The sequence below is a fragment of the Nocardia sp. KT25-26 genome (genome assembly GCF_056627695.1).
Window position 1 is genome coordinate 3,779,671 of record NZ_CM152813.1, and the last position, 57,671, is coordinate 3,837,341.

Genomic DNA, 57,671 nt, shown 5'->3' on the forward strand with positions numbered 1-57,671 from the left:
GGCCCCCCGCTGCGCGGCGACCCGATCGGCCCCGGACCGGCCCGCCGCGACATGCGCGGCTGTCGTACGGGCCAGTTCGGTCAGCATCCGCAGCAGAGTCGACGCCGGGATCTCGGCGGTGATCACCCCGTCCTGTTGGCCCCGGCGCAGTTCGGCCAGTTTGGGGTCCAGTGTGCGGCGCAGCACCTCGGCGAGGGCCGGATCGTCGGCGGGTTCCAGTTCCGCCCAGGCCTGCAGGCGGGCGTCGTCGGGGTGGGCCAGGAAATGATCGAAGAGCCGGCCCGCGTACCCGGGCACATCGTCGGCACGCAGCGCCGTCTCCGCCGTCGTTTCTCCGGTCCAGCGCTCGGTGACCGCGACGTAGAGCTCGTTCTTCCCCGGGAAGTAGGCGTAGAGGCGGTCCTTGCTGGCCTGCGCCGCTGTCGCGATCCGGTTGATCCGGGCGCCGGCCACACCGTACCGGGCGAACTCCGCCTTGGCGGCACCGAGAATCCGTTCCCGGGTTGCCATCCCTGCTGCTCGCATGCGCCGATCCTAGTTTACGAACCACATGGTTCGGGACTACGGTAGCCTTCCGAACCAAATGGTTCTGGAACTTCCGAGTCACTTCGACTCGGCTTCCGAAGACACCCGGTTCCCGACGACGAGGCACGGAGGCCTTCGATGGGCGAGCATTGGCAGCAACTGCGAAACCGCACAGAAGGAGTTACACCGGACGAACTGGACCGACTGTGGGCCCGGCTGCGACCGGCACGGGCCGAGGACATCCTCGGCGAATGGCGCGGGTCGGCATTCCAGACCGGGCATCCGCTGTGCCGGGCACTACCGCGGAGCCGGTGGTACGGCAAGCACTTCCGAGCCCTCGACGACGCCCAACCGCTGATCTGCCGGGCCGAGGACGGCTCGCTGTTCTCGAACGTCGAACTCGGCAACGGCGAAGCGACCCTGTGGAACATCGAGTTCCGAGGTGAGGTCACCGCCACGATGGTCTACGACGGCCGGGCGGTGTTCGATCATTTCAAATGGCTCGACGACACGACCTTGATGGGGATCATGAACGGCCGCCCGGAGCTCGTACTCGCCGACGGCGAGCATTTCTACTTCCTGCTGGAGCGAGTGTCCTGATGCGCACCACTGCTCTCGTATCCCGCGACCCCGCCGCCGAATTCACAGTGGAGGACGCCGAGGTCGACATGCCGGGCCCCGGCGAGATCCTGGTCCGGATCGCGGCCGCCGGAATCTGCCACACCGACCTGGTCGGGCGCGGCGCCGGGGCGGCCGACCGGCCGGTCCTGCTCGGCCACGAAGGCGCCGGCACCGTGGCCGCGGTCGGCCCCGGCGTAGACAGCGTCACCCCGGGGGATGCCGTGGTCCTGACCTTCCGGCACTGCGGTGACTGCGCCGCATGCCACGGCAACCGCCCCGCCTACTGCCGGCGCGCCACCGAACTGAACCGATTCGGCCCACGCGACCACGACCGGCCCCGGGTGACCGTCGGCGGGATACCCGCACTGTCCGGATACTTCGGCCAATCCAGTTTCGCCGGGTACGCGCTGACCACCGCCGACAACACCGTCCGCATCGAGCCCGGCGTCGACCCGGCAGTGGCCGCCCCGCTCGGCTGCGGCTTCCAGACCGGCGCCGGAGCAGTGCTCAACGTACTTCGCCCGGACCCCGGGTCATGGCTGGTCATCCACGGCGCCGGTGCGGTCGGTACGGCTGCGCTACTGGCCGCCCGAACTCTGCCGGACGTCCGGGTGGCAGTCGTCGAGACCTCGGCCGGGCGGCGGCGGTTGGCCGGTGAACTCGGCGCGGAGGTGTCGATCGACCCGGCCACAGCCGATCCGGTGGCGGAGATCCGCACGTGCACCGGCGGCGGCGCCACCCACGCACTCGACACCACCGGATCGGCGGCAGTGCTGGGGCAGGCAGTGTCGTCGCTGACCACCGGGGCGACCGTCGTCGCGGTCGGACTGGGTTCCGGCACCCCTCCGGTGGACATCGCCGACATCGTGTTGTCCGGCAAGACGATCCGCGGCTGCCTGGAGGGCGATGCCGTCCCGGCCACCTTCATCCCCCACCTGCTCGAACTGCACCGGCGCGGACGATTCCCGATGGATCGTCTCGTGACGCGCTACCCGCACACCGAGATCGCGACCGCACTGGCCGATCAGCGTGCCGGTCGCGTGATCAAGCCGGTGTTGACCTGGTGACCGCCCGCCGCACGGATCCCGGCCGGACAGGCGCAGCAACCGGACGCCACCACGGCGGCCGGCCCGCGAGCAGATGCCATAGCCGGCTGATCATGGTCCAATGACCGAATGACCGGAGCAGTGGTTCCGCTCGGCGCGCTGCGCGACGAGCAGTCGAACGGGTTGGCCGCCTTGCTGCGCCGGCGGCGCAGTGTTCGTGACTTCGCGCAACGAGCGGTGTCACTGCGCCAGGTCGCCGGATTGTGCTGGGCAGCGCAGGGCCGGTTGCCGGACGGCCGTCGCGTCGCCCCATCGGCGCACCGGCTGTATCCGATGACGGTGTCGGTCGTGGCGGGCGAAGTGGACGGGCTGGCCACCGGAATCCACCGATACGACGCCGAGAACGACAGCCTGCGCACGATCACCGGCGGTGACCATCGCCGTGCCGTCGCCGACTGCACCCTCGCCGACCGGGAGTGGCTGCCCCGCGCGGCGATCCTGCTCCTGCTCAGCGGCGACCTGCGCAGCGCGACCGACCATTTCGCCGACCAACCGCCGCGGGGCCGTCGCGGCGGGCGTTATGTGTACCTCGAAGCGGGCCACGTCGCCCAGAACATCTACCTACAGGCCACCGAGGACGGCCTCTGCGCGGTGCTGGTAGCCGGATTCGACGACAACCGACTACTGAACCTCGATCCGCCGGCGGTCCCGTCCGGACACCACCCGTTGGGCATCCTGGCCGTCGGCCATCCCGCATAGCTCGCTCGAATCCGGTCGTGCGGTCTCCGAACTTCCGGAGAATCCACATGTTTGCCCGCCCGAGATCACCCTCAAAATGACGTGTTGTACATCACATATATAGCCCGACGACGCTACTCGACATCTCCGCATATCGCCACCTTCCATAGTTGAATACGACTGTGTACAAAGCTTTTTCACACTGATTCGCTCGCCAACTCGATCATGTCCGGCTACTATCGCTTGCGGCGCTTCGCTCATCTCCGCCGTGTTTGCCCTCTGCTCCTCGGCGCCGTCTTCTGCCCGCACCGATCTGCGAGAACAGGACGAATCATGACCGATCTGGCCGACCCCATCTCCACCGGAGCCTCCGACGCACCGCAGCTGAGTCTCAGCACCGCAGCCGCCCGAAATCTCGCGACGACCACCAAGTCGGTCCCGCAGATGCAGGGCATCACATCCCGCTGGTTGCTGAAGATGTTGCCGTGGATCCAGGCCGACGGCGGTGTCTACCGCGTCAACCGGCGACTCACCTACACCATCGGCGACGGCCGAATCACCTGTTTCGCCACCGCAGGTGAGGTCCGGGTGCTCGCCGCCGAACTGCGCGAACTGCGCTACCTGCGCGATTTCGCCGACGACACCGCACTGCAGGCGCTCGCCGAATGCTTCGTCCGCCGCGACTACCAGCCCGGTGAGGTCATGGCCGAAGCCGGCCGCCCCGCAGAGGAACTGGTACTGCTCGCGCACGGCAAGGCCAACAAGCTCGGCGAAGGCGAGTACGGCGAACAGACCGTTCTCGAGGTGATGACCGACGGCCGCTTCTTCGGCGAACGGATCCTCGGCGAGCAGGTCGACGACTGGGATTTCACCGTCAAGGCGGTCACCCCGTGCACCGTCATGGTCCTGACCGACCGCGCCCTCGCCGAGGCCAGCGACCGCATCGAATCGCTGCGGGCGCACGTCCGGATGGCCTGGCTCGAGGAACAGGAGCGCGCCCAGTTCGCCAATGCCGACGGTGAAGCCGTCATCGGCCTGGCCTCCGGACACCAGGGCGAACAACAGCTGCAGGGCACCTTCGTCGATTACGAACTGCACCCGCGTGAATTCGAACTCAGTGTCGCGCAGACGGTACTGCGTGTGCACAGCCGCGTCGCGGATCTCTACAACAAGCCCATGGATCAGATCGAGCAGCAGCTGCGCCTGACCATCGAGGCCCTGCGCGAACGCCAGGAAGACGAGATGATCAACAATCCGGATTTCGGGTTGCTGCACAACGCCGGCCTGCGCCAGCGGACCACCACGCTCTCCGGCCCGCCGACGCCGGACGATATGGACGAGCTGCTGTCCATGGTGTGGAAGGAACCGTCGTTCTTCCTGGCCCATCCGAAGGCGATCGCCGCCTTCGGCGCCGAGTGCAACCGGAAGGGTGTCTATCCGGGCAGTGTCGAGCTGAACGGACATCAGGTACCGGCCTGGCGCGGTATTCCGGTGTTGCCCTGCAACAAGATCGGCGTCTCGGCGACCCGGACCACGTCGATCATGTTGATGCGCACCGGCGAACAGTCGCAGGGCGTGATCGGACTGCGGCAGACCGGCATTCCCGACGAGTACGAGCCCGGCCTGAACGTGCGCTTCATGGGCATCGACGACAAGGCGATCATCTCGTATCTGGTCAGCACCTACTATTCGGCGGCTGTACTGGTGCCGGACGCGCTGGGCATCCTCGACGGGGTCCAGCTGGGTGCCGAGGGCTGACCGTGCAACCCTTCGAACTGCCCGACTTCTACGTGGCCCACCCCGCGCGGCTCAACCCGCACGTGGCCACTGCGCGGGCACATACGAAACGCTGGGCCTATGAGATGGGCATGCTCGGCGACGCCGTCGGCGGCGATGTGGTGTGGGACGAGGCGAGTTTCGACGGCATGGACTACGCCGGGCTGTGTGCCTACACCCATCCGGAAGCCACGGCCGAGGTTCTGGACACGGTGACCGACTGGTACACCTGGGTCTTCTATTTCGACGACCATTTTCTCGAGGCGTTCAAGCGGACCGGCGATCTGGACGGTGCCCGCGTGTACCTCGACCGGCTCGCCACGTTCATGCCGGCCGACGGCACCACGATGCCCGAACCGACGAACCCGGACGAGCGCGGGCTCGGCGATCTCTGGGCCCGCACCGTGCCGTCGATGTCGTTCGCCTGGCGGGAACGGTTCGCCGAGAGCACCCGGAACCTGCTGCTGGACTGTGTGTGGGAGATCCGCAACATCACCGGCGCCCGGGTGCCGAACCCGATCGACTACATCGAGATGCGGCGCAAGGTAGGGGGTGCACCCTGGTCGGCAGATCTGGTCGAGTACGCCCGCGGCGTGGAGGTCCCGGAGCAACTGGTCGGCACCCGGCCGATGCGGGTGCTGAAGGACACCTTCGCCGATGCGGTGCACCTGCGCAACGATATTTTCTCATACCAGCGGGAGACCGAACAGGAAGGCGAGGTCAACAACGGGGTGCTGGTGGTGGAGCGCTTCTTCGAATGCACCCCGCAGCAGGCGGCCGAGGTGGTCAACGACCAGCTGACCTCGCGCATGCACCAATTCGAGAACACAGTACTCACCGAACTGCCCGGCCTCTTCGACGAACATGCACTCGATGCCGGCGGGCGCGCCGCGGCACTGTCCTATGTGCAGGGGCTGCAGGATTGGCAGTCCGGTGGCCACGAATGGCATCTGCGTTCCAACCGCTACATGAACGAGTCCGTCACGCCCCGGACGATGCCCACCGGGCCGGTCGGCATCGGTACCGCGCTGTCCCGATCCGGCTTCTGGAAGGGGCTGGCCGGGCCCGGAGGTGCCCGCAGTCACACCCAGGTCGGGCTGCGGCCGGTGGGGCGGCTACCGCTACCGGACTTCGATGTGCCGTTCGAGCTCAGCCTGAGCCCGCATCTGCCCATCGCCCGGCGGGAGAGCATCGACTGGGCCGAGCGGGTCGGCTTCCATGATCCGGTTCCCGAACTCGGCGGCCGGCAGGTGTGGACCCGCGCCGAGACCACCGGCTTCGACTTCGCGCTGTGCTCGGCCGGCCTCGATCCGGATGCGGACGCGGACGCCCTCACGCTGTCGGCCGAATGGCTCACCTGGGGTACCTGGGGTGATGACTATTTTCCGGTCGCCTTCGCCCCGTCCGGGTCGGCCGGGGCGATGGCAGCGGCCAAGGCCTGCCAGGCGCGGCTGTCGCTGTTCATGCCGCTGGATCCCGAGACCATGCCGGAGCCGGCCACTCCACTGGAACGCGGTCTCGCCGATCTCTGGCCCCGCACTGCCGGACCGATGACGATGCCCGCGCGGCAGACATTTCGAGCCGCAGTGGAATCCATGACCTCGAGCTGGCTGTGGGAGGTCGCCAACCATATTCAGCATCGGGTGCCGGATCCGGTGGACTATCTGGAGATGCGGCGCCGCACCTTCGGTTCGGACCTCACCATCGCCCTGTCCAAGATCGCCCGCGGTGGGCAGGTGCCCGAAGCCGTGTTCGAGACCGGCACCATGCAGGCCGTCGAACGCGCCGCCCAGGACTACGGGTGCCTGATCAACGATATGTTCTCCTACCAGAAGGAGATCGAGTACGAAGGCGAGCTACACAATGCGGTGCTGGTCGTCGAGTCGTTCTTCGACTGCGACCGGGACCGGGCGGCCGCGGTGGTGGACGACCTCATGCGGGCCCGGATGCGGCAGTTCCAGCGCCTGGTGGCCGAGGAACTGCCGGTACTGTTCGACCACCACCGGCTCGACGAGTCCGCCCGAGCTGCCCTGCTGGGCTATATCGGCGAACTCCGGGACTGGATCGCGGGCATCCTGAACTGGCATCGGAAGTCGAGCCGGTACCGGACCGAGAACCTGCACTACCCGCTCGCGGACCGGCCACACGCCGGCGGTGGCGCCGATTCTTCCGAGGTCGGCGGTGCACCGAGCACGCCGGTACCCGGCCGCCGCCTCGGCGCCCGCGGTCCGGCCGGAATCGGCACTGCCGCCGCGTTCCCGCTCCGGCACGCGTCGGTTCCCCGGTCTTCGACCGGCACACCGGCTGCCGCGGCGGCCGGGTCCGCCGCCACCACCGCGGCACCCCCGAGCAGCGCTCCCGGTACGTCGATATCCCTTGCCCCCACCGGAATCGGCACCTCTGCGGCCCGGCTCCATCCGCGGAGCCCTGGCGGCCGAACCGCCGAACCCCAGCCCCCCACTACGGGAAGGAAGCTCCCGTGACGCGCTCCGATATCACCGGTGTCCGACCGGATTCGACCACCGCACTCGGCACCGCAGCCGCACGCACACTGGCCACCACCACCAAATCGGTGCCACAGATGCAGGGCATCACGCCACGCTGGCTGCTGCGCATGCTTCCGTGGGTGGAAGTGGCCGGCGGCGCCTACCGGCTGAACCGGCAACTGAGCTACACCGTCGGCAACGATCGGATCACCTGCACGGTCGCCGGTGGCGTGTACCGACTGATCCCGAAGGAGCTCCGGGAGCTGCGGGCACTGCACGGCTTCGCGGACGACGATGTGCTGCGGGACCTGGCGAACACCTTCCGGCAGCAGGAGTTCCGCCCCGGCGAGACCATCTGCGAATTCGGCAACACGGTCGCAGACCTGCACGTGATCGCCCACGGCCGGGTGACCCTCGCCGGTGTCGGCGAGTACGGCGAACGGGTACAACTCGACGTGATTGCCGACGGTGACCATCTCGGTGGCAGCATGCTGCTCGGGGAGCAACCGATCTGGGAGTTCACCGCCACCGCCGAGACCCCGTGCACCGTGCTGACGCTGCCGCGGCAGACCTTCGAGCGTGTCCGGGATCGCTATCCGCAACTGGCCACACATCTCGAGTCGGTCCGGTCCACCGTGGCGGCCCAGCGTGCCCGCTCCGACAAGTACGGACAGGCTGCCATCGACCTCGCCGCCGGTCACCGCGGAGAGCAGGCGTTGACCGGAACCTATGTCGACTACGACCCGCAGCCCCGCGAATACGAACTGAGCGTTGCGCAGTTGCTGCTGCGGGTGCACACCCGCGTCACCGATCTGTACAACGAGCCGATGGACCAGCTGGAACAGCAGCTACGCCTGTCCGTCGCAGCACTGCGGGAACGCCAGGAACTGGATCTGCTCACCGACCCCGGATACGGGTTACTGAACAATGTCGACGCCACCCAGCGGCTGCGTTCGGCCACCGGCCGCCCGACCCCGGACGACCTCGACCGGCTGCTCGCCCGCCGCCGCAAAACCGCGTTCTTCCTGGCCCACCCCAGAGTCATCGCCCAGTTCGGCCGGGAATGCACCGCCCGGGGAATCTACCCCGCACAGACCGAGCTCGACGGACAGACCGTCCACGCCTGGCGCAATGTGCCGTTACTGCCGTCGGACAAGATTCCGATCTCCGCGGCCGGCACCAGCACGATCCTGGCCATGCGAGTCGGCGAACGCGACGACGGAGTGATCGGGCTGCGTCACACCGGCCTGCCCGACGAGTACGCACCCGGAATCAACGTTCGCTTCACCGGTATCGACGACCGGGCCGTCGCGGCCTACCTGATCAGCGCCAACCATGCCGCAGCGGTACTGGTACCGGACGCGCTCGGTGCGCTGACGAACATCCAGCTGGGCCGCTGAACTCCGTGCCACTGTCCCCGACCCGATCAGGACGTGACCATGCCCCACAGCCCCGGACCGCTCGCCGTGACCGGTGAGCCTGCTGTCCCCGACCGGACCGCCACCGAAGTCCTCGAACACAGCCGCGACGCCTGCGCGGCCACCATGCGCGCCGCCGTCCACGCCCTGCCGAGCACCGTCCGCCACATTGCCGGCTACCACCTCGGCTGGTGGGATCACGACGGCCGCCCGGAACGGCGGGACGGCGGCAAGGCCCTCCGTCCGGCCCTGGTTCTGCTCGCCGCGAGGATGACCGGCGGAGACCCGGCACCTGCGCTACCGGCGGCGGTGGCCGTCGAACTGGTGCACAACTTCTCGCTACTGCACGACGATGTGATGGACCGGGACACCACCCGCCGCCACCGGCCGACCGCGTGGACCGTCTTCGGTGTCGGACCGGCCATCCTCACCGGCGACGCACTCGTCACTCAGGCCTTCGAGATGGTCGCCGGCAGCGGACACCCCTGCGCCACCGAAGCGTCGAACCTGCTCAGTCGTTCGGTGTTGCACCTCGTCGACGGACAGTGCGCGGATATGAGTTTCGAGCGGCGCAACGACGTCACGGTGGACGAATGCCTCGCGATGGCCGATCGCAAAACCGGCGCCCTGTTCGGCTGCGCGACCGCCCTCGGCGGCCTGTTCGGCGGTGGTGAGCCCGGAGAGCTGTTGCGGCTGCGGGAATTCGGCCGGCTGTTCGGCCGCGCCTTCCAGCACACCGATGACCTGCTGGGTATCTGGGGCGATCCGGTCGTCACCGGAAAGCCCGTCTACTCCGATCTGCGCAGCCGGAAGAAGTCGCTGCCGGTCGTCCACGCACTGTGCTCGGACTCTGCGGAGGGTCGTGCCCTGGCCGAGCTGTACCACCGCGAAGAGCCGCTCGACGACGCGGAACTGGCGGTCGCCGCCGATCTGGTCGAGGCCGCCGGTGGCCGGGCGTGGAGCAGTGCGGAAGCCGGTCGGCTCTACGAACAGGCGATGGCCACCGTCGACGATATCCGGGCCGATCCGGCTGCCGTGGCCGAGCTGGGGCTGGTCGCTGCGCTCGCCGCCGATCGGAGCAACTGAGGCCTACCGCGACCCGGAACCGGACGAGCCGTCCTGCTGCGCAAGGTAGTCCTGGTAGGAGGGCGCGACCGCCGGAAAATCGGACGGCGCGCCCAGCCACCCGCGGTAGGACGGCGGCCGGCCGCCGTCGACATCGACCACGCCGTACTCGGCACCGAGCTCCGAACCCCATGCGATGGTGCCGGTCCGGCGCAACACGTCCGGGTCGGCCGCCAGGGCCGCGATCAGCCGGCCGGTGAACTCGGGCGATTCCATGCCGGGGAAAGTTCCGGTCAGCAGATCGGGTACGGCCTCGGCGGCGGCAGCGACGCGTTCGGTGGCCAGCACCCCCATCCAGATCGACAGTACCGTGACACCGTGCGGACGCAGTTCCTGCGCCATGTCGTAAGTCAGTTTGTCGCCGCCGGCTTTCCCGGCGCCGTAGGTGGGGCCGTGCACCCCGGGCAGATGGGTGCGCGCACCCGGCGAGGAGGTCTGGACCAGCAGACCGCGCCGGGTGATCAGCAGCGGCGCCGCATAGTGTGCTGCGACATAGTGTGAGCGGAGCCCGACATCGAGCGGGGCTACCTCCTCGCGCAACGGCCGCTCCCAGAAACCCTGATCCGGTCCGGCCGGCATCCCGGGCAGAGTGGTGGCGTTGTTGACGAGGACATCCAGTCCGCCGTATTCCCGTTCCACCCGTTCGAAGAGTTCCCGGACCTGCTCGTCGTCGGCATGGTCGCACACCACCGGCACCCCGGTGCCACCGCGGGCATCGATCTCGGCCGCGGTCTCGAAAACACTGCCCGGCAGCCCTTCCCGACTGCGTTCTCCCCGGGGTGTCCGTCCCGTGACGAACACCGTCGCTCCGGTCTCGGCCAAGGCGAGCGCGATACCCTTGCCCGCGCCCCGGGACGCACCGGTCACCACCACAACATGTTTCCGACCTGTCATCGCTGCCGAACCTCCGATCGTCGTGGATCGGTCACCGATTCCGGGCGGCCGACCGCTGCTCGTTGCAGCGAACGCTAGGCGCCGCCCGGGCAGGTGTCGGCGAATCGTCCCGCTGGCCGGGAGTCCCGGCCGCCTGTGGTGCTACGGAGTCGAGAATCCGATCAAGGCGCCGATTCCCGCACCGATCGGCACGGTCACCAAGGCACCGACGCCACCGAGGAAGAAGCCGAGCACCGCACCGATACCGGCGCCGATGAGCGCCCCGACCGCGGCGTTGTGCTGTTTGCGGGCCAGGGTGTCCTGTTCGGCATCGATGAGCCCGCCGAGCCGATCGGTCACCGCCGCGGGCGCATCCACGGCGCGCAGGGTCAGCGTGCGGGCATCGGCACCGATTTCGGCGGCGAGATCGTAGGTTCCGGTGGCTGTGGCGATCGTGGTGGGCACCGTGGCGACGATGCGGCCGCTGCCGTCGGTCCAGGTGACCGCGCTGCCGCCGGCGGTGAGTGCGAAGACGCCCGCCGTGGCGGCGGTGGTCACGCCGGTGGCATCGGCCAGTGGGGTCACCGAGTAGCCGATACCGTCCTGGACGCCGTGCACCGTCGGCGGCACCATCTCGGCCGGTGCCGCCCGGCCTGCCCCGGCGGCCACGGTCAGCGCCCCGACCGCCAGCAGCGATACGGCGCCGGACCGGAGTGTATTCCTCGAAATCATCGTCCCCTCCAATCAGCGTGCCCGAATGGGCGAAAGATCCCCGACCGGACCGGAAATCGGTCCCGGATCATTGTGACCACCGGCGCCGGGAACGCGGAACCCGGAACGGCCGATCGCGGAAACATCCGCTCGGCGGCGGCGCGTCTCCGGCTCATCTTCGGTACCGGCAGGAACGGGGGCATTGGTTTTCCGGGTGCCGTCGGCAGCTGCCCGGACCCGGCGAAGCCGCCGGTGCGCGGTCGGAGGCCGGGTAGTGGAACCTCCGTACGGCGCACCGGCGGTACAGGCTCGCGGAACTTCATCAGCTGTGCGTCGGCGAACCGGGCCCACCCGGTCGGGGTTCCCGAATGAGCCATCGCAACATTAGGCGGGTGCCGACGGTCCCGGCAGCCTCGGTGACGAGGTCTGCGACATCACCCGATCGGGAGGGCATCGGCATTGTCCCGCGCCACATCCGCCGACCGGGACCGGTTCCGTTGTGGTAGTGCGGGTTCAGCGCCGGATGTACGGCCGGAGCAGGACGGCGAGCTGGGTGCGCAGGTCGTCGAACGGACGGCCGGTCTTCAGCGCACGGCACTGCAGGATGGCGCCCTCGATCGCCGACAGCAGCAGACCGGCCAGTGCGGCGGCGGTCTCCGGGTCTGCACCCGCCGCGATCAGGCCGTCGGCGAGGCGGCCGGTCCATTGGCCGAACGCCTCCCCCGCCGCCGCCTGGACCGTGGGATCCAATTCGTCGAGCGCCGCGGCCATCATGAACGAGCCGGACCGGAAATCACTGGATTCGAGCTCTCTGCGCCAGAAGCCGAACAGGTCGTCGAGCCATTGTTCGGCCGATCCGGCGGACGGCAGGGCATCGGCCATCGCGCTGAGGTGCGAGTACACCAGCCGGGAGACGATCCGCGCGGCGGTCTCCACCAGTTCGCTCTTACCGGCCGGGAAGTGCTGATACAGCGAGTTGCGGGACGCCCGGCTGCGTTCGAGCAGCACATTCAGCCCGGTGGCGTGGACACCGTGCTCCTGCACGGTGGCGATGGTGCCGGCGATCAACCGGGCGCGGGGTCCGGCGGACATACGAGCACTCCTCACGACGACCTCTTGATTGAACCGATCGGTCCATGTTAGAACTCTGCCATGTGAACCGATCGGTTCACATGGAGAGGACGTCATGTCTGTGCAGATCACCACTGCCGCGCCGGTCGCTCATGCCGGACTACTGGGACTCGGGGTGTATCGCCCGCGCCGGGTGGTGCCGAACGCCGAGATCGTCGAGCAGATCGATTCCTCCGACGAGTGGATCCGGACCAGGTCCGGAATCACCGCGCGGCATTGGGCCGAGCCCGACGAGTCGATCGTGTCGATGAGTACCGCCGCCGCCCGGGACGCGCTGGCCGCGGCCGGGCTCACCGCCGATCGCATCGATGCGGTCGTGCTGGCGACGTCGTCCCAGATGGTGCTGGGCCCGTCCGCGGGCGCGGTGGTCGCCGCGGAGCTGGGAATGCACGATACGGCCGCCTTCGACGTGTCCGCCGGTTGTGCGGGCTTCTGCTACGCACTCGGCAACGCCGCGGCGCTGGTGCGGTCCGGGCAGGCCCGGCACGTCCTGGTGATCGGCGTCGAGCGGCTGTCGGATCTGCTCGACCCGACCGACCGGACCTGCGCGTTCATCTTCGCCGACGGTGCGGGCGCCGCCGTCGTGGGCCCGGCCGAGGCCGAGGGTATCGGCCCGGTGGCCTGGGGCTCCGACGGTACCCAGACCTCCGCGATCAAACAGGACAAGGATTTCCAGCAGTACTTCGCCGAGGTCGCCGCGGCCGAGGCCACCGGCGGTACTTCGGAGCGCCCGTACATCCGGATGAACGGGCAAGCGGTCTTCCGCTGGGCGGTGACCTATCTGGAGAAGGCCTGCCGGGATGCCCTGGACCTGGCCGGAGTCGGAGTCGGTGACCTGGATGCCTTCGTACCGCACCAGGCGAACAGCCGGATCACCGATGCCCTGACCCGCACCCTCGGCGTCCCGGATTCGGTCGCGGTGGCCCGCGATATCGCCGATTCGGGCAATACCAGCGCGGCATCCATCCCGATGGCCATGGAGCAGTTGCTGCGTTCCGGCGCGGCCCGCCCCGGCGACACCGCGCTACTGCTCGGCTTCGGTGCCGGTCTCGCCTACGCCGGCCAGGTCGTCCGGCTGCCCACGATCGGCGCGGACTGACCGGCGAGACGCCGGGTGCTCAGGCCGCGGCACCGTGGTAGAAGTACCGGCCCAGCCCGACGGTGAACACCAGGATGCCGTACAGCGCATGCTCCACCGATACCGTCAGCAGCGAACCGGTACGGTGGTAGCGGTGCGCGAAGAGGCCACCGGCGGCGGCACTGAGCACCACCGACACCCAGCTGCCGAAGATGATGTGGGCGAACCCGAACGCCGCCGCACTCGCCACCACCATCCCGGCGCCGGTCCCGAACAGCGGGGCGTACCGCCGGAACAGAAACGCCCGGAACAGTAGTTCCTGCGGATACACGCTCACCAGCGGGTAGAAGACCAGCACCAGCAACCAGATCAGCGGACGTTCCCGGGGCAGTTCGAACAGGGCGGCCGGGTCCCGCCACCAGACGGCCAGCGTGAGCAGCACGGCCGCACCGGACCACAGCGCCAGAATCGATCCGAGCTCGGCACGCAATGCGGACATCCCACCGAATCCGGTCCGCCCGAATCCGGTCCGCCGCAGGTACACCACCACCAGCGCCGCGATACCGAGCAGGAACGGCACCGGACTCATCCCCCGCAGCAGGAGCGCATACCCCGCGACGACTCCGAAGAACACTGCGACGTACTCGACGGCGAGCCGGGCCCGCCCACTGACGATCACCACCCGACCATAACCGCACGCACCGGGATCCGCTTCCGCACAGCGCTTCCCACCCGAGTCACTCGGAACGCGGTTCGACCACCGGAACCGCCGGACCGGATCGGTCGCCCGGCCGGGACGGATCCGCCGGACGGCCGAGTCGCGCCCGGACGGAGCGATGCCGCCCGGGGCTGTCGGGGGTGGGTGCGGCGGCGCCGGACCGGACCCGGACGGCGGTCGCCGCACAGACGATCACCACCAGTGCGCCGATCGCGAGCGGCCGGGTCAGCGGTTCGGCCAGCAGCACGGCGGCCCAGCCGAGGGTCAAGACGGGCTGCACGAGCTGCACCTGTGCGACGCGGGTCATCGGACCGGCCGCCAGGCCCCGATACCAGGCGAAGAAACCCAGGTACATGCTCACCACCGCCAGGTAGCCGAACGCGGCCCAGCCGGCGACCGTACCGGCAGGCGGCTGCCACGCCGACGACAACACCGTGGCCGCCGTCATCGCCGGCGCCCACAGCACCAGTGCCCAGGACACCGTCTGCCAGGCCCCGAGCTCGCGGGCGAGCATCCCACCCTCGGCATATCCGATCGCCGCGGCGAGGACCGCACCGAAGAGCAACAGGTCGGCGGCACCCAGCGCGCCGAGGCCGTTGTCCCGGACACCGGCGAAGACCACCGCGGCGGCCACGCCCGCCCCGGCCGCACCCCAGAAGGCCGGCGGCGGGCGTTCCCCGGTGCGCAGGACCGCGGCCACCGCGGTGGCCGCGGGCAGCACTGCGATCACGACGGCACCGTGGCCGGCCGAAGTGCTGTCTAGCGCCAGCGAGGTCAGGATGGGAAACCCCGCGACGACCCCACCACCGACCACGACCAGTCGCAGCCATTGCCGGCCGTGTGGCAGCGGTTGCCCGGTCAGCGCCAGCGCGAGAGCGGCGAGCACGGCAGCGACAACAGCACGGCCGGTGCCGACGAACAGCGGGGGCAGCCCACCGATCACGGCGAGCTTGGTGCCGGGGACCGTCAAGGAGAAGGCGGTGACTCCGAGCAGACCCCACCGCAACCCGGGCTCCGATAGCACCGATGACATCGGGGTAGTAGCGCTACTATGATCTCTCATGTTCGAGAATAGCAGCTCCCGGATCGCGGCGGAACTGCGCGCCTGGACAACCACCGCCACACCCGGTGCGAAGCTGCCGTCGACCCGGGCGTTGGTGGCGCAGTACGGCGTCGGCCCGGTCACGGTGCAGCAGGCGCTGCGCACCTTGGTGGCCGAGGGTCTGGTCGAAACCCGCCCTGGCATCGGAACCTTCGTGCGTACGGCCCGGTCGCCCCGACCGTTCGACTACGGCTGGCAGACCGCGGCACTGGGCGCCCCGCCGAAGCCCGCACCGCCGCCTGCCGCTGCGCTGCGCAGCACACCCAACGATGTGATCGCACTGCACTCGGGATACCCAGCCGCCGAACTGCTACCCGAACGGCTGGTCCGCGCGGCGTTCGCCCGTACCGCCCGAAGTGCGGCTGCCGTCGGCCGGCCACCCTCGGCCGGACTACCGGAACTCCAGGCCTGGTTCGCCGCCGAACTGGGCACCCGGACACCGGCCGACGCCGCTCCCCCGGCAGCCCGCGATGTGGTCGTCGTGCCCGGCAGCCAGAGCGGGCTGTGCACCGTGTTCCGGGCTCTGGTCGGCCGGGGCCGCCCACTGCTGATCGAATCACCCAGCTATTGGGGAGCCATTATCGCGGCCGGCCAGGCGGGAGTAGACCTGGTACCGGTACCCAGCGGCGCGAACGGGCCGGATCCGGACGAACTCGCCCGCGCCTTCCGGCGGACCGGGGCCCGCGCGTTCTACGCCCAGCCGAACTTCGCGAATCCGACCGGCGCACAATGGTCACCGGACCTGCGTGACCGGGTTGTCGACCTGATACACCGCTCCGGCGCCTTCCTGATCGAGGATGACTGGGCCCACGATTTCGGCATCGACGCCGAGGCCGTACCCCTGGCGACCCGGGACAGCAGCGGACACGTCATCTACCTGCGCTCGCTGACCAAGAGCGTGTCACCCGCCGTCCGAGTGGCCGGGGTGGTGGCACGGGGCCCGGCCCGCGACCGAATCCTCGCCGACGTGCGAGCCGAATCGATGTACGTCAGCGGAATACTGCAGTCGGCGGCCCTGGATGTGGTCACCCAGCCCGGCTGGCGCAGCTACCGCCGCCGATTGCGACACCAGCTCGCCGAGCGCCGGGACCTGTTGGTGGATGCGCTCCGCGAGCACGTGCCCGCCGCCTACGTCGAATCGGTGCCCCGGGGCGGATTGAACCTGTGGGTACGACTGCCGGACGGTACCGAGCTGCCCCGCGTGGTCCGGGACTGCGCCGAAGCATCGGTGATCGTCGCCCCCGGCACCGAGTGGTTCCCCGCCGAACCCACCGGCCCCTATCTGCGGCTCACCTACGCGGGGCCGAATCCGGGCGCTTATCCGGAGGCCGCCCGGATTCTCGGTGGGATTCTCGCCGAGTGCAATGCCGGGTGAGCGCCTCGTCCGCCACACCGGAAGCAGGCGCCCGAATCGCCCGGCGCCCTACGACACCACCGGCCGACCGGGTACCGCAGCGGGGGCGGAGCGGACCGGAGCGGACCGGCCGGTGGTTCCCGGATGTTCGGCCGGTGCCCGACCGGTCACGATCAGTGCGGACCGCAGATGCCACAGGTCCGCGCACCGGGTGGGGTCGTAGCCGGTCAGTTCGGCGATGCGCTTGAGCCGGTAGTCGACCGAGTTGGTGTGCAGATGCAGCATTCGGGCGGTGCGTTTCCGGTTCAGATTGTTTCCGACGTGGCAACGCAGCGTCTCCAGCAATTCCGGATGGCCGGCCAGCGGGTCGAGCAACGTACGCAGATATTCACGTGCGGGTCCGGGCCGGGTGAGCTGGTATTCCAGGGCCAGATCCCGGAAGCGGTACAGGCCCGAACAGCCACCGATTCGGTGCACGACACCGAGCAGATCGTGGGCCCGTTCGGCGGCCGCCGGGACATCGCCGACCGGCGCATGCACGACCGTGGCGACCACCGGCCCGCGCGCCGCCCGGGAGAGATCGGTGACGAGCGTGTCCAGGTCGGCGTCCGGAATTTCCGGCGCGGGCAGCAGAATCGTGCCGCCGTCCACAGACAGCACCGGCAGCGCCGCGTCCCGGGACCAGCAGGCCAGTTCGGTACGGATCCGGGCCAGGGTTCGGCGAGCGTTGACCCGGCCGTCGACTCCCTCGTCGCCGACGCCGGGATCGCGGCCGATGCCGACGGCCAGTACCCAGTAATCCGTAGTGAGGTCGACTCCGCAGTTGCGGGCCATCGATACGCTCGGTTTCCCGGCCAGCAGTGCCGCCGCGAAGGCGTCCCGGGCCGGCTCGGCCGACTCCCGCGCATAGTGGATGTAGGCGCGCGCGATGACGGTGCTCGCCAGGTCGAGCAGCCGAAGCGCGGCCGCTGCGTCAGCGCCGTCCGGGTCTCCGGTGGCCAGTTCCAGCCCGATCCGCACGCCCCGGTGCAGCGCCCCGAGCACCGCTTCGATTCCGAGGCCGTCGCGCGCGAACTCCAGGGCGGCCCTCTCGAGCCGGTCGGCCGCCGCCTCGGTGTCGTCGCCGGTACGCAGCCCGTTCATCAGTTCCAGGCAGCACTGGGCGACCACCCGGATCTGCTGCCGGCGCGCTTCCCCCGAGCCCGGGAAGAGTCCGGCGGACACCAGATGGGCGGCCAGCCGGTCGAGATCGGGCAGTGGCCGTTCGGTCGGCAAGCTGCCCGGTGACATCGCCGCTCCCCGGTCGAGCAGCACAACCCCCGTGACATCGTTCGGCATCCGGTACTCCTCACATGCTTCGATGGAGGCCATCGTGCCGCGCCCCGAATACCGGGGGCATCGGTAGAACTACGTATCTTGTGACCTAGGTCTCCACCGGCACCCGCTGGGCGACCCAGCCGGCGATACCGACCCGGTTCGCCAGGTCCAATTTGGTGAGAATGTTCCCGACATGGGTGTCCACGGTGCGGGGCGCGATCACCAACTGCTCGGCAATGGCCCGATTGGTCAGGCCTTGGGCGACCAGGCGCGCCACCTCGTACTCACGCGCGGTCAGCGGCGCGGTGCCGTCGTCGCGGACCGGCGTCTCCCGGGACAGGGCGAACTCGGTCGCCTCCGGCAACGGCATCGCCCGGCCTGTGGTGTAGGCGCGGGTGAATGCGTCCGGTCCCAGGGCTTGTTCGGTGGCCCCCTGAAACCGGTCGTGTGGCCAGCGCAGGTGCACCGACGGGTCGGGGCCCACCTTCTCCCAGGCGACGGCGGCGATACCGAACAGGGTCGCGGCCCGCTCGTGCCGGCCGCGGGCCGACGCCGCCCAGGCCAGCGTCTCCACGTGGTAGGCGTCGCCGAACCGGCTGCCCCACTCGTGGGTGGCGGACAGTGTCCGGCGCGACACCTCCTCGGAGGCATCGAATCGCCCGCCGAGCAGTTCGATCAGGCTGATCCCGAACATGGCGATGGCCCGGTAGCACACGTCGCTGCGTTGTTCGCAGAATGCGACGATCTCGTGCAGCAGCGGCAGGCCGCGATCCGGGTCGGTGACCGCCACCGCGAGCGCATGGGTGCAGCGTGGCAGCATCGCCAGCCGCTCTTCACCGCACAGATGCAGGGTGCTGACGGCGGCCGCCGAATAGGCGCGGGCCTCGTCCTGGCGGGTCTCGATCTGGGCGAGATGACCGCGCACCGCCATGATCCACCCGATCGACAGTGCCGGATTCCGCGCCGTCGCGGTCAGCGCCATCGCGGTGTCCGCCTCCCGCCGGACGGCTTCGTGGTCGTTGAGCCACAGCGAGTGCATGGCGGCTTCACCCCAGGCCCGGACCACGTCCGGGTGGTCCGGCGCGGCCGCGATCGCCTGTCGCAGCCACTCACGTATCTCCCGGTCCGCGCCGATCGACGTCCAGAATTCACCGACTCGCCCGGCGATCTCGACCGCGGCGCCGGCCTCCCCCGGTTCCTGTAGTGACCAGGCGAGGGCTACCCGTAGGTCCTGGAGGGCGACCTGCAGCCGCCGCAGCAGTACGGGCTGGCGCGGCCCCAGCCAATCCGCATCGGCCTCGGCCACCACGCGACGGAACCAATCGCGGTGCCGCCGCCGCGCCCGGCCGGCGCCGCCCGATTCGATCAGCCGTTCGGCACCGTATTCGCGCAGCGCCCACAGCAGCCGGTAGTGCACCGTATCTTCGCCGCGGCGTTCCAGGATCGACTTGTCCACCAGCGCGTCGATCACCTCGACCGCGGCGGGGCCGATTTCGGTTTCCGCGCACACGTATTCGGCCGCCTCGAGGTCGAACCAGCCCTGGAAGACCGACAGATGTGCCCACACCGTGCGTTCCGCCTCGGTGCAGAGGCCGAAGCTCCAGTCCACGGTCGCGCGGACGGTGACCTGCCGGTCCGGCACGCCGTGCGACCACGCCGTGGGCAAGGCGAGACCGCCGGACCAGCGCTGCACCACCTGTCCCGGTGACAGGGCCCGCAGTCGCGCGGCGGCCAGTTCGATCGCCAGCGGCACCCCGTCGAGCATCCGGCAGAGCCGGGCGATATCGGTCGCATTGCTCTCGGTGATCCGGAAGTCCGTCCGAACCGCCCGGGCCCGGTCCACCAGCAGCGCCACTGCCGCACTGTCCGCCAGTGCGGCGGGTTCGGCGGTACCGGGCGGGGGAACATCCAGTGGCGGGACCCGGTACACCATTTCCCCGACCACACCCAGCGATTGCCGACTGGTGGTCAGCACCGTCGCACCGGGGCAGCCGGCCACGATCGCCGCCACCAGATCCGCGCATGCGCCGAGCAGGTGCTCGCAGTTGTCCAGGACCAGCAGCGGTGCCCGCGGCCGCAGATGCTCCACCACCCGCTCGATCGCCGAGTCCCGGCCACCCAACCGCAGGCCGAGTTCCGCGGCGACGGCGCCGGCGACCTCGGCACCGTGCCGCAAACCGGCCAGTTCGACCAGGAAGACGCCGTCGTCGTAGCGCTGTGCGAGACCGGCTGCCAGGCGGCGGACCAGCCGGGTCTTACCCAGCCCGCCGGGTCCGGTCACGGAGACTATCGGACTGTTGTCCAGCAGTTGCAGGACGGCGTCGGCTTCGGCCACGCGGCCGATATAACTCGTCGGGGCGGGATCGAGCTCGCTGCGCACCGTCCATCGCTTCGGGGTCGGCCGGCTCGATCCGGCGCACAGACACGCCGTACCGGGCCGGGGCACGGGTGATCGGGTATCGGAATCATACGCACGATCACCGGGCCTCCCGCACGAATCGGACCCGGTCCGCCCTCGCGGGCCCGGCGGTGAACGGCGGCGCGGCGGCACCGAGCACCGACCGCGAGAATTTTTTTTCCGGACGTGTCGATTCATCGTGTTGCCCGTTCGACCTAGGGGTGCAAGGGTCCAGAGAGGACCCGGACGACCACGAGGAGTACGAGATGAAGTACATGCTGATCATGCGGGCCACCGACGAAGCCTTCGCGCAGATGGGCGAATTCGATTTCGACAAGATGCTGGAAACCGTCGGCCGCTACAATGAGGAGTTGATCCGGGCCGGTGTGCTGGTGGCGGCGGAAGGCCTGGACGACGCCGCGGACGGTGTGGTGGTCGACTTCTCTTCCGGCACCCCGGTGGTGACCGACGGCCCCTACGGCGAGACCAAGGAGCTGTTCGGCGGCTTCTACATCCTGAATGTGGCTTCCAAGGAGGAAGCGATCGAATGGGCGAAGCGGTCGCCGATCACCGGTCCCGGGTTCAAGACCGAGATCCGGCGCGTGCCCACGATCGACGAGTTCCCGCAGGACAACGAGTGGATCCAGAAGGAGAAAGCCTGGCGCGAAGCGACCGGACAGCTCTGACCGGCCGCTGCGGAGATGAGTGATCCGGGAACGGGTGGGCGCGAGGCCGTGGCCGCGGTCTGGCGGATCGAATCCGCCCGGATCGTCGGTGCGCTGGCCCGCTACACCGGTGACTTCTCGCTGGCCGAGGACCTCGCCCAGGAAGCGCTGGCCGAAGCATTGGTGACCTGGCCCCGGGACGGGGTACCGGCCGCCCCGGCCGGCTGGTTGCTGACCTGCGGCCGCCGCCGGGCCATCGATCTGTTCCGGCGGCGCGCGGCCCGGGACGATCGCTACGCCGCCCTCGCCCGGGAGCTGGGCGAGGGCGGCACCGCGGCGGGCGGCGCCCCGGCCGATCCCCCGCGCACCGCCGATGCGGTGCTGTGGGATCCCGACCGCATCGACGACGACGTGCTCGCACTGATGTTCATCGCCTGCCATCCGATACTGTCCCGGGAGGCCCGCGTCGCGTTGACGCTGCGTGTGGTCGGCGGACTGACCAGTGACGAGATCGCCCGGGCCTTCCTGGTGCCGACCGCGACCGTGCAGGCCCGGATCACCCGGGCGAAGAAGACCCTCGGTGCCGCGCAGGTGCCCTTCGAAGTTCCGCCCGCCGCCGAGCGAGCGGAACGACTGACGTCGGTGCTGAATGTGGTGTACCTGATCTTCACCGAGGGCTCCTCGGCCGGTGCGGGCACCGAACTGATCCGGTTCGATCTGGCAGGTGAGGCGCAGCGGCTCGCCCGGGTGCTCGCCCACCTGGTGCCCGGCGAACCGGAGGTGCACAGTCTGCTCGCCCTGCTCGAGCTCACCGCTGCCCGGTTCCCGGCTCGGACCGGGCCGGACGGCGAGCCGATTCTGCTGGAAGACCAGGATCGGCGCCGATGGGATCACAGCGCCGTCCGCCGTGGCCGGGCCGCGCTGGCTCGGGCGGCCGCCGTGGGCCGCGGGCTGGGTGCCTACGGCCTGCAGGCCGCCATCGCCGAATGCCATGCCGTCGCCGATTCGGTCGACTCGACCGACTGGGCGCGGATCGTCGCGCTCTACGACGGACTCGTCCAGCTCACGCCCTCACCGGTGGTCGAGCTCAACCGTGCAGTGGCCGTCGCGATGGCCCGCGGACCGAGGGCCGCGCTACCGCTGGTCGACGACCTCCGGGCCGCCGGGGCCCTGCCGAGATCGCATCTGCTGCCCGGTGTCCGCGGCGAGCTGCTGGCCCGGCTGGGCCGTACCGAAGAAGCGCGTGCCGAGCTGACCCTCGCCGCCCGCCGCTGCGGCAACGACCGGGAGCGCACCGTACTGGCACGGAAACTCGCCGCACTGGACGAATAGTGCGGTGCGGCACGGACCCGTTCGTCAGTACAGTTCCTCGCCGAGCACCGCGGGTTCTCCTGCGGCCGCCGAGAAGGCGGTCAGGGCACGCAGCAGGCCGGTGCGGTCACCTTCGGGCATCTGCACGACCAGTTCGGCCAGCTCGGTACGCCGCCGGGCGGTGACCTCGTCGACCACCTCGCGGCCACGACGGGTGAGTTCGACCAGCAGTTCCCGCCGGGTGTCCGGATTCGGCCGACGATCCAGCAGGCCGGCGTTGACCAGCCGATCGACCATCCGGGTGGCCGTCGACGGCTGTACCTGCAGGGCATACGCCAGGGTGGCGAGGTTGGCCGGTCCCCGGGTGGACAGCACCACGAGCGTACGGAACTGCGGAATGGTGATGGCGTCGTCGACCTCGGCGATGGAACGGGCCGAGATGGCGACCAGTACCCGCGAAGCCGTCAGCAACGCATCGGTGATCGCCCCCACCGGTTCGCTCGTCACCGCATTCGCCGGGTCCGTCACCACAACCTCCTCGTCGCCGTCCGCTCACCTCCCATCTTGCCCGTCACTACCGGCGTTCCAGCGCAGAACACGACGCCAACGACGATTGCACATGGCAACTGTTGCATAATGCTTCTGTGATTGGTTCGGCAGATGCCCCGTCGATCCGGCAGATCATCCCGATGCCGCGCCGGGAATCGCTGGGGCGATGGCTACGGGAAAGCTCGTCCGCAACGGTGCCGCTGGCCGTCCTGGTCGGCATCGTGACCGGGCTCGGCGCGGTCGGCTTCCACCATCTGGTGGCCGGACTGACCTGGATATTCACCGGGTATGCGGACTACGCAGGGCTGGGCCGGGTGCCCAGCACCCACGTTCCCTGGCTGGGATTCTGGTTCGTACTGCTGGCACCGATGGTCGCGGGCGCGATCTACGGACCGTTGGTCTACCGGTTCGCCCCCGAAGCACGAGGACACGGCGTCCCCGAGGTGATGTACGCGGTCGCCGAACGGGGCGGCTGGATCAAGCCCCGGGTGGCCCTGGTGAAGGCCGCAGCCTCGGCCCTGTGCATCGGCGGCGGCGGTTCGGTGGGCCGCGAAGGCCCGATTGTGCAGATCGGGTCGGCGGCCGGATCCACCGTGGCGCAATGGCTGCGACTGGATGCGCCACGGATGCGCCTGCTGGTCGCCTGTGGCGCCGCCGGTGGCATCGCGGCGACTTTCAATGCACCACTGGCAGGCCCGTTCTTCGCAATGGAACTCATCCTGCGCAACTTCGCGGTCGAATCGTTCGCCGCGGTGGTGCTCTCCAGCGTCACCGCCAGTGTGATCGGCCGGGCCGTGCTCGGTGACGAACCTTTTCTGTCCCTGCCGCAATTCGGGGTGCGCCATCCGGTCGAGTACCTGCTGTACCTACTGCTGGGCATCGTCGCCGGTGTGGTCGGCGTCGTATTCTCGAAAGTTCTCTACCGAGTGGAGGACCTCTGCGACCGGATCTGGCGAGGTCCCGAGTGGGCCCGCCCGGCAGTCGGCGGACTCGTACTGGGCGTGTTCCTGCTCGCCCTGCCCCAGATGTACGGCGTGGGCTATCCGGTGCTCGAAGGGGCGATCGAAGGCCGGTACCTGATCGGGATGGTGATCGTGCTGCTGGTCGGGAAGATCGTCGCGACCAGTCTGACACTCGGGATCGGCGGATCCGGCGGGGTGTTCGCGCCGACATTGTTCATCGGCACGATGGCGGGTGTGGCCTTCGGCGATATCGCCCACGGTCTGCTGCCGGCGCTGACCGAGTCGCCCGGCGTGTACGGGCTGATCGGCATGGGAGCTGCACTGGCCGGCGCCACCCGGGCCCCGATCACGGCGGTGATCATCCTGTTCGAGCTCACCGGTGAATACGCGATCATCTTGCCGCTGATGGCAGCCGTGGCGATGGCTTCGCTCACTGCACGGATGCTTTCGCAGGACACCATCTACACCCGCAAGCTGCTCCGGCGAGGCATCGACCTCGACCGCAGCGCCGGGACCCATCCGGCACTGCACGCCGGCGCGATAGCCGCACCGGTACCGGATCCGCTACCGGAGGACAGCTCCCTCACCGCTGCCGCAGCCGCCCTGCATCGGACCGGTACCGGCATGCTCCCGGTGGTGGGTGCCGACGGCTGCTACCACGGGTGCGTCACCGCCGCGGATCTCGCCGCCGCGCTGGACGACACCGACCCACCCGCGACGGTTCGGCCCCTGCTGCGGCTGCCACCGACGGTCACCGCCGACGCACCGGTATCGGCGATGATCGCCGCACTCACCGGCCACGACGGCGCCGGCATTCCGGTCGTCGACCGGGATCGGCGATCGCTGGTGGGCTGGCTCGACTACGACGGGCTACTCACCGGACTGCGCAGCGCCGACGGCGGCGGCAGCGGGTCCTCGACGTGGGCGACAACCACGGCACCACGGCATTCGTGACCGTCCACAAGATCGGGCCACACGCATTGCGTGCCCCTCGCGGACCGGGGCATTGTATGTAACCGAGAGTGCGGTCTTCAGGACGCCACCGGGGGGTGCGGTGACCCGGTCACCGGGTCGGCGGGTTCGTTCGGTGGTTCGGTTCGACACAACGGAGAGTCGGGATGAGCACAGTGGTCGGCATGGGCACAGCAATCGACGGTCACCACGCCTGGGTGGCGTACCTGTTCACCGACGGTGCCTTCGGCCGCGGCTGGCTGGACGGACCGATCGCCACGACCGGCGGCGCCGATCTGGTCGGACCACCGTGCCAGCGTCGCTCCCCCGACGACATCTCCGGTTGGCAGGCCGTCTGCGACTGCGGCTGCTGGCGCGGGCCGGTCTGGACGCGAGTCGCTCATCCGGATGATCACGACCTCGCCGCGCGGCAGATCCACTGCCCGTCCGGGCGGGTGTCCGCGGACCTCGAGTGCCGGCTGCTCGCCGAGTGGTCCGGACACCACGAGACCGTCGAGGCCATGTACCCGGTCCAGCTCGCCTACGATTCGCTGCGGGAGGCCGAACAGCGGCTCGCCGAAGCGGTGCGGTTCGTCCGCGCCGGGGGTGCATCCTGGGAGGAGATCGGCCGCAGCGCCGGTGGGGTCCCCGCCCGCGCGGCCCGGCACCGCTGGGGTGTTCTCGGCACGGAATCCCAGGACGACACCGCACCGATGGGCCGCGTCGTAGTGCTCTGACACCGGGTAACCGCACCGGAGCACACCGTTTTGCCCGATTAGAGTGATGTCGTGCGAACCGAGATCACCAAGCCACCGGTACAGCTCGTGCGATCGCCCGGATGCGGGGGCGCTGCTGACCTGTGATCGAATCCGATACCGCCCTTGCCCTGATCCAGCTCGGCGCCGTCTTCTTCGGGCTCGGCCTGCTCGCCCGGCTGGCGGCCCGCATCGGTATGTCACCGATCCCGTTGTACCTGATCGGCGGGCTGATCTTCGGCACCGGCGGCCTGGTGGAACTGCAGCACGTCGACGAATTCATCCACCTCGGCAGCGAGATCGGCGTCATCCTGCTCCTGCTGCTGCTCGGACTGGAGTACACCGCGGCCGAGCTGGTCACCGGCATGCGGCGATCATGGGCGGCCGGCCTGCTGGACATCGTGCTCAACGCCACTCCGGGTGTCCTCGTCGCGCTGGCCCTGGGCTGGGGCTTCACCGGGGCGATAGCGATGGCCGGGGTCACCTACATCTCGTCGTCGGGCATCATCGCGAAGGTCCTCGACGACCTCGGCCGGCTGGGTAACCGGGAAACACCGGCGGTGCTGTCGGTGCTGGTCTTCGAGGACCTGGTGATGGCCGGATACCTGCCGGTCCTCACCGCGGTCCTGGCCGGAGCCGGTTTCGCCGCCGGGCTCACCACCATCGGCATCGCCCTGCTGACGGTCACCGTCGTACTGGTGGTCGCGCTGCGGTACGGGCGGGTGGTGTCGATGATGGTGGACAGTGCGGATCGCGAGATCATGCTGCTGAAGCTGCTCGGTTCCGCACTCTTGGTGGCCGGGGCGGCCTCGGCACTTCAGGTGTCCGCGGCGGTGGGCGCATTCCTGCTCGGCATCGCCATCTCCGGCAACACCGCACACAATGCCACCCGGATCCTGGAACCGCTGCGGGACCTGTTCGCCGCGCTGTTCTTCGTCCTGTTCGGACTCACCACCGATCCGGCCACCATTCCGCCGGTCCTGGGCTGGGCGGTGGGGCTGGCGGTGGTCACCACGGTCGCGAAGGTGGCGACCGGATGGTGGGCGGCCCAGCGGGCCGGATCATCGCGCTACGGCCGGGCCCGCGCCGGAACCGCGTTGATCGCGCACGGCGAGTTCTCGATCGTCATCGCCGGGCTGGCGGTGGCCACCGGCGCGGTACCGGCCGAGTTCGCCGCCCTGGCGACGACCTACGTGCTGATCATGGCGGTGGTCGGACCGGTCGCAGCCCGGCTCACCGAGCCTGCCCTGGTGTGGTGGGATCGACGTCGGATTCGCCGGGTGCCAGCTTGACGGCGATTCCCCAGTGCAGCACCCGCAGCGCCAGTGCCAGGTACAAGCCGTACGCGAGGTAGACCAGGACGGTTCCGTAGTTGCCCGCCCAGTCGCCGATGCGGAGCAGGGCCGCCAGCCCCGATCCGAGCAACAGCAATCCGAGCACGATCGCCGGCAGGCCCAGCGGACCCATCGTCGAGTCCACCTCGGGTTCGATTGCCAGAAATTTGCTTTTGTCGGTGTGTTCTGCTGAGGCAAGGGTCATGATGATTCCCTTCCGAGCGGCCGCCCCGACACGGCCCGGATCCGCACCCGCCCCGGATCCACGAATGTTCGATTCCGCCGGCCGCAGCCGATCGATTCGACGCCGATCGGACTGCGAATGGTTATCGTTCAGCAATCCCTACTGTGCCGCCCAGCTATCGGATATCCAAGCATTATGTGATCTGCATCACATAGAACACCTGTACGAAACGGGCGGGTAACGGCGCGAACAGCTCCCCTGTTCGCATACTGACCTCGCAGATATCCCCCGCGCCGACCGCCGGTCGATCGAATTCCGCCCGCGTGATTTATCCAACCGTTACCGGCATTCCCGCCGAACCGGACCCCGACGGAGGTCACCGAAGCGTTTCGGCAACCCGGTATAGTCGGAACTCTGACAGCTGTCGGTCTTCCGTCGGACAGCTGTGCGATATCGGCCCGGACAAGGAGGTGCATCCCGTGGCGCCCAACAGGACCAGCGCAAAAGCGCGACGCATCCAGGTGAGCACGGAACTGCGGGCCGCGCTGCGTGACCTACTGTCGGCGGACGTGCCGTTCGCGGAGATCACGATCAAGCAACTCAGCGACCGCGCCGGGGTGTCCCGGCCCGCGTTCTACAGCCACTACGCCGACAAGAACCAGCTGCTGGCCGAGCTGGTCGTCGAGGTGCTGGCACCGGTGACCGAGCAGATGAGCAGGCGGATCGAGGATTGGCCGTCGGGCCCGGAGCAGTTGCCGCAGGCCTTGCGGGCCGCGGTCGGATTCGTGGAACCGCACCGGGCGATCGTGGCGGCCGCCCTGGAGACCGCGAACCACGACCAGGACGTCCGGACCGCGCTGCAGTCCACCTTCCGGGTCCTGCGTACCGGCCTGGTCGACCGGATCCGCGACCAGCAGGCCACCGGACTCGCACTCGACGGCGACCCCGAGACGATGGCCTTCGCGCTCACCGCCTTCGCGCTGGAGATGCTGCGCGAGTTCGCCGGCGACGACAACGACATCGATGCCGAACGATGGGTGGAGTTGATGGCGCTGGTCTGGGGGCGGGTGGTCTACGGAGGTGGCGCGGTGCGCGAACACCGCGCCACCTGATCGACGGCACTACTTGCGGTTGCGCTTCTCCCGGACCCGCACCGAGATCCGTACCGGTGAGCCCTGGAACCCGAACTCCTCACGCAGCCGCCGTTCCAGGAAGCGGCGATAGCCGGCCTCCAGGAAGCCCGTGGTGAACAGGACGAAGGTCGGCGGACGGGTGCCCGCCTGGGTCGCGAACAGGACCCGAGGCAGCCGCCCACCCCGCATCGGCGGCGGCGTCGCCGCGATCACGTCCTTGAGCCAGGAGTTCAGCCGGCCGGTCGGGATCCGCTTGTCCCAGGAGTCCAGCGCCGTCTCCATCGCCGGAACCAGCTTCTGCACGGCTCGGCCGGTATGCGCGGAGATGTTCACCCGCTGCGCCCACGGCACCCGGACCAGTTCCCGATCGACCTCCCGTTCCAGCTGCAGGCGCCGGTCCTCGTCCACCAGATCCCATTTGTTGAACGCCAGCACGAGCGCCCGGCCGGAATCGGCGACCAGACCGATCACCCGGAGATCCTGTTCGGTGATCGGCACCGAGGCATCGATCAGCATGATCGCCACCTCGGACGCTTCCAGGGCGGATTTGGTCCGCAGCGAGGCGTAGTACTCGGTACCACTGGCGTTGGCGACCTTCCGGCGCAGACCGGCGGTGTCGACGAACTTCCACACCTTGCCGCCGAGTTCCACCAGCGAATCCACCGGATCCACCGTGGTGCCCGCGACATCGTGCACCACCGACCGCTCGTCGTCGGCCAGCTTGTTCAGCAAACTGGACTTGCCCACGTTCGGCTTGCCGACCAACGCCACCCGGCGCGGTCCGGGACCGCCGGTGTCCTGCCGCGGTGTTTCGGGCAGTACCTCGAGCACATCGTCGAGCAGATCGCCGGTACCGCGGCCGTGCGCCGCCGACACCATCCGCGGCTCGCCGAGGCCCAGCGACCACAGTCCGGCCGCTTCGAGTTCGCGCTGCTGGTCGTCGGCCTTGTTGGCGACCAGGATCACCGGAATCCGGGAGCGGCGCAGCTTCTTCACCGCGGCCTCATCCGTCGCGGTGGCGCCGACATTCGCATCGACCACCAGCAGAATCGCATCCGCGGTCTGCATCGCCACCTCGGCCTGCCGCGCGACATGCTGCTGCAGCCCCTTGGCATCCGGCTCCCAGCCACCGGTGTCCTGCACCAGGAACCGGCGACCGGCCCAGTTCGCCTCGTAGGAGATCCGGTCGCGCGTGACCCCGGGAATATCCTCCACGACGGCCTCGCGCCGGCCGAGGATCCGGTTCACCAGTGTCGATTTGCCGACGTTGGGCCGACCCACGACGGCCAGCGTCGGCATCGCGAACTCGGCGTCCTCGTCCGCAGCGCCGTCGAGATCGGCGATCTCCCAATCGGTTTCGTCGATCCAGACGCCGTCACCGGCCAGCACGTCCTCGGTCATCGGGTTCCTCCTGCCGAGACGGTGTGCGCAGTGAGCGCCGCGAGTTGCCGGCCCACCACCCGATACAGCTCGTCGATGGTCTGATCCAGGGTGAGTTCGCTGGTGTCCACCCGGACCGCGTCGGCGGCCGGGCGAAGCGGTGACACCGTACGGGTCGAGTCGAGATGGTCGCGGCGCTGGACATCGGCGAGCACGGCGGCGTAGTCGTCGCCGCGCCCTTCCCGGATGTTCTGCTGGTTGCGGCGGTCCGCCCGGGCTTCCGCGGACGCGGTCAGGTAGATCTTGGCGTCGGCACCGGTCAGGACCACGGTGCCGATATCGCGGCCTTCGACGACGATCCGACCTGCGGTGGCCGTGATCGCACGCTGCCGGGCGACCAGATCTTCACGCACCGCAGGAACCGCGGACACCGCGGACACCGCCTTGGTGACCTCGGCACCCCGGATCTCGGCCGATACGTCCACGCCGTCCAGTTCGATCACTTCTCGTTCCGGATCGGTCCCGATAGTCAGTGGCAGCGCCGCCACCGTAGCGGCGATCGCCGCCGGATCATCGAGATCGGTACCGGCCCGCAGCACGTACAGTGTCGCCACCCGATACATGGCGCCGGTATCGAGATACCGGGCGTGCAGGCGGCGCGCGAGCGCCCGGGAGACACTCGACTTCCCGGTGCCCGACGGCCCGTCCATCGCTACCACCAGGGGCGCGTCCCCGGTCAGCCGCTCGCTGCCCGTCGAACGATCCACTCCGTTCACAATGACACCGCCTCGTAGAGTTTGCCGATTTCGTCGCGGCCGAGCACCCGCAGCGTGCCCGGGCGCTGATCACCCAGTGCCACCGGCCCGATATGGGTGCGGACCAGCCGGATCACCGGGTGCCCGACCGCGTCGAGCAACCGCCGCACGATGTGCTTGCGCCCCTCGTGCAGCACCACTTTCACCAGGGACCTGCCCTCGTTGACCTCGAGCACGACGAACCGGTCCACGGCGGCCGAGCCGTCGTCGAGTTCCACCCCGTTGCGCAACTGCTTGCCGACCAGCCGATGGTTGACCTCGCCCTGCACGGTGGCGAGGTAGGTCTTGGACACCTCGAACGACGGGTGCATCAGGCGGTGCGCCATATCGCCGTCGTTGGTCAGCAGCAGCAGCCCTTCGGTATCGGCATCCAGCCGGCCGACATGGAACAACCGCTGGCCGGCGGCGATCCGCTCCGCGACGATATCGCCGACGCACGGACGGCCGAGATCGTCGGACATGGTCGACTGCCAGCCGCGCGGCTTGTTGAGCGCCAGGTGCACCAGTTCCTCGCGCACGACGACGCGGGTCCCGTCCACCCGGACCACGGCGGTCTCCGGGTCGATGCGCAGCCCCTGTTCCCGGACCAGCGCACCATCGACCTCGACGCGGCCCTGCGCGATCATCTCCTCCGCGGTCCGCCGCGAAGCGACACCCGCACGGGCGAGCACCTTCTGCAGTCGTTCCCCTTCACCCCACGGGAGCTTCTTCGGGCCCGTCGCCTCGGTGTCGACGTGCTGATGCCGGGCCGGTTTGGCGTTGTTCGGTACCGGCGTCGCGGGCGTGCGCTGGGCACCGGTACTCCTGGTCGGCCGACCGGACCGATCGGCCGGTCCACTCCGGCGGTTACCCGACGGTCGCCGCTCGGCCCCGGCGGCCCGGCGGTCCGGAGCAGGACCGCGCCGACCGCCGCTCGCACCACGCTGTCCCGCGCCGGTCCCGGCCCGAGCGGCTCCGCCGCGGTTCTCCCCCGTTGCGCGCCCGTCGGCGCCGCGCCGGGGCTGGTCGGTGCCGCCGCGACGCTGGGGCTTGCCGGCCCGGCCGCCGGTGCGGCGCTCGGTGCCGGAATCGCCACGGGCGCCGTTGCGGCCGGTGGCGGCGCGACCCGGCTGGTCGCGGTGTCTTCTACGGTCCGGTGTGCCATCTCGGCGAGCGGAAGGATTCATCTGTCCTGTCAATCGTCGGTACCGAGGTCCAGGTCGGCCTCGGCAGGTTTCTGCAGCCTGGTGTACCGGGGATCGGTCTCCAGGCTCTCGTTGATCTCGTCGATCAGGTCGACGCCCGGCAGCAGCGGCGCCAGGGGCGGCAGGTCGCTCAGTGTGGCGAGCCCGATCCGCTCCAGGAACAGCTCGGTGGTGCAGTACCGGGTGCCGTTGGTTTCCGGGTCCTGACCGGCCTCGGCGATCAATCCCCGGGCCAGCAGAGTGCGCATGACGCCGTCGACGTTCACGCCGCGCACGGCACCGACCTGGCTCCGGGTCACCGGCTGGCGGTAGGCCACCACCGCCAGGGTTTCCAGGGCCGCCCTGGTCAGTTTGGTCCGGGCGCCGTCGAGCAGCACGCGTTCCACGTACGGTGCGTACTCGTTACGAGTATAGAAGCGCCAACCGTCCCCGACGAAACGCAGGTCGATCCCGCTGCCGCGGGCAGTGAGCTCCGCCGCCATCGCCCGCAGCACCGAGTCCACCCGCTCGGCGCTGTCGTCCACCGCCGCGGCCAGCTGTTCCGTGGGCGCCGGAGAGTCCACCACGAGCAACATGGCCTCCAGCGCGCTGCGCAGTTCGGCCTCGTCGAGTGGTTCCTCGGTGATCTCCACCACTGCCTCACTCATCCGAACACCTCACCCGTAGTCCTCCTCGATGGTCACCGCGTCCGGCTCACTCTCACCCAGCCAGCTCACTGCCAGCGGACCCAGCGGATCCGGCTGATCGAACTCGATCGTCCGGCCGCGATAGAGCTCCAGCAGCGCCAGGAAGCGAGCTACGATCTGTACCGGTTCGGTGCAGTCGGCGACCAGTTCCGCGAAGGTCGTCCAACCGCCGGGGCCACGTTCGCGCAGCCGGGCCAGGACCAGCGCCGCCTGTTCGGCGACCGATACAGTGTGCTGGTGCAGGTGGTCCAGACCCACCGTGGCTTTCGGGCGCGGCCGGAACGCCGCCGCGGCGATCTGCGCGAATCCCGCGCCGTCCACTCCGAGAGTAACCTCCGGCAACAGCCCCGCGAACCGTTCCTCCAGCCCGACCGACCGGGGATACCGGCGCAGCGCGACCCCCTCGAGTTCGGCGAGCAGCTCGGCCACCTGCTTGAACGCCCGGTATTGCAGCAGCCGGGCGAACAGCAGATCCCGGGCCTCGAGCAGTTCCAGATCCTCGGCGTCGGTCATCTCGCCGGACGGCAGCAGCCGGGCCGCCTTCAGGTCCAGCAGCGTGGCGGCGACCACCAGGAACTCGGTGGTCCGATCCAGCACGGTGTCGGCCCGCAATTGCTGCTCATCGGCGAGCCGCGCGGTCAGCGCCCGGGTGTAGGCGATGAATTCGTCGGTGACCTGGTGCAGCGCGACCTCGGTGACGTCCAGTTTGCGGGAACTGATCAGGGTCAGCAGCAGATCGAACGGGCCCTCGAAATTGGCCAGACGCAGGTGGAAACCGTCGCCGGCGGCGTCGGTCGCCGTGGTGGGCTCGGCGTCGCCGGTCACCGGCCGGACCGGTGGATGACTTCCCGCGCCATCGCCCGATAAGCCTCGGCGCCCCCGGATTTCGGCGCCCACGTGGTGATCGGCTCGCCCGCGACACTGGCGTCGGGGAACCGGACGGTCCGCGAGATCGCGGAGTCGTAGACCAGCTCCCCGAACACTTCGACCACTCGCGCCATCACCTGACGCGAATGCAGCAACCGCGCATCGAACATGGTGACCACGATGCCGTACAGGGTCAGCGCCGGGTTCAACCGGTCCCGCACCTTCTCCACGGTGTCGTTGAGCAGCGCCAGCCCGCGCAACGAGAAGTACTCGCACTCCATCGGGATGATCACGCCGTCGGAGCAGGCCAGGGCGTTGATGGTGAGCAGGCCGAGCGAGGGCTGGCAGTCGATGAGGATGTAGTCGTAGCGGTCCCGCACCGGGGCCAGGGCCCGGCCCAGCGACTGCTCCCGCCCGACCTCGTTGACCAGCTGGATCTCCGCGGCGGACAGGTCGATATTGCTGGGCAGCAGATCCATCCCGTCGACCTTGGTCGACATCAGCACGTCGTCGACCGAGGTCTTGGTGCCGATCAGCAGGTTGTGCACGGTGAGATCGAGATCGTGGTGGGCCACCCCGAGCCCCGCCGACAGGGCGCCCTGCGGGTCCAGGTCGACGAGCAGCACCTTGCGGCCGAACTCGGCCAGTGCCGCACCCAGGTTGATCGTGGACGTGGTCTTACCCACCCCGCCCTTCTGATTGCACATGGCGACCACGAGGCCGTTACCGTCCCGCTGCGGGGCGGGCGGGTCGGGCAGGGAGCGCAGGGGACGACCGGTCGGCCCCAGATCCGGGGTCTCGGGCACGGGTACGGCACCCTCGTCCCACGGCGCCACCGCGTCGTGGTCACCCATCGGCGGTTCTGCCGCGCCGGCTGTCGTCACGATCCGCTGCTCCTTATACGTTCTGCGCAGGTAACCCCTGTCGAGAGTAGCGAGGCCGAGCCGATCCCGGCCTCACCGTCGTTCGGTCCGGCTCGGGGTAGACGCTACCGCCCGACTCCGTCCGGTACCCGTGGTTCCGCCTGGCGTGTTCACCGTGCCCGGGGATGGGCGGTCGCCCATACCTCCCGGAGGGTACTCACGGTCACCAGCGTATAGATCTGGGTGGTGGTCACCGACGCGTGCCCGAGCAACTCCTGCACCACCCGCACATCCGCACCACCGTCGAGCAGATGGGTGGCGAAGGAATGGCGCAGCGTATGCGGCGAGACATCGGTGCCGATACCGGCTCGACCGGCCGCCGTCTGCAGCACCTGCCAGGCGCTCTGCCGGGACAGCCGGCCGCCCCGGGCGTTCAGGAACAGGGCACCGTTGCCACCGCCGCGGGCCGCCAGCACCGGTCGGCCGCGCACCAGGTACGCGTCGACGGCAGCCAGTGCCGGGCGGCCGATCGGCACCAGCCGCTGTTTACCGCCCTTTCCGTGCAGCACCACGCAGCGTTCGGCGCTGTCCAGATCGTCGACGTCCAGCCCCACGGTCTCCGAGATCCGGGCCCCGGTCGAGTAGAGCAGTTCGAGCATCGCGCGGTCGCGCAGGCCGCGCGGGCCGCCGTCGGCCCCGGCGGGCTGCTCCCCGGTCGCCTCGTCCGGTACCGCCCCGCCGGCCGCTTCCAGCAGGCGCAGCACCTGGTCGTACGGCAGCGCCTTGGGCAGCCGGCGCCCCGGCGCCGGTGGTTTCACGGCATGGGCCACGTCGATCTCGGTCAACCCCTCGGACAGAGCGAAGCGGTGCAGTCCACGCACCGCGATCAGGGCACGGGCCACCGAACCGGGCGCCAGCGGCGGGCGTTCCGGCCCGCCGGTGCGCAGGAACACCGTGAATTCGGCGACATCGTCCCGGGCCACCGCACCGAGTGCGGTGATACCGCGCCCGGCGAGGAAATCCCGGTACCGGGCCAGATCTCGCCGATAGGCCCCGAGGGTGTTGCGCGCCGCGCCGCGCTCGACCGCCAAGTGGTCGAGGTATGCGTCGATCTCCCGGCCCAGCATGCGGCGGCCCGGTTCCGGTTTCTACGCCCCGCCGGGCCGCTGAGCGGCCTGCCGGGCCAGCAAGGCGGTCGGCGCATCCGGCCACGGTGCATCCGCAGGCCGCAACGGCGTCTCCGCCGCCCGGGACGCCGCCAGCGCCAGAATGCCCGAGACCGCGGTCGCATTCACGATCTCCCCGGCCAATGCGGCCCGCACCGCCTCGGGCACCGGCATCCGCACCACCTGCAGATCGGCTTCCTCGTGTTCGGGTTCAGGCCGGTCGGTCACGCTCAGCCCGCGGGCCAGGAACACCCGCAGCGATTCGTCGGTGAAACCGGGCGACAACGCGACATCGACCAGAACCGACCAGTCCCGGGCCGCCAGCCCGGTCTCCTCGGCCAGTTCCCGCCGGGCCGCGGTGAGCGGATCCTCGCCGGGGATGTCGAGCAGCCCGGCGGGCAGCTCGAGCAGCCGAGTACCCAGCGGATGCCGATACTGCCGGATCAGCATCACGTTGTCCGATTCGTCGAGCGCGACCACCGCCACGGCACCGTGATGTTCCACCACTTCACGCCGCGCGACCCGGCCACCGGGCATCACGACCTCGTCCAGCCGCAAGGCCAGAATGGCGCCCTGATAGACGACCTCGCTGGACAAGGTCTCGAACTCGTGCGCCCCGGGGTGTGCGTTCATCGTCTCCCGCCCGTCGTTCCGCCTCCGGCCCACCGCAGTCACCCGCGGTTCGCCTGCTCGGCGAGCTCCTCCTCCGGCAAGTCTACGGGCAGCCGTTCGGCGAGTTTGTATTTCAACGCCGCGGCGATCAGCGCGGCGAACAGCGGATGCGGGCGGGTCGGCCGGCTCTTGAGCTCCGGATGCGCCTGGGTGGCCACCAGGAACGGGTGAACATCGGCGGGGTACTCGACGAATTCCACCAGATGTCCGTCCGGGGAGGTGCCGGAGAACACCAGCCCGCTGCGCGAGATGACATCCCGGTAGGCGTTGTTGACCTCGAACCGGTGCCGGTGCCGTTCCGACACCTCCGCAGTGCCGTAGGCCTGGGCCACCACCGAGCCCTTGTCCAGTACCGCCGGATAGGCGCCCAGCCGCATCGTGCCGCCCAGATCGGCCTCCCCGGCAACGGCCTGCTCCTGGTCGGCCATCGTGGAGATCACCGGATTCGGGGTGTCCGGTTCGAACTCTGCGGAGTTGGCGTCGACGAGCCCGGCCTCGCGGGCCGCCTCGATCACCACACACTGCAGACCCAGGCACAGGCCCAGCAGCGGGATCCCGCGGGTGCGCGCATAGCGGATCGCCCCGAGCTTGCCCTCGATGCCCCGGATCCCGAATCCGCCGGGGATCAGCACCGCGTCCACCGAGCGCAGCGCGGCGGCGGCACCCGCCTCGGTCTCGCACTCGTCCGACGGCACCCACCGGATGTTCACCTTCGTCCGGTGTGCGAACCCGCCGGCCCGCAGCGCCTCGGTCACCGACAGGTACGCATCGGGCAGATCGACGTACTTGCCGACCAGCGCGACCTCGACCGATTCCCGGGGCGAATGCACCCGGTCCAGCAGATCGCCCCACACCGTCCAGTCCACGTCCCGGAACGGCAGGCCGAGCTTGCGCACCACGTACGCATCCAGGCCCTCGCTGTGCAGCACCTTCGGAATGTCGTAGATCGACCGCGCGTCCGGAGTGGAGATGCAGGCCTCGACATCGACGTCGCACATCAGCGCGATCTTGTTCTTCAGTCCCTGCGGGACCTCGCGATCACAGCGCAGGATCAGTGCATCGGGCTGGATGCCGATATTGCGCAGCGCGGCGACCGAATGCTGGGTGGGCTTGGTCTTGAGTTCCCCGGACGGCGCCAGATACGGCACCAGCGACACGTGCAGGAAGAAGACGTTGTCGCGGCCGACATCGTGCCGAATCTGCCGGGCGGCCTCCAGGAACGGCTGCGATTCGATGTCACCGACCGTGCCACCGATCTCGGTGATCACCACATCGGGCGCATAACCCTGCAGGTCCGGCCCGGTCATCGCCATGATCCGGTTCTTGATCTCGTCGGTGATGTGCGGGATCACCTGGACCGTATCGCCGAGATATTCGCCGCGCCGCTCCTTGGCGATCACCGACGAGTACACCTGACCGGTCGTCACGTTGGCGTCCTGGGACAGATCCCGGTCCAGGAACCGCTCGTAGTGCCCGACGTCCAGATCGGTCTCCGCGCCGTCCTCGGTCACGAACACTTCACCGTGCTGGAACGGGTTCATGGTGCCCGGATCGACATTCAGGTACGGGTCCAGCTTCTGCATCGTCACCCGCATCCCCCGCGCGGTCAGCAATTGACCGAGGCTGGAAGCGGTAAGACCCTTACCCAGAGAGGAGGCGACACCACCGCTGACGAAGATGTGCTTGGTGGCGATTCGAGCCTGATTCCGTGTTTGACCCACGGGACTTCACAGTAACACCCGCACCGCCGGGCGTTTGCACCCCACGCCGGTCGGCCACCCGCGCGCCGGACCTGATCAGGGCCGCATACCGGCCGGTTGTGAGCAACGTCGCCGCCGGCGAGCCCGGCGTATGCCCGCACGCCGGTCGCCCGGATCAGCCCGCCGCCGGTGTCAGCGCCACGGCGCCGGCACCGATCCCGTACCGCCCCGAACCACCGTTCAGCTGCTCGCGCAGCCCCAGAACCGTTGCCATCCGGCCGATTTCCCGGTCAACATGGTCGATCGAGGTCACCGCGGCCGCGGGACCGGCATCCGAACGCAGTACCGCGATCGCCCCCGTCCCGCCGTCGCCGGTCGACCGGCCGGCGAGCACGGTGCCTGCGCTCCGGCCGCGCAACGCGACCGCGAAATGTGCGACCGCCGCACCGGCCTCCGGTGCGCCGGCCTCCGCCCCCGTCAGCACGACGGCCAGCTGTGCCGGTGCGGGCGGGTGCGCGAAGTCCAGGAATCCTCCGCCCCGCAGCGTGGTCAACACCAGCTCCCGCTCCTGCGGGGTGCCGCGCGGCGCGTTGTGCACCGGGTCCAGCAGCAGCACCGCACCGAGCAGGTCACCGGCCATGCTGCCCTGGTCGACGGCGCCGGTCTGCAAGCTGACCCCGGCCGGCACCAGATCGGTCAGCATGGTCCGCATCCGGTCACCCGCCATCGGATCGGTGAAGGCCCCGGTCAACGCGACCCGGCCGGTGACCTCGGCGCCGGCGGTGCGCAGCGCGGCAGTCACCGCCTCGGCATCGCCCGGGTCGGCTCCGGGGGCCGTGACGATCAACACACTGCGCTCGGACAGCGCGCCGGCGAGCACCCGCTCCCCGGCGCCCGCCAGAAACCGGTCGGCCGCGCCGAGCTGCGCAGCGAGCTGCGCGTTCTCGGTGGTCAGCGCGTCCACCCGGTCCCGGAGTTCGGTACGATCCGACCGTAGCCCGGTCAGCAGATCCGCGGCTACGGTCTGCGCCCCCAGCACCACCCCGACGGCCAGCGCGAGAAAGACCGCCACGATGGAGACGGCGTGCTGACGCAGTGTGATCATGAGTCTCCTGTCAGTTCCGGAACAGGCCGTGCACCCACAGTGCGAAGCTGTCCCAGGTCTCGACCGCCCAATCGACGGCCCCGCCGCCGCTGCGGGTGGCCAGCAGCACCACGACCACCGCGATCAGTGCGGCCAGCACCACCATCGCCAGTGCCGCCCCCGAGGATCGATGCCGGTACAGGGTGGCCACCGCCCTGGCATCCACCAGCGCCGGACCGACCTTCAACCGGGTCAGGAAGGCCGCCGGGTTGCTGTCGCGCCGGCCCCGGTCGAAGAAGTCCTCCAGCGAGGCCGGTGCCCCGGCCACCACGATCAATGCCGCGCCGTGGTGATCGGCCAGCAGCAGGGCCAGATCGGTCGGTGAGCCGGACGACGGGAAGGTGATCGCCCCGACCCCCAGGTCCTGGATCCGCTCCAGGCCACGGGCGTGCCCGTCGGTATCGGCCGGCAGGATCACCTCGGCGCCGCAGCGCAACGTATCGGTGGTGATCTCCTCCGGGTCGCCCACGATCAGATCCGGGGTGTACTTGCGTTTCACCAGTGTGTCCGCGCCGCGGCCGACACCGATCAGGATCGGCACGTACTCCTTGATGAACGGCTTGAGCCGGTCCAGCTCCGCGTCGTGACCGGGACCGTCCGCGACCACCACCACATGCCGGTTCTTGAGTTCCAGCTCCACCTCCGGCACCCCGATGCCGTCGATGAGCAGGGCACTCTCGGTGCGGATGAACTCCGCCGAATTCCCCGCGAAGGCATCGAGGTGATCGGCGAGCCCGTTGCGGGCCTCGATCATCCGGTCGGCGACGTCCGGTTCGGTGAGTTCGATGCCCTCGACCAGCACCTCCGGCGTCTTCTTGGTCAACTTGTCGAGATACACGATCCCGTCGTCGATCCGAACCCGGGTACCGTCCTTGATCCGCCCGAAAGCATCCTCGGAGACGACATCCAGCAGCACGATGTCGTTCGCAACCAGCACCTCGGGCCCGAGATTCGGATAGCGGCCGGAGATCGACGGCGAGGTGTTGAGCACCGCGACCACGCCCGCGGCCACCAACTGGTCGGCAGTGTGCCGATCCAGATCCGGTTCGTCCAGCACCACCACATCGCCCGGACCGATCCGCCGCAGCAGGCGCCGGGTGTTGCGATCCACCCGGGCGATCCCGGTGACACCGGGCAGCGTTTCGGTGTTCTTCGACAACAACGCCGGCATCCTCATGGGCCGATGATGAGCGCAAACCCGGTATCGATGGCGGAGGCGCGCCGGGCGAGGGTCCGCGGTACCCGTATGCTGCCGGTCACAGAAACTTCGAGCGAGGAGAAGGCACCCCATGGCCCGCAGCACCGTCGAGACCACCTTCGACGCCCCGCGTGATCGCGTCTACCGGCTGTTCGCCGAACGCGAGAGCATCGCCGCGTATCTGCCCATCCAGATCAGCCTGGTCCGGCCGGGGACCACCGAACGCGACGGCGTCGGGGCGCAGCATCTGCTCGGCATCGGGAAGGTCGGCGTCACCGAGGAGATCACCGCGCTGGAGCCGGGCGAGCGTATGGAATACAAGGTCGTCAAGGGCGCGCCGGTGAAACGGCACGTCGGCATCATCACCTTCGCCGATACCTCCGACGGCGGAACCCGGGTCGTCTACACCATGGAGTCCGAACCGTCCCTCCCGGTGCCGGCCAAGGCCCTGGAGTTCGGTCTGCGGCAGCTCACCAACCAGCTGATCGGCGGCGTGCGCAAGGCACTGCGCTAGCCACCCACCCGGGCACCCGAACTCGCGGCCCGCTCCGCGCGGGCCGTTTCGAGCAACTCCTCGGCGTGGGCGCGGCCGGTCTCGGTGTCGTCGAGACCGGCCAGCATCCGAGCCAACTCCACCACTCGCTCGTCCTCGGCCAGCGTGCGGACACCGCTGTCCACCCGGCCCTTTCCGTTGTCGGACTTGTTCACCACCAGATGCGTATCGGCGAATGCCGCCACCTGCGGCAGATGTGTCACCACGATCACCTGATGGGTGCGTGCCAGCCGCGCCAGCCGCTTGCCGATCTCGACCGCCGCCCGGCCCCCGACACCGGCGTCGACTTCGTCGAACACCATGGTGGCGCCGTGATCCGACCCGGCCAGCACCACTTCCAGGGCGAGCATCACCCGGGACAGCTCACCGCCGGAGGCGCTCTTGCTCAGCGGCAGCGACTGGGCACCCGAATGCGCGGCGAGCCGGAACTCCACCTCGTCCACCCCGTCGGCTCCGGCATGCAGTTCGGCACCGTCCACCGTCAGTGGGGCGGTATCCGCGGCACTCGCCACCAGGGGCCGGACCTGTACATCGAGTCGGGCCTTTCCCATCGCCAGACCGCTGAGTTCGGCGCTCACCGCAGTGGCGAGCTTGCCGGCCGCTCTGGTGCGCGCCGCCGTCAGCTTGCGGGCCGCCGCACGCACCCGATCGGCCGCCGCATCCACTTCGGCGGCCAGCTTGCCCAGCGTCTCCTCCGAGACATCCAGGGACGCCAGCCGGTCCCGGGCCTGTTCGGCCCACGCCCGCACCCCGTCGATATCGGGAGCGTACTTGCGGGTCAGGGTTTTCAGTTCGGCCTGCCGGGTCAGCAGCGTATCCAAAGCGCCGGGGTCCGACGGCAATTCGGACAGGTAGCCGCTGAGTTCGGTGGCCAGATCGACCGCGACCGCGATCGCCTCGCCGAGCCGCGGGGCCAGCTCCGCCAGCGCCGGGTCCTCGGCGGAGTCCAGCCGCGCCCGTGCACTGCCGAGCAGGTCCAGCGCGCCTTCCCCATCCCCGGGTGATTCCGCCGCACCGGCGAGCGCGGCATGGGCAGCCGCGGCTGAATCCCGCAGTGAATCCAGGTCGGTGAGCCGGCGGATCTCGGCGACCAGACGTTCGTCCTCGCCGGGTTCCGGTGCGATGGCGTCGATCTCGTTCAGCGAATGCCCGAGCCGGTCGGCCTCCAGCGCCATATCGCGGCTGTGCGCGGTTCGCTCCAGCAGTTCGGTCCGGGCCGCCAGCCAGGCGCTGCGTTGTGCTCGATACTTACGCAGCAGCGGACCGATCGTCTCGGCGGCGAACCGGTCCAGGGCCTGCCGCTGCTGTTCGGGCCGCTGCAACCGCAACTGGTCGTTCTGCCCGTGCACGGTCAGCAGCGATGCCGTGAACTCGGCCAGCACCGCTGCCGGCACGCCCCGGCCACCCAGATGTGCCCGCGACCGACCGTCACCGTTGACGGTGCGCACCGCGATGATGCTGCCGTCCTCGTCGGCGTCGGCTGCCGCCGATTCCAGCACCTCGTGCACGGCGGCGCGGGCCGATTCGTTGACGTCGTCGACGACGAACCGTCCTTCGACAACGGCTTTCCGGGCACCCACGCGCACCCGTCCGGCATCGGCTCGCGCGCCACCGAGCAGATGCAGGCTGGTGACCACCATGGTCTTACCCGCACCCGTCTCACCCGTGAGCACGGTGAGCCCCTGGTGGAACTGGGCGGTCGCGGTCGAGATGACACCCAGTCCGTCAATTCTGATCTCTGTCAGCACCTGTGTTCTCCGTCCGCCGCCTGCCCCGCCAACCGGTCACCGGCAACTCGAACTTACGTACCATCCGGTCGGCGAACGGGGCCGAATCCAGCCGCACCCACCGCACCGGTTTCGCTCCCCGCACCGCTTCGGCCCGGCCACCCCTCGGTAGCGCCAGGGTTCGCCGGCCGTCCAGGAACACGATGGCATCGTGCCCGGTCGCCACCGATTCCACCGCGATCCGGGATTCGGGGCTGGTCACCAGCGGCCGGGCGAACAGCGCGTGCGCATTGCTCGGGATGACCAGCATCGCCTCCAGTTCGGGCCAGACCACCGGTCCGCCCGCCGAGAAGGCGTAGGCGGTGGATCCGGTCGGGGTGGCGATGAGGATGCCGTCGCACCCGTAGGCCGACACCGGCCGCCCGTCCACCTCGAGCACCACCTCCAGCACGCCCATCCGGGCCGCGTTCTCGATACTGGCCTCGTTGAGCGCCCAGCCGTGCTCGACGACCGCATCGTCGACCCGCACGGTGACATCGATGGTCATCCGGTCCTCGACGCTGTAATCCCGGTGCACCACCTGGGCGAGCGCCTCGTCCAGATGTTCGGCCTCGGCCTCGGTCAGGAAGCCGATCCGGCCGAGATTGATTCCGAGCACCGGAACTCCGGCCGGCCGGCCCAGTTCGGCGGCCCGCAGAAACGTTCCGTCGCCGCCCAGTGCCAGCACCATCTCGCAACCGTCGGCCGCGGCCGGACTGTGCGGAACCACCCGGACCGGGAAGCCCGCGGGCTCGGCGGCGAAGCGGGTGCTGTCGGCCTCGTCGGCCAGCACTCGCAGGCAGATCCCGGCGTCGGCGAAGATCTTCGCCACCCGGTGCGCCGTTTCGATGATCTCGGCCCGGCCCGGATGCGACACCAGCAGGATCTCCCGACCGGCCGGCGCGTTCATTGCGGACCCGCCTCGACGGCCCCGGCCACCAGGCTCGACACCCGCTCGGCGTCGAAGTCGGTACCACCGGTCTTGTGCAGCCAGAGGAAGTACTCGACATTGCCGGACGGGCCGGGCAGCGGGCTGGCCACCACCGCTTCGGTGCGCAGGCCCAGTTCCGCCGCGGCCGCGGCGACACCGCACACCGCCTCGGCCCGCAGCGCCGGATCCCGCACCACGCCGCCGGATCCGACCCGGTCCTTACCGACCTCGAACTGCGGCTTGACCATCGGCAGCAGATCGGCACCGGGCTCGGTGCAGGCGGCCAGCGCGGGCAACACCAGGCCCAGCGAGATGAACGACAGGTCGCCCACCACGAGTTGCACGGTGCCGCCGATCGCGTCCGGGGTGATCCCCCGGACGTTCGTGCGGTCGAACACCTGCACCCGGTCGTCGTTGCGCAGCCGCCAGATCAGCTGACCGTAGCCGACATCGACTGCCACCACTTCACGGGCGTCCCGGGACAGGAGCACGTCGGTGAACCCGCCGGTGGACGCACCGGCGTCCAGACACCGCTTCCCGGCCACGGTCAGCCCCTCCGGCTCGAACGCTGCCAGCGCCCCGAGCAGTTTGTGCGCCCCACGGGAGGCCCAGGAGACCTCGTCGGGCTGTTCGCGTACCAGCAGCGGCGTGCCCGCCGCCACCGCGGTCGCCGGTTTGACCGCCACAGTTCCGTTGATCAGGACGCGACCCGCCCCGATCAGCTCGACCGCATGCTCTCGCGATCGTGCCAATCCGCGGCGTACCAGTTCTGCGTCCACTCGCGCGCGTCTGGCCACCTCAGATCTTGTCCACCGTGGCAAGGGCGTCGACGAGCACCTCGTGCGCCTGTTCCAGGATCCGGGCCCGGCGAGTGATATCCGCGCCGGTTTCGCCCGCTTCGGCCGGCCGGTCCGGGTCCGGCGGCGGGCCGAGTTCGGCCAGCAGCGCGTCGATCTCGGCCCGGATCCGGTGTGGATCGGCCGGCTCCACACGACCTGGACCGCCCGGCAGGTGGGCGCCGGGCAGCGGGATCCCGGAACGGGACGACTCAGCAGGCTTCGGATCAGTCATCGTGCTTCCGAGGCTATCGGATTTCCGAATCGGCCGTAGCCACCCCCGGGGTGCGTACCCCGACGGCACGCCCGGGATACCGACGCACCGCCGCCGGCAACTCGGCCGGCGGGACGAGATCGGGCAGCGGCGGACCGTTCAGGGCGTCCAGCGAATCGGCCACGAAGGTCGGTACCCGGCTCGGTTCCGCGCCTGCCACATCGCCGAGCGTACTGACACCGGTGAGAACCAGCAGCGACGGCAGACCCAGCCCGTTCGCTCCCTCGATGTCGGTGTCGAGCCGGTCGCCGACCACCAGCGCCCGTCGGCTGTCCGCCCGGGCGAGCGCGTCCTCCAGCAACGGCGCGAACGGTTTGCCCGCCACGACGGGTTCCCGGTCGGTCGCGGCGCGCAGGGCGGCGACCATCGCGCCGTTGCCCGGCGCGAGCCCGCGCTCGTTCGGCAGCGTCCGGTCGGTGTTGGCCGCGATCCACAGCGCACCGGCCCGGATCGCATAGGCCGCCTCGGCCAGATCCGGCCACCCGGTCCGGGGGGAATGTCCCTGGACGACCGCCGCAGGATGGACGCCGTCGATACGGCGGATCGGATCCAGGCCGACGGTGCGGACCTCGGCGGCCAGATCATCGGTGCCGACCACCAGCACGGCACTGCCCGGCGGCAGCTGCTCGGCCAGCAGCCGCGCCGCGGCCTGGGCACTGGTCACGACGTCCCGGTCGGTCGCCGGATAGGCGAGTTCGGCCAGGTGCTCCGCCACCTGCGCGGCCCCGCGGGAAGCGTTATTGGTGACGTAGACCAGTCGCTGTTCCCCTGCGGTGAGCGCTTCGGGCCCACCCGCCACCACGTCGGAACCGCGGTACAGCGTCCCGTCCAGGTCGAGCAGCAGCGCATCGTATCGATCGCGTAGCCGGTCCACACCACCCTCACTTCGATCGTCGGTGGATCCGCCGCCCGTCCGGCGTTCCCGTCCCGACCCTACGGGACCCCACCGACAGTCGCCGCCTGCCGGACGACGGCCGACACGCCCGAATGTTTCGAAGTGGCACGGGCCCCCTCGGCGAGGAGGACAATATGTCCCACCGACACCATGTGTGCCGCACCTGTGCGGCCCTACGGAACGGAGATTCCGATGGACGTCATATTTCTCGTCGGGCGAATTCTGCTCGGGCTGATTTTCCTCACTTCCGGAATCGGCCATTTCATGCAGACCGACTACATGGCCGGTTATGCGGATTCCAAGGGCGTTCCGATGGCCAGAGCAGGCGTCCTCGCCTCCGGTGCGCTGGCCCTGCTCGGCGCATTGTCACTGATCCTCGGCGTCTGGATCGACCTCGGTGCACTGTTGCTCATCGTCTTCCTGGTGCCGGTCACCTTCATGATGCACAACTTCTGGGCGGTGCAGGATGCCGAGGGAAAACAGGCCGAGATGATCAATTTCAACAAGAACCTGGGGCTGCTCGGTGCCATGCTGGTGCTGTTCTATTTTGTGAACACCACCCAGGAAGTCCCCCTGGGGATCACCGGCCCCTTGTTCGGCAGTATCTGAGGCGCTGCGGACACGACAACGGCCGCCCCGTTGCCGGGACGGCCGTTGTCGCTCATCTGCGAACCGTTATTGCGCGTCGCCGGTGAGCTCCGCGGCACGTTCCTCGGCATCGGTGTCACCGTCCAGATCTGCCGACGCCGCATTGAAGAACCACTTCCGGCCTTCATCGACGCGGCCGGCGGCGACCAGGGCGTCGGCGTAGGCATAGAAGAGGCGAGCCGCTGCCGGGCCGGTGCGGGCCGGATCCAGATCCGGGGTCTGCAACGTGACCACCGCTTGATCGAACTGACCGAGGTCCATTCGGGCACCGGCCACCACGATTCGCAGCTCGGCGGCCTCATCGCCGCTCAGCAGACGCGCCTCATCGCTGCGACCGAGCTCGATCGCCCGTTCCGGACGGCCGAGGCCGCGCTCGCAATCGGCCATCACGGCCAGCAGACCGGCCCCGCCGGACATCCGGCGTGCGGTACGCAGCTCGGACAGTGCCTCCGCCCATTCGCCGGCGTGATACGCGGTGACCCCGGCGGTCTCCCGGACGACCGCGATCCGGCCGGCCCGATGGCGGGCAGCGCGGGCGTGCGCCAGTGCCAGGCGAGGGTCGTCTTCGAGCAACTCGACGGCCATCAGCAGGTGCCGGGCCACGGTTTCGGCGTTCGACTTGTCCAGGCTCAGCAGGTCCCGACGCACCGAGGCGTCGAGATCGCCGGCCTGCACGTCGTCGGGTAGATCCGGCTCCTCGGGCCGGGACGACCTGCGATCACCCGCCTGCCCGGGGCCCACGGCGCCCTCCCCACCGCGCCGGCGGTCCGGGCCACCGCCCCGTCGCTCCACCGGACCGCTACCACGCCGGTTGTCGTCGCGAGATACCGGACCGGACTCCCGCGGCCGATACCGGTCACCTGTTTCCGATCGCCGGTCGGCGCCACCGGAACCGGGGCCGCCACGTCGGAACCCGCGGTGCTCCCCACTCTCGCCGGACCGGCGATTCCGCTCCCCGCCATGGTCGTCGCCTCGCCGAAAACCGCCGCGACCGGAGTCATCACGGCGACCGCCGCGTTGCGCAGCGTCGCCGCGGCCACGATAGCCACCACCGTGTCCGGCGCCGGAATCCTCGCGACGCCCGGACCTGCGCCGATCATCGCTGCCGCCGGCGTCGTCGCGCCGACCGAAGCCACCGCGATCGCGATCTCCCCGGCGGCGGAAATCACCCCGATCACCCTCGTCGCGCCGCCGGGAACCACCGCGGTCGAAACCACCGGTACTGCGTCGCTCTTCGCTGCGTTCGTCGTCTCGCCGGAAACCACCGCGGGGCCGGTCACCGCCGGCATTGCGCCGGAAACCACCGCTGCGGCCGGTGCTCCGATCCGGGCCGCCGTCTTCGGATGCGCCGCGCCGGTCGAAGCCGCGGGCATCACCGTCCCGGCGGAAAGGCTTCCGTCCGTCGTTGTCTTCCGACACGGCGTTCCTCTCTAGGTTCCGGCGCACCCGCCGGGCGGGGCCGGATGCCCCGTCACCATGAATTCAACCATGAATCCGCGCCGCCGAGCCCGGAGGTGCCGGACCGGGTCGCGGGACCCGAAACGACGATAGGGGACCCAAACCTGGGTCCCCTATCGTGAATGTATGTTCCGGCGGTGTCCTACTCTCCCACACCCTGTCGAGTGCAGTACCATCGGCGCTGGTGACCTTAGCTTCCGGGTTCGGAATGGGACCGGGCGTTTCCCCACCGCTAAAACCGCCGTAACTCTATGAAACTATCCAACAAACCACCACACCCCCCAACGAGGGAGTGTGCCGGACCCGGAACATCCCGGACCCCAGCAATGGTTCGTGTGTTGTTTCAGACACCACACAGTGGACGCGTAACACCTTCATCTTTTATAAGCCCTCGACCTATTAGTACCGGTCACCTACACACATTACTGCGCTTCCAGTTCCGGCCTATCAACCCCATCATCTGTAGGGGGCCTTACCCACTCGAAGGTGGTGAGAAACCTCATCTAGGAACAGGCTTCCCGCTTAGATGCTTTCAGCGGTTATCCCTCCCGAACGTAGCCAACCAGCAATGCACTTGGTAGCACAACTGACACACCAGAGGTTCGTCCGTCCCGGTCCTCTCGTACTAGGGACAGCCTTCCGCAAGTTTCTGACGCGCGCGGCGGATAGAGACCGAACTGTCTCACGACGTTCTAAACCCAGCTCGCGTGCCGCTTTAATGGGCGAACAGCCCAACCCTTGGGACCTACTCCAGCCCCAGGATGCGACGAGCCGACATCGAGGTGCCAAACCATCCCGTCGATATGGACTCTTGGGGAAGATCAGCCTGTTATCCCCGGGGTACCTTTTATCCGTTGAGCGACACCGCTTCCACACGCCGGTGCCGGATCACTAGTCCCGACTTTCGTCCCTGCTCGACCTGTCGGTCTCACAGTCAAGCTCCCTTGTACACTTGCACTCGACACCTGATTGCCAACCAGGCTGAGGGAACCTTTGGGCGCCTCCGTTACCCTTTAGGAGGCAACCGCCCCAGTTAAACTACCCACCAGGCACTGTCCCTGAACCAGATCATGGTCCGAAGTTAGAAGCCCAATACGACCAGAGTGGTATTTCAACGACGACTCCACAAACACTGGCGTGCCCGCTTCACAGTCTCCCACCTATCCTACACAAACCGTACCGAACACCAATACCAAGCTATAGTGAAGGTCCCGGGGTCTTTTCGTCCTGCCGCGCGTAACGAGCATCTTTACTCGTAATGCAATTTCGCCGAGTCTGTGGTCGAGACAGCAGAGAAGTCGTTACGCCATTCGTGCAGGTCGGAACTTACCCGACAAGGAATTTCGCTACCTTAGGATGGTTATAGTTACCACCGCCGTTTACCGGGGCTTAAATTCTCAGCTTCGCAACCCAAAAGGTCGCTAACCGGTCCTCTTAACCTTCCGGCACCGGGCAGGCGTCAGTCCGTATACATCGTCTTACGACTTCGCACGGACCTGTGTTTTTAGTAAACAGTCGCTTCTCTCTGGTCTCTGCGACCCAACCCAGCTCCCCGAGCAAGTCGGTTCACCGGATCGGGCGCCCCTTCTCCCGAAGTTACGGGGCCATTTTGCCGAGTTCCTTGACCACAGTTCTCTCGATCGCCTCGGTATTCTCTACCTGACCACCTGTGTCGGTTTGGGGTACGGGCCGTGTACCAACTCACTAGAGGCTTTTCTCGGCAGCATAGGATCACTGAATTCACCACAACGGCTACGCATCACCTCTCAGGCTCCATGCTGTGCGGATTTACCTACACAACGCCCTACAGGCTTACACCAGTACAACCACTGACTGGCCCAGCTACCTTCCTGCGTCACCCCATCGCTTGACTACTACCACGAGGGTCCCGCGCAGCACTTTTGGGTCTCCCGAAGGAGATCCCGCCAGATTTGGGCGGTTAGCACCATGGATTCACCATTGGGCGCGGATACACGGGTACGGGAATATCAACCCGTTGTCCATCGACTACGCCTGTCGGCCTCGCCTTAGGTCCCGACTCACCCTGGGCGGATTAACCTGCCCCAGGAACCCTTGGTCATCCGGCGGACGAGTTTCTCACTCGTCTTTCGCTACTCATGCCTGCATTCTCACTCCCATAGCCTCCACAGTTGGATCACTCCACCACTTCCACGGCTACAGGACGCTCCCCTACCCACCCCAACCACTGCCCCGAAGGGAATGTATATGTTGGAGTGCCGCGGCTTCGGCGGTGTACTTGAGCCCCGCTACATTGTCGGCGCAGGACCACTTGACCAGTGAGCTATTACGCACTCTTTCAAGGGTGGCTGCTTCTAAGCCAACCTCCTGGTTGTCTCAGCGATCCCACATCCTTTTCCACTTAGTACACGCTTAGGGGCCTTAGCCGGCGATCTGGGCTGTTTCCCTCTCGACTACGAAGCTTATCCCCCGCAGTCTCACTGCCGCACTCTCACTCACCGGCATTCGGAGTTTGGCTGACTTCGGTAAGCTTGTAGGCCCCCTAGGCCATCCAGTAGCTCTACCTCCGGCGAGAAACATGCGACGCTGCACCTAAATGCATTTCGGGGAGAACCAGCTATCACGGAGTTTGATTGGCCTTTCACCCCTACCCACAACTCATCCCCTCAGTTTTCAACCTAAGTGGGTTCGGGCCTCCACAACATCTTACTGCTGCTTCACCCTGGCCATGGGTAGATCACTCCGCTTCGGGTCCATAATGTGCGACTCAACGCCCTCTTCGGACTCGCTTTCGCTACGACTACCCCACACGGGTTAACCTCGCCACACACCGATGACTCGCAGGCTCATTCTTCAAAAGGCACGCCATCACCAAACAAGTCGGCTCTGACGGATTGTAAGCGCACGGTTTCAGGTACTATTTCACTCCCCTCCCGGGGTACTTTTCACCTTTCCCTCACGGTACTAGTCCGCTATCGGTCACCAGGTAGTATTCAGGCTTACCGGGTGGTCCCGGCAGATTCACAGCAGATTCCACGGGCCCGCTGCTACTCGGGCATCACTCACGCCAGCCGCCATGTTTTCAGTTACGGGACTCTCACCCTCTACGGCAGACCTTTCCAGGCCACTTCACCTAACACAACGGTTTCTGACTGACGCTCACCACGGCAGTGATGAGAAGAGCAACCCCACAACCCCACACATGCAACGCCTGCCGGCTATCACACACACATGGTTTAGCCTCATCCGCTTTCGCTCGCCACTACTCACGGAATCACATATTGTTTTCTCTTCCTGTGGGTACTGAGATGTTTCACTTCCCCACGTTCCCTCCACACACCCTATATATTCAGATGCGGGTAACACGACATCACTCGTGCTGGGTTTCCCCATTCGGAAATCCTCGGATCACAGCTCGGTTGACAGCTCCCCGAGGCATATCGCAGCCTCCCACGTCCTTCATCGGCTCCTGGTGCCAAGGCATCCACCGAACGCTCTTAAACACTTACAAAGACAAAGATGCTCGCGTCCACTGTGCAGTTCTCAAACAACACACCCACCAGACCAACACCCTGTCGCCGGCCGGAGCACACACCCCGCGGTACGAACCAGAAAACCTGGCGGATCGTTTCTTGCCTAGAAAGAACGCCTGTTCTTTCAGGACCCAACAGTGTGCCGACTACAATCCCCGAAGACCAGCCACACAGGACCGACCCACACCCGAGGCACATATCAGTGTTCCACCCATGAGCTCCGCAGTCCCACGATCGGAGACTAAACGGCTCTGCCACCACACGCTCCCCGACTCTTCAGGGGGTGGATGGAGAATGCTCCTTAGAAAGGAGGTGATCCAGCCGCACCTTCCGGTACGGCTACCTTGTTACGACTTCGTCCCAATCGCCGATCCCACCTTCGACAGCTCCCTCCCACAAGGGGTTAGGCCACCGGCTTCGGGTGTTACCGACTTTCATGACGTGACGGGCGGTGTGTACAAGGCCCGGGAACGTATTCACCGCAGCGTTGCTGATCTGCGATTACTAGCGACTCCAACTTCACGGGGTCGAGTTGCAGACCCCGATCCGAACTGAGACCGGCTTTAAGGGATTCGCTCCACCTCACGGTATCGCAGCCCTCTGTACCGACCATTGTAGCATGTGTGAAGCCCTGGACATAAGGGGCATGATGACTTGACGTCGTCCCCACCTTCCTCCGAGTTGACCCCGGCAGTCTCTCACGAGTCCCCGCCATAACGCGCTGGCAACATAAGATAAGGGTTGCGCTCGTTGCGGGACTTAACCCAACATCTCACGACACGAGCTGACGACAGCCATGCACCACCTGTACACCGACCACAAGGGAACCGACATCTCTGCCGACGTCCGGTGTATGTCAAACCCAGGTAAGGTTCTTCGCGTTGCATCGAATTAATCCACATGCTCCGCCGCTTGTGCGGGCCCCCGTCAATTCCTTTGAGTTTTAGCCTTGCGGCCGTACTCCCCAGGCGGGGTACTTAATGCGTTAGCTACGGCACGGATCCCGTGGAAGGAAACCCACACCTAGTACCCACCGTTTACGGCGTGGACTACCAGGGTATCTAATCCTGTTCGCTACCCACGCTTTCGCTTCTCAGCGTCAGTTACTTCCCAGAGACCCGCCTTCGCCACCGGTGTTCCTCCTGATATCTGCGCATTTCACCGCTACACCAGGAATTCCAGTCTCCCCTGAAGTACTCAAGTCTGCCCGTATCGACCGCAAGCTCGAAGTTGAGCCCCGAGTTTTCACGATCGACGCGACAAACCGCCTACAAGCTCTTTACGCCCAGTAATTCCGGACAACGCTCGCACCCTACGTATTACCGCGGCTGCTGGCACGTAGTTGGCCGGTGCTTCTTCTACAGGTACCGTCACTCTCGCTTCGTCCCTGTCGAAAGAGGTTTACAACCCGAAGGCCGTCATCCCTCACGCGGCGTCGCTGCATCAGGCTTCCGCCCATTGTGCAATATTCCCCACTGCTGCCTCCCGTAGGAGTCTGGGCCGTGTCTCAGTCCCAGTGTGGCCGGTCGCCCTCTCAGGCCGGCTACCCGTCGTCGCCTTGGTAGGCCATTACCCCACCAACAAGCTGATAGGCCGCGGGCCCATCCCGTACCGATAAATCTTTCCACCAACCCCCATGCGAGAGATGGTCATATCCGGTATTAGACCCAGTTTCCCAGGCTTATCCCAGAGTACAGGGCAGATCACCCACGTGTTACTCACCCGTTCGCCGCTCGTGTACCCCGAAGGGCCTTACCGCTCGACTTGCATGTGTTAAGCACGCCGCCAGCGTTCGTCCTGAGCCAGGATCAAACTCTCCGTTGAAGACTCACAACCACACCCCCAAAAAAGGGGATGCAATCAGATCTAAACTAGAGTCCGAAAACCTAGCAAAACGCCAGCCGGAAATTAGCTGACTATAAATGTCCGACACCCACACGGGGGTGCAAGCATCGGAACCAAAAACAATTTTGGCACTGACATTCATCGACACACTATTGAGTTCTCAAAGAACACACGCACACACCGAACCCCCGGATCTCTCCGGCTCGTCTGTGAGGCAACTTTTCTAGCCTAACTCGACCTCCAACCGGTGTCAAACCGGTAAGATCGTCTCGCTCGGCTACCGTCAGCGAACCCGTCCGTCCTCGGTTCCCGTGCCGCGTCGAGCCTTTCGGCCCGGCGTCTCGGCTCCGGCTCGGCGTCCGTGTCGCTCTGACGTTGAATAAGTTACGCGGCGGAAAACATCACGTCAAATCGCCTGGATCGGCGGACATCGCCCCTGGTCAGGGGGTATACAGCACCCCAACCCGGGGGCTTGAATCACAAAGATGTGATTCAAGCCATCCCCGTGAGGTCAGGCTATCCGCCTGACACCGGCCAGGTTCTTCTTGCCCCGGCGCAGGACCAGCCACTGTCCGTGCAGGTAGTCGCCGTCGGATGGGGTCCAGTCGATATCGGTGATCCGTTCGTTGTTCACCGACGCACCGCCCTCCTTCACCGCCCGCCGCGCAGCGCCTCGGCTCTCACACAAACCACCCGCCACCAGCAGGTCCACGATGGTGTCCGAGCTACCCGGCCCGACTTCTGCGACCACACCGTCGACCGCGGTTTCGCGCAACGCCGCACCCAGCGTCGCCTCATCGAGCTCGGCGAGGTCACCGCGGCCGAACAGGGCCTGGCTGGCCAGCTGGACCGCCTTCGTGTTCGCGGCGCCGTGCACCAGGGTGGTCATCTCGGCTGCGAGCCGGCGCTGCGCTTCCCGGGCATACGGACGTTCGGCTGTCGCCTGTTCGAGTTCGGCCAGCTCGGCACGGTCGAGGAAGGTGAACCACCGCAGGTAGCGGATCACGTCGGCATCGGCCGTGTTCACGAAGTACTGGTACCAGGCGTACGGGCTGGTCAGCTCGGGATCCAGCCAGAGACTGCCGCCGCCGGTGGACTTTCCGAACTTCTTTCCGTCCGAGGAGGTCACCAGCGGCACCGTCAACGCATGCACATGTGCTCCGTCGACCCGGCGGTTGAGCTCCACTCCCGCGATGATGTTGCCCCACTGATCGGAGCCGCCCACCTGCAGCGTGCAGCCGTGGGTTCGACGCAACTGCAGGTAGTCGTTCGCCTGCAGCAGCATGTAGCTGAACTCGGTGTAGGAGATGCCGTCACCTTCGAGGCGGCGTTTCACGGTGTCCCGGGCCAGCATCACGTTGATCGAGAAGTGCTTGCCGATATCGCGGAGGAAGTCGACCGCCGACAACGACCCGGTCCAGTCCATGTTGTTCACGATCAGCGCGCCGGTCGACGAATCGTCCAGGTCGACGAATCGTTCCAGCTGGGAGCGGATCCGCTGCGACCATTCGGCGACCGTATCGGCCGAGTTCATGCTGCGTTCACCCACGTCACGCGGGTCGCCGATCAGCCCGGTGGCCCCGCCGGCCAGCACGATCGGCCGGTGGCCCGCCTGCTGGAACCGTTTCAGGGCCAGCAGCGGGATGAGATGTCCGGCGTGCAGGCTGGCAGCGGTCGGGTCGAACCCGGCATACAGGGTCAGCGGACCCTCGGCTGCGGCCGCCCGCAACGCGTCGAGGTCGGTGGACTGCGCGATCAATCCGCGCCAGGTCAGTTCGTCGATGATGTCGCCGGTCACGCCTCCCTATCATTCCGTACGGAGTCGGCCGGCCCTCCCGAGGGCTCCGCGGGCAGGCGTCCGGACGCTCATCCCCCGGGCCGGGCACGTGGACTGCGCCGGTAGGCCGACACCGCGGGCGACCCGGCCAACCAGAACCGCCAGGGCTCGTCCGCAGCGACGGCCACCCCGACTCGCGGGCCCCGGTCGATCGCGGCCGCTTCGACCGGTGGGCCGAGGGTCAGCCGGACCGGCGCATACGGGTCGAACAGTTCGGTGCCGTAATCCGCCGGGGTGATCCCCAGCGCGCTGCCGAGATTCCCGGGCCCGCGCGCCAATCCGGCATCGCCTCGGGCCGCGGGGCGCCGGGACCGCACCACATCCAGTCCGGTCAACACCTCGCCGGCGCGGATCAGTACCGCCGAGGCCACACCGTCGAAACCGGTTGTCACGTTGCAGCACAAGTGAATTCCGTACGACCGGTAGACGTAGAGCCGACCCGCCGGGCCGAACATCACCGCATTGCGTGCGGTCGGCCCGGGCCAGGAGTGCGCCGCCGGATCGGGCCACGGGCCCGCCGGATCGCTGCCGTAGGCCTCCACCTCCACGATTCGCAGGGTCACTGCGCCGGCTGTGAGATGGGCGCCCAGCAGCCGCCGGGCGGCCGCGGGCGGTTCGAGGTTCAGTTCCTGTGCGGACACCCGGCCATTGTCCCGGAGAACACCGCGACCTCCCCGACCGGCCTCCGCGACAATGGGCCTCCCGACACCGTGGGTGGACGATGGATCAACCGGCAGCGTCGCGTGTGATCGGGCGAACGGGCCGGGACATGGTGCGGATGCCGCCCCGGCGAGCCCACCGTGCGGCGCAGCGGCACGGATGCGCTCGGACCTGGGTTTTCCGGATCGCCGTCCATGCACCATGCCACCTGCATCGCCCGGGGACCGCGGGATGACAGTCGGTTAACCGTGGTGGATCAGAACTGCGCAGCGTATGCGTCGTGTTCTGCATCGGGCACTGCGCGGCCCTCGTCGACCAGCAGTACCGGGATGCCGTTGTCGATCGGGTAGGCGCGGCGCAGCCGCGGGTTGTACAGCACGCTGCCGCCGTCCTCGGTCCGCACCAGGTGCAGTGGGCCCTTGTCCTCGGGGCAGGCCAGCAGGCCGAGCAGAGTCGGGTCCAGGGTGTTCTCGTCCGCCATACCGGTAAAACTACTCTGCCACCGGCCGCCGGAACGACAGGTGGCGGTGCCCGAACCAGCTCAGCACCGCGACCAGCCCCATCACCGCGACCGACGCCGGGCGGGCCGGCAGGCCCCAGCCGGTGACCGCCAGCTCGACGAGCAGCACATTCAGTACCAGGCCACCCGCGTTCACACCGCAGAACGCCGCGAAATCGCGCAGCAGCCGGCCGCGGACCCGGAACACCAGCGTGCGATGCAGGACGAAGGCCACCACCAGACTCACCGCATAGGCCGCCGCGACCGCGAGACCCGGCCGATCGGCCCCGAGAACGGTCAGCCACACCACCGTCAGCGCCATGCCGAGCGCGGTGTTGCCCGCGCCGACGACGGCGAAAGCCAGCTCCTGCCGCCGCACGATCCGCAGCAGCGGACCCGGTGTCTCGTATCGATCGCCGGGAGCGGTGCGCGCCGGAGCCTCGGAGGTCATGCCGTGCCCTCTTCCGATACGGCAGGGGCCGACGCACCCCGCAGTACCGGCGACGCGGTGGATAGGCAGCTACTGGGGAGCCACTGTCGAACGATCTGCGCCGGAAGGATTCCGATATCGGCCGTCCGACGGGGGCCGGGATCGACGCGCCGGACAATTCGGGCACGCAGACCGACCGATCGACTCACCGTCACGAGCACGGGAGCTTACCGCCCACCGGTGCGAGAAGTCCGCATTCCGGTTCGGGCTGCCGGGATGGATCGGTTGGCACGGATCCGGAGCGATCGCGCAGCGAACGCGTTGTGCGGTGTTAGAGTCCCGGGCACGGCCGGGGATCGCGGTACCGCCCCGGACCGGTTTCGTCGTCGCCCGTCCCGTCGCCGAAAGTCGATTCGCACATGCCGATTCCTTCCGCACGCCCCCTCCCGCCGCACCGCGGCCCCGCGCCCGCCGATCCGGATCGGGTGATCCGGGTGTCGGTGGTGGTGCCCGTCTACCGCGGTGAGCACACCGTCGGCGCGCTGGTCACCGAACTGCACCGGCTCGCCGAACCGGTCCGCACGGTGGCCGGCCATCGATACACCGTTTCCGAGATCGTGCTGGTCCACGATTGCGGGCCCGATCGTTCCGATGTGGTGCTGACCGAACTGGAGCACACCCACGACCGCGTGCGGGTGGTCTGGCTGAGCCGCAACTTCGGGCAGGACGCGGCGACGATCGCCGGGATGGCCGCGGCCGCCGGCGACTGGATCGTCACCATGGACGAGGACGGTCAGCACGATCCGCGGTTCATCGCCGACTTCCTCGACGCCGCCCTCGGCACCCGGTCCGACCTGGTGTACTCGGCGCCCACCAACACCCGGCCGCACGGGCCGCTGCGCAATCTCACCTCGCGGGGCGCCAAGCTGGTGCTGGCAACGGTGTTCGCTTTCCCGAACTCCACCCGTTTCGAGAGTTATCGGCTGATCCGGGGCGATATCGGCCGCCGGCTCGCCGAGGTGGCCGCCAACGGCGCGTATCTGGACGTGGCGCTGACCTGGGTGGTCGGACGCACCGAATCGGTACCGGTGCAGCTGCGCGCCGAAGGACGCGACGAGTCCGGATACAACTATCGCCGGCTGTTCTCCCTGTTCTGGAAGATGGTGCTGTGCACCGGTACCCGGGGCCTGCGGCTGGTGAGCCTGCTCGGGCTCACGCTGGCAGCAGCGGGCGGCGTGCTGGCCGCCGTGGTGATCGTCACGGCCCTGTCCGGCGACCGTAGCGGCAATCCGGAAGGGTGGGCCTCGATCATCGTGGTGCTGCTGCTGTGCTCGGGCGCCATCCTGTTCTCGCTCGGACTGATCGCGGAGTACCTGGGTGTCGCCTTGCATATCCTGGTCGGCCGGCCGCTGTACCTGACCGTGGAGTCCCCCACCCCGCGCGATCCGAGCGGTCCTCCGGCGGATCCACGCCCGGGCCCCGACCGGGCCCGGGCCGTGGCCGCCGGGAGCGTGGCGCGATGACCACATCGGGCACCGCAGCGCACCACGACCGGATCATCTTCAGCCGCCCCTTCCGGGCCGGAGCCGAG

50 protein-coding genes and 3 rRNA genes (2 of these 53 only partly in view) are annotated in these 57,671 nt (G+C 68.3%); 19 read left to right on the forward strand and 34 right to left on the reverse strand.

All coding sequences use genetic code 11. The features are described from left to right. Positions 1-525, reverse strand: the 5' portion of a protein-coding gene (locus AC1HFH_RS17225) for a TetR/AcrR family transcriptional regulator (RefSeq protein ID WP_480243814.1). The gene continues 36 nt to the left of window position 1, outside the view; 525 of the gene's 561 nt are visible here — the first part of the coding sequence; it begins with the start codon at positions 523-525; its stop codon lies off the left edge, out of view. Positions 526-663: 138 nt separating this feature from the next. Here AC1HFH_RS17225 and AC1HFH_RS17230 point away from each other — a divergent pair, with 138 nt between their 5' ends. The 7 genes from AC1HFH_RS17230 to AC1HFH_RS17260 all read left to right on the forward strand — a co-directional run bounded on the left by AC1HFH_RS17230 (position 664) and on the right by AC1HFH_RS17260 (position 9,696). After that, positions 664-1,125: a DUF4334 domain-containing protein gene (locus AC1HFH_RS17230; RefSeq protein WP_480243815.1), complete on the forward strand. Its 462-nt coding sequence runs from the start codon at positions 664-666 to the stop codon at positions 1,123-1,125. Beyond that, positions 1,125-2,213 carry an NAD(P)-dependent alcohol dehydrogenase gene (locus AC1HFH_RS17235; RefSeq protein ID WP_480243816.1) on the forward strand — a complete coding sequence of 363 codons (1,089 nt, stop codon included), beginning with the start codon at positions 1,125-1,127 and terminating at the stop codon, positions 2,211-2,213. The genes AC1HFH_RS17230 and AC1HFH_RS17235 overlap by 1 nt, the downstream gene beginning before the upstream one ends. A 108-nt stretch (positions 2,214-2,321) precedes the next feature. Next, a complete protein-coding gene (locus tag AC1HFH_RS17240) occupies positions 2,322-2,951 on the forward strand; it encodes a SagB/ThcOx family dehydrogenase (RefSeq protein WP_480243817.1) in 630 nt (209 codons plus the stop codon). A gap of 312 nt (positions 2,952-3,263) precedes the next feature. Next, positions 3,264-4,688: a family 2B encapsulin nanocompartment shell protein gene (locus AC1HFH_RS17245; RefSeq protein WP_480243818.1), complete on the forward strand. Its 1,425-nt coding sequence runs from the start codon at positions 3,264-3,266 to the stop codon at positions 4,686-4,688. 2 nt (positions 4,689-4,690) lie between these two features. Next, positions 4,691-7,189 carry a terpene synthase family protein gene (locus AC1HFH_RS17250; protein WP_480243819.1) on the forward strand — a complete coding sequence of 833 codons (2,499 nt, stop codon included), beginning with the start codon at positions 4,691-4,693 and terminating at the stop codon, positions 7,187-7,189. Beyond that, positions 7,186-8,592, forward strand: a complete 1,407-nt coding sequence (locus tag AC1HFH_RS17255) for a family 2B encapsulin nanocompartment shell protein (protein ID WP_480243820.1) — start codon at positions 7,186-7,188, stop codon at positions 8,590-8,592. The genes AC1HFH_RS17250 and AC1HFH_RS17255 overlap by 4 nt, the downstream gene beginning before the upstream one ends. Positions 8,593-8,631: 39 nt before the next feature. After that, positions 8,632-9,696 carry a family 2 encapsulin nanocompartment cargo protein polyprenyl transferase gene (locus AC1HFH_RS17260; protein WP_480243821.1) on the forward strand — a complete coding sequence of 355 codons (1,065 nt, stop codon included), beginning with the start codon at positions 8,632-8,634 and terminating at the stop codon, positions 9,694-9,696. Between the two features lie 3 nt (positions 9,697-9,699). Here AC1HFH_RS17260 and AC1HFH_RS17265 read toward each other — a convergent pair whose 3' ends face one another. The 3 genes from AC1HFH_RS17265 to AC1HFH_RS17275 all read right to left on the reverse strand — a co-directional run bounded on the left by AC1HFH_RS17265 (position 9,700) and on the right by AC1HFH_RS17275 (position 12,411). Next, complete coding sequence (locus AC1HFH_RS17265; protein WP_480243822.1) at positions 9,700-10,629, reverse strand: SDR family NAD(P)-dependent oxidoreductase; 930 nt, start codon at positions 10,627-10,629, stop codon at positions 9,700-9,702. A 141-nt stretch (positions 10,630-10,770) separates the two neighbouring features. Next, positions 10,771-11,340 (reverse strand): DUF8020 domain-containing protein, encoded by a 570-nt coding sequence (locus tag AC1HFH_RS17270; protein ID WP_480243823.1) that lies wholly within the window; start codon positions 11,338-11,340, stop codon positions 10,771-10,773. A gap of 492 nt (positions 11,341-11,832) precedes the next feature. Continuing rightward, on the reverse strand, positions 11,833-12,411 hold the full coding sequence (locus AC1HFH_RS17275) for a TetR/AcrR family transcriptional regulator (RefSeq protein WP_480243824.1): 579 nt from the start codon (positions 12,409-12,411) through the stop codon (positions 11,833-11,835). A 94-nt stretch (positions 12,412-12,505) separates the two neighbouring features. Between AC1HFH_RS17275 and AC1HFH_RS17280 the strand changes: the two genes are divergently transcribed. Further along, positions 12,506-13,549, forward strand: a complete 1,044-nt coding sequence (locus AC1HFH_RS17280; protein ID WP_480243825.1) for a beta-ketoacyl-ACP synthase III — start codon at positions 12,506-12,508, stop codon at positions 13,547-13,549. 19 nt (positions 13,550-13,568) lie between these two features. Here the strand turns inward: AC1HFH_RS17280 and AC1HFH_RS17285 are convergent, their stop codons facing one another. Together AC1HFH_RS17285 and AC1HFH_RS17290 are read right to left on the reverse strand one after the other, a co-directional pair. Further along, a complete protein-coding gene (locus AC1HFH_RS17285) occupies positions 13,569-14,207 on the reverse strand; it encodes a CPBP family glutamic-type intramembrane protease (RefSeq protein ID WP_480243826.1) in 639 nt (212 codons plus the stop codon). 58 nt (positions 14,208-14,265) lie between these two features. Further along, complete coding sequence (locus tag AC1HFH_RS17290; protein ID WP_480243827.1) at positions 14,266-15,279, reverse strand: DMT family transporter; 1,014 nt, start codon at positions 15,277-15,279, stop codon at positions 14,266-14,268. A gap of 28 nt (positions 15,280-15,307) precedes the next feature. Between AC1HFH_RS17290 and AC1HFH_RS17295 the strand changes: the two genes are divergently transcribed. Then, positions 15,308-16,723, forward strand: coding sequence for an aminotransferase-like domain-containing protein (locus AC1HFH_RS17295; RefSeq protein WP_480243828.1), 1,416 nt, complete (start codon positions 15,308-15,310; stop codon positions 16,721-16,723). A gap of 48 nt (positions 16,724-16,771) precedes the next feature. On the opposite strand, the gene AC1HFH_RS17300 is transcribed toward AC1HFH_RS17295, so the two are convergent. Both AC1HFH_RS17300 and AC1HFH_RS17305 read right to left on the reverse strand, forming a co-directional pair. Continuing rightward, positions 16,772-18,040 (reverse strand): PucR family transcriptional regulator, encoded by a 1,269-nt coding sequence (locus tag AC1HFH_RS17300; protein ID WP_480243829.1) that lies wholly within the window; start codon positions 18,038-18,040, stop codon positions 16,772-16,774. Positions 18,041-18,125: 85 nt separating this feature from the next. Next, the gene (locus AC1HFH_RS17305) at positions 18,126-20,399 is read right to left on the reverse strand and encodes a LuxR C-terminal-related transcriptional regulator (RefSeq protein WP_480243830.1); all 2,274 of its coding nucleotides are present in this window, start codon (positions 20,397-20,399) and stop codon (positions 18,126-18,128) included. A gap of 284 nt (positions 20,400-20,683) precedes the next feature. On the opposite strand from AC1HFH_RS17305, the gene AC1HFH_RS17310 reads away from it, so the two are divergent. Together AC1HFH_RS17310 and AC1HFH_RS17315 are read left to right on the forward strand one after the other, a co-directional pair. Further along, complete coding sequence (locus AC1HFH_RS17310) at positions 20,684-21,103, forward strand: YciI family protein (protein WP_480243831.1); 420 nt, start codon at positions 20,684-20,686, stop codon at positions 21,101-21,103. A 15-nt stretch (positions 21,104-21,118) separates the two neighbouring features. Then, positions 21,119-22,414, forward strand: a complete 1,296-nt coding sequence (locus AC1HFH_RS17315) for an RNA polymerase sigma factor (RefSeq protein ID WP_480243832.1) — start codon at positions 21,119-21,121, stop codon at positions 22,412-22,414. Positions 22,415-22,438: 24 nt separating this feature from the next. Here the strand turns inward: AC1HFH_RS17315 and AC1HFH_RS17320 are convergent, their stop codons facing one another. Continuing rightward, positions 22,439-22,924, reverse strand: coding sequence for a MarR family winged helix-turn-helix transcriptional regulator (locus tag AC1HFH_RS17320; RefSeq protein ID WP_480243833.1), 486 nt, complete (start codon positions 22,922-22,924; stop codon positions 22,439-22,441). Positions 22,925-23,037: 113 nt separating this feature from the next. Here AC1HFH_RS17320 and AC1HFH_RS17325 point away from each other — a divergent pair, with 113 nt between their 5' ends. From AC1HFH_RS17325 to AC1HFH_RS17335, 3 genes are all read left to right on the forward strand, one after another. Next, positions 23,038-24,858 (forward strand): chloride channel protein, encoded by a 1,821-nt coding sequence (locus AC1HFH_RS17325; RefSeq protein ID WP_480243834.1) that lies wholly within the window; start codon positions 23,038-23,040, stop codon positions 24,856-24,858. A 164-nt stretch (positions 24,859-25,022) separates the two neighbouring features. Next, positions 25,023-25,592, forward strand: coding sequence for a hypothetical protein (locus tag AC1HFH_RS17330; protein ID WP_480243835.1), 570 nt, complete (start codon positions 25,023-25,025; stop codon positions 25,590-25,592). A gap of 122 nt (positions 25,593-25,714) precedes the next feature. Continuing rightward, positions 25,715-26,902, forward strand: coding sequence for a cation:proton antiporter (locus AC1HFH_RS17335; RefSeq protein ID WP_480243836.1), 1,188 nt, complete (start codon positions 25,715-25,717; stop codon positions 26,900-26,902). On the opposite strand, the gene AC1HFH_RS17340 is transcribed toward AC1HFH_RS17335, so the two are convergent. Further along, a complete protein-coding gene (locus tag AC1HFH_RS17340; RefSeq protein ID WP_480243837.1) occupies positions 26,844-27,149 on the reverse strand; it encodes a hypothetical protein in 306 nt (101 codons plus the stop codon). The genes AC1HFH_RS17335 and AC1HFH_RS17340 overlap by 59 nt on opposite strands. Positions 27,150-27,607: 458 nt before the next feature. Here AC1HFH_RS17340 and AC1HFH_RS17345 point away from each other — a divergent pair, with 458 nt between their 5' ends. After that, positions 27,608-28,240 (forward strand): TetR/AcrR family transcriptional regulator, encoded by a 633-nt coding sequence (locus AC1HFH_RS17345; protein ID WP_480243838.1) that lies wholly within the window; start codon positions 27,608-27,610, stop codon positions 28,238-28,240. A 9-nt stretch (positions 28,241-28,249) separates the two neighbouring features. On the opposite strand, the gene der is transcribed toward AC1HFH_RS17345, so the two are convergent. The 11 genes from der to steA all read right to left on the reverse strand — a co-directional run bounded on the left by der (position 28,250) and on the right by steA (position 39,915). Next, entirely contained in the window at positions 28,250-29,662 is a 1,413-nt protein-coding gene (der, locus tag AC1HFH_RS17350; protein WP_480243839.1) for a ribosome biogenesis GTPase Der, read from the reverse strand. After that, positions 29,659-30,351 carry a (d)CMP kinase gene (cmk, locus tag AC1HFH_RS17355; RefSeq protein ID WP_480247876.1) on the reverse strand — a complete coding sequence of 231 codons (693 nt, stop codon included), beginning with the start codon at positions 30,349-30,351 and terminating at the stop codon, positions 29,659-29,661. Before cmk ends, der begins: the two co-directional genes overlap by 4 nt. Before the next feature lie 62 nt (positions 30,352-30,413). Further along, complete coding sequence (locus AC1HFH_RS17360; RefSeq protein ID WP_480243840.1) at positions 30,414-31,622, reverse strand: pseudouridine synthase; 1,209 nt, start codon at positions 31,620-31,622, stop codon at positions 30,414-30,416. Positions 31,623-31,630: 8 nt separating this feature from the next. Beyond that, positions 31,631-32,287: an SMC-Scp complex subunit ScpB gene (gene scpB / locus AC1HFH_RS17365; protein ID WP_480243841.1), complete on the reverse strand. Its 657-nt coding sequence runs from the start codon at positions 32,285-32,287 to the stop codon at positions 31,631-31,633. Between the two features lie 9 nt (positions 32,288-32,296). Then, positions 32,297-33,151: a segregation and condensation protein A gene (locus tag AC1HFH_RS17370; protein ID WP_480243842.1), complete on the reverse strand. Its 855-nt coding sequence runs from the start codon at positions 33,149-33,151 to the stop codon at positions 32,297-32,299. Next, the gene (locus AC1HFH_RS17375) at positions 33,148-34,047 is read right to left on the reverse strand and encodes a ParA family protein (RefSeq protein WP_480247877.1); all 900 of its coding nucleotides are present in this window, start codon (positions 34,045-34,047) and stop codon (positions 33,148-33,150) included. The genes AC1HFH_RS17370 and AC1HFH_RS17375 overlap by 4 nt, the downstream gene beginning before the upstream one ends. A gap of 179 nt (positions 34,048-34,226) precedes the next feature. Then, complete coding sequence (locus AC1HFH_RS17380) at positions 34,227-35,183, reverse strand: site-specific tyrosine recombinase XerD (RefSeq protein ID WP_480243843.1); 957 nt, start codon at positions 35,181-35,183, stop codon at positions 34,227-34,229. Between the two features lie 21 nt (positions 35,184-35,204). Beyond that, positions 35,205-35,855, reverse strand: coding sequence for an NUDIX domain-containing protein (locus AC1HFH_RS17385; RefSeq protein ID WP_480243844.1), 651 nt, complete (start codon positions 35,853-35,855; stop codon positions 35,205-35,207). Positions 35,856-35,893: 38 nt separating this feature from the next. After that, positions 35,894-37,615 (reverse strand): CTP synthase, encoded by a 1,722-nt coding sequence (locus AC1HFH_RS17390; RefSeq protein ID WP_480243845.1) that lies wholly within the window; start codon positions 37,613-37,615, stop codon positions 35,894-35,896. 154 nt (positions 37,616-37,769) lie between these two features. Beyond that, on the reverse strand, positions 37,770-38,699 hold the full coding sequence (locus AC1HFH_RS17395) for a copper transporter (RefSeq protein WP_480243846.1): 930 nt from the start codon (positions 38,697-38,699) through the stop codon (positions 37,770-37,772). 10 nt (positions 38,700-38,709) lie between these two features. Continuing rightward, positions 38,710-39,915, reverse strand: coding sequence for a putative cytokinetic ring protein SteA (gene steA / locus AC1HFH_RS17400; RefSeq protein WP_480243847.1), 1,206 nt, complete (start codon positions 39,913-39,915; stop codon positions 38,710-38,712). Between the two features lie 112 nt (positions 39,916-40,027). Here steA and AC1HFH_RS17405 point away from each other — a divergent pair, with 112 nt between their 5' ends. Then, positions 40,028-40,450: an SRPBCC family protein gene (locus AC1HFH_RS17405; protein WP_480243848.1), complete on the forward strand. Its 423-nt coding sequence runs from the start codon at positions 40,028-40,030 to the stop codon at positions 40,448-40,450. On the opposite strand, the gene recN is transcribed toward AC1HFH_RS17405, so the two are convergent. The 5 genes from recN to AC1HFH_RS17430 are packed head-to-tail and all read right to left on the reverse strand — an operon-like array spanning position 40,447 to position 45,170. Next, positions 40,447-42,237: a DNA repair protein RecN gene (recN, locus tag AC1HFH_RS17410; protein ID WP_480243849.1), complete on the reverse strand. Its 1,791-nt coding sequence runs from the start codon at positions 42,235-42,237 to the stop codon at positions 40,447-40,449. The genes AC1HFH_RS17405 and recN overlap by 4 nt on opposite strands. Further along, the gene (locus tag AC1HFH_RS17415) at positions 42,215-43,165 is read right to left on the reverse strand and encodes an NAD kinase (protein WP_480243850.1); all 951 of its coding nucleotides are present in this window, start codon (positions 43,163-43,165) and stop codon (positions 42,215-42,217) included. Before AC1HFH_RS17415 ends, recN begins: the two co-directional genes overlap by 23 nt. Beyond that, positions 43,162-43,983, reverse strand: a complete 822-nt coding sequence (locus AC1HFH_RS17420) for a TlyA family RNA methyltransferase (RefSeq protein ID WP_480243851.1) — start codon at positions 43,981-43,983, stop codon at positions 43,162-43,164. Before AC1HFH_RS17420 ends, AC1HFH_RS17415 begins: the two co-directional genes overlap by 4 nt. 1 nt (position 43,984) lies before the next feature. Further along, entirely contained in the window at positions 43,985-44,257 is a 273-nt protein-coding gene (locus tag AC1HFH_RS17425; protein WP_480243852.1) for a hypothetical protein, read from the reverse strand. Positions 44,258-44,270: 13 nt separating this feature from the next. Further along, a complete protein-coding gene (locus AC1HFH_RS17430) occupies positions 44,271-45,170 on the reverse strand; it encodes an HAD-IIA family hydrolase (protein WP_480243853.1) in 900 nt (299 codons plus the stop codon). A gap of 213 nt (positions 45,171-45,383) precedes the next feature. Here AC1HFH_RS17430 and AC1HFH_RS17435 point away from each other — a divergent pair, with 213 nt between their 5' ends. Then, positions 45,384-45,800: a DoxX family protein gene (locus tag AC1HFH_RS17435; RefSeq protein WP_480243854.1), complete on the forward strand. Its 417-nt coding sequence runs from the start codon at positions 45,384-45,386 to the stop codon at positions 45,798-45,800. Between the two features lie 66 nt (positions 45,801-45,866). Here AC1HFH_RS17435 and AC1HFH_RS17440 read toward each other — a convergent pair whose 3' ends face one another. The 8 genes from AC1HFH_RS17440 to AC1HFH_RS17475 all read right to left on the reverse strand — a co-directional run bounded on the left by AC1HFH_RS17440 (position 45,867) and on the right by AC1HFH_RS17475 (position 56,101). Beyond that, on the reverse strand, positions 45,867-47,258 hold the full coding sequence (locus tag AC1HFH_RS17440) for a tetratricopeptide repeat protein (RefSeq protein WP_480243855.1): 1,392 nt from the start codon (positions 47,256-47,258) through the stop codon (positions 45,867-45,869). Positions 47,259-47,426: 168 nt separating this feature from the next. Next, a 5S ribosomal RNA gene (gene rrf, locus AC1HFH_RS17445) occupies positions 47,427-47,543 on the reverse strand. A gap of 133 nt (positions 47,544-47,676) precedes the next feature. After that, positions 47,677-50,787: ribosomal RNA gene (locus AC1HFH_RS17450) — 23S ribosomal RNA — on the reverse strand. Between the two features lie 327 nt (positions 50,788-51,114). Further along, positions 51,115-52,633: ribosomal RNA gene (locus AC1HFH_RS17455) — 16S ribosomal RNA — on the reverse strand. Together the 16S, 23S and 5S rRNA genes form the textbook arrangement of a ribosomal RNA operon. A 532-nt stretch (positions 52,634-53,165) precedes the next feature. Beyond that, positions 53,166-54,452, reverse strand: a complete 1,287-nt coding sequence (tyrS, locus tag AC1HFH_RS17460) for a tyrosine--tRNA ligase (RefSeq protein WP_480243856.1) — start codon at positions 54,450-54,452, stop codon at positions 53,166-53,168. A 68-nt stretch (positions 54,453-54,520) separates the two neighbouring features. After that, the gene (locus AC1HFH_RS17465) at positions 54,521-55,132 is read right to left on the reverse strand and encodes a DNA-3-methyladenine glycosylase (RefSeq protein WP_480243857.1); all 612 of its coding nucleotides are present in this window, start codon (positions 55,130-55,132) and stop codon (positions 54,521-54,523) included. 275 nt (positions 55,133-55,407) lie between these two features. Next, positions 55,408-55,632 (reverse strand): Trm112 family protein, encoded by a 225-nt coding sequence (locus AC1HFH_RS17470; protein ID WP_480243858.1) that lies wholly within the window; start codon positions 55,630-55,632, stop codon positions 55,408-55,410. A 10-nt stretch (positions 55,633-55,642) separates the two neighbouring features. Continuing rightward, positions 55,643-56,101, reverse strand: a complete 459-nt coding sequence (locus tag AC1HFH_RS17475) for a GtrA family protein (RefSeq protein WP_480243859.1) — start codon at positions 56,099-56,101, stop codon at positions 55,643-55,645. 464 nt (positions 56,102-56,565) lie between these two features. Between AC1HFH_RS17475 and AC1HFH_RS17480 the strand changes: the two genes are divergently transcribed. Both AC1HFH_RS17480 and rffA read left to right on the forward strand, forming a co-directional pair. Continuing rightward, positions 56,566-57,603 carry a glycosyltransferase gene (locus AC1HFH_RS17480; RefSeq protein ID WP_480247878.1) on the forward strand — a complete coding sequence of 346 codons (1,038 nt, stop codon included), beginning with the start codon at positions 56,566-56,568 and terminating at the stop codon, positions 57,601-57,603. Continuing rightward, positions 57,600-57,671, forward strand: the start of a protein-coding gene (gene rffA / locus AC1HFH_RS17485; RefSeq protein WP_480243860.1) for a dTDP-4-amino-4,6-dideoxygalactose transaminase. It continues 1,089 nt past the right edge of the window; only the first 72 of its 1,161 coding nucleotides appear in the window; its start codon is at positions 57,600-57,602; the stop codon falls past the right edge of the window. Before AC1HFH_RS17480 ends, rffA begins: the two co-directional genes overlap by 4 nt.

Bases quoted from the DNA above. Each gene is read 5' to 3' on its own strand.
- AC1HFH_RS17395 (WP_480243846.1), bottom strand. From the start codon at position 38,699: ATGATCACACTGCGTCAGCACGCCGTCTCCATCGTGGCGGTCTTTCTC.
- AC1HFH_RS17425 (WP_480243852.1), bottom strand. From the start codon at position 44,257: ATGACTGATCCGAAGCCTGCTGAGTCGTCCCGTTCCGGGATCCCGCTG.
- AC1HFH_RS17360 (WP_480243840.1), bottom strand. From the start codon at position 31,622: ATGAATCCTTCCGCTCGCCGAGATGGCACACCGGACCGTAGAAGACAC.
- AC1HFH_RS17315 (WP_480243832.1), top strand. From the start codon at position 21,119: ATGAGTGATCCGGGAACGGGTGGGCGCGAGGCCGTGGCCGCGGTCTGG.
- AC1HFH_RS17310 (WP_480243831.1), top strand. From the start codon at position 20,684: ATGAAGTACATGCTGATCATGCGGGCCACCGACGAAGCCTTCGCGCAG.
- AC1HFH_RS17475 (WP_480243859.1), bottom strand. From the start codon at position 56,101: ATGACCTCCGAGGCTCCGGCGCGCACCGCTCCCGGCGATCGATACGAG.
- AC1HFH_RS17260 (WP_480243821.1), top strand. From the start codon at position 8,632: ATGCCCCACAGCCCCGGACCGCTCGCCGTGACCGGTGAGCCTGCTGTC.
- AC1HFH_RS17295 (WP_480243828.1), top strand. From the start codon at position 15,308: ATGTTCGAGAATAGCAGCTCCCGGATCGCGGCGGAACTGCGCGCCTGG.
- AC1HFH_RS17385 (WP_480243844.1), bottom strand. From the start codon at position 35,855: ATGAACGCACACCCCGGGGCGCACGAGTTCGAGACCTTGTCCAGCGAG.
- AC1HFH_RS17270 (WP_480243823.1), bottom strand. From the start codon at position 11,340: ATGATTTCGAGGAATACACTCCGGTCCGGCGCCGTATCGCTGCTGGCG.
- AC1HFH_RS17405 (WP_480243848.1), top strand. From the start codon at position 40,028: ATGGCCCGCAGCACCGTCGAGACCACCTTCGACGCCCCGCGTGATCGC.
- AC1HFH_RS17330 (WP_480243835.1), top strand. From the start codon at position 25,023: ATGAGCACAGTGGTCGGCATGGGCACAGCAATCGACGGTCACCACGCC.
- AC1HFH_RS17340 (WP_480243837.1), bottom strand. From the start codon at position 27,149: ATGACCCTTGCCTCAGCAGAACACACCGACAAAAGCAAATTTCTGGCA.
- AC1HFH_RS17435 (WP_480243854.1), top strand. From the start codon at position 45,384: ATGGACGTCATATTTCTCGTCGGGCGAATTCTGCTCGGGCTGATTTTC.
- AC1HFH_RS17280 (WP_480243825.1), top strand. From the start codon at position 12,506: ATGTCTGTGCAGATCACCACTGCCGCGCCGGTCGCTCATGCCGGACTA.
- AC1HFH_RS17265 (WP_480243822.1), bottom strand. From the start codon at position 10,629: ATGACAGGTCGGAAACATGTTGTGGTGGTGACCGGTGCGTCCCGGGGC.
- AC1HFH_RS17240 (WP_480243817.1), top strand. From the start codon at position 2,322: ATGACCGGAGCAGTGGTTCCGCTCGGCGCGCTGCGCGACGAGCAGTCG.
- AC1HFH_RS17415 (WP_480243850.1), bottom strand. From the start codon at position 43,165: ATGAACGCGCCGGCCGGTCGGGAGATCCTGCTGGTGTCGCATCCGGGC.
- AC1HFH_RS17380 (WP_480243843.1), bottom strand. From the start codon at position 35,183: ATGCTGGGCCGGGAGATCGACGCATACCTCGACCACTTGGCGGTCGAG.
- AC1HFH_RS17275 (WP_480243824.1), bottom strand. From the start codon at position 12,411: ATGTCCGCCGGACCCCGCGCCCGGTTGATCGCCGGCACCATCGCCACC.
- AC1HFH_RS17290 (WP_480243827.1), bottom strand. From the start codon at position 15,279: ATGTCATCGGTGCTATCGGAGCCCGGGTTGCGGTGGGGTCTGCTCGGA.
- AC1HFH_RS17230 (WP_480243815.1), top strand. From the start codon at position 664: ATGGGCGAGCATTGGCAGCAACTGCGAAACCGCACAGAAGGAGTTACA.
- AC1HFH_RS17245 (WP_480243818.1), top strand. From the start codon at position 3,264: ATGACCGATCTGGCCGACCCCATCTCCACCGGAGCCTCCGACGCACCG.
- der (WP_480243839.1), bottom strand. From the start codon at position 29,662: ATGACCGAGGACGTGCTGGCCGGTGACGGCGTCTGGATCGACGAAACC.
- scpB (WP_480243841.1), bottom strand. From the start codon at position 32,287: ATGAGTGAGGCAGTGGTGGAGATCACCGAGGAACCACTCGACGAGGCC.
- steA (WP_480243847.1), bottom strand. From the start codon at position 39,915: ATGAGGATGCCGGCGTTGTTGTCGAAGAACACCGAAACGCTGCCCGGT.
- AC1HFH_RS17235 (WP_480243816.1), top strand. From the start codon at position 1,125: ATGCGCACCACTGCTCTCGTATCCCGCGACCCCGCCGCCGAATTCACA.
- cmk (WP_480247876.1), bottom strand. From the start codon at position 30,351: ATGGACGGGCCGTCGGGCACCGGGAAGTCGAGTGTCTCCCGGGCGCTC.
- AC1HFH_RS17300 (WP_480243829.1), bottom strand. From the start codon at position 18,040: ATGCCGAACGATGTCACGGGGGTTGTGCTGCTCGACCGGGGAGCGGCG.
- AC1HFH_RS17470 (WP_480243858.1), bottom strand. From the start codon at position 55,632: ATGGCGGACGAGAACACCCTGGACCCGACTCTGCTCGGCCTGCTGGCC.
- AC1HFH_RS17375 (WP_480247877.1), bottom strand. From the start codon at position 34,047: ATGGGTGACCACGACGCGGTGGCGCCGTGGGACGAGGGTGCCGTACCC.